The sequence below is a fragment of the Aggregatibacter actinomycetemcomitans genome (assembly GCF_003130205.1).
GTDB lineage: Bacteria > Pseudomonadota > Gammaproteobacteria > Enterobacterales > Pasteurellaceae > Aggregatibacter > Aggregatibacter actinomycetemcomitans_A.
The window spans coordinates 1-57,671 of the sequence record NZ_NRDF01000004.1; the positions used below are offsets into that span (position 1 = coordinate 1).

Here is a 57,671-nt window from a genome sequence, read left to right on the forward strand (position 1 = left end):
TTTTTCAAAGCGTTGCAACCGGACAACAACGGAAGAATGGGCGGCAATATGGAAGTGTTGTGCGGCTTCACGAATGCCCCAATGTTCTTCTAAGACAAGTTTGACAATGTGATGTTTGAATTCGATTGAATAATGTTTACCCATAAAAATCTGCACTTTAACTGGTTGGTTGTGATGTCCAACTTTTGGGGGGCAGATCAAATTTTTCACACCGCTACAAAAAATAGGCAAATTGTCCGAACGCCTCCACAATAACATCTGGATCAAACGGGAAGATCGCCAACCGGTAAACAGTTTTAAGCTGCGTGGCGCGTACGCCATGATCTCCAGCCTTTCGCCGGAACAAAAAGCGGCGGGCGTAATTGCGGCTTCGGCAGGAAACCATGCGCAAGGCGTGGCATTATCAGCGAAACAGCTTGGCTTAAAAGCCCTCATCGTGATGCCGCAAAACACGCCGAGCATTAAAGTGGATGCGGTGCGTGGGTTCGGTGGCGAAGTGTTGCTACACGGTGCAAATTTCGATGAAGCCAAAGCGAAAGCCATTGAACTCGCCGAACAAAAACATATGACTTTTATCCCACCTTTTGATCACCCGTTGGTGATTGCCAGGCAAGGCACGCTTGCTATGGAAATGTTACAGCAAGTGGCGGACTTGGATTACGTCTTCGTGCAAGTGGGCGGCGGCGGTTTGGCGGCTGGTATAGCGATTTTATTGAAGCAGTTTATGCCGGACATTAAAATCATCGGTGTGGAATCCAAAGATTCAGCCTGCCTCAATGCCGCGTTGGAAAAAGGCGAACCGATGGATTTAGCGTACGTGGGCTTATTTGCCGACGGCGTGGCGGTCAAACGTATCGGCAACGAAACCTTCCGTTTATGCCGACAATACATTGATGATATGGTGCTGGTGGACAGTGATGAAGTGTGCGCCGCCATGAAAGATCTGTTTGAAAATGTGCGTGCGGTGTCTTAACCCTCCGGTGCTCTCGGTCTTGCCGGCTTGAAAAAATATGTGAAAAAACACAATATCCAGGGCAAAAACATGGCGGCGATTTTATCCGGCGCCAATTTGAATTTCCACACCCTGCTTTATGTGTCCGAACGTTGCGAAATCGGCGAAAACCGCGAAGCCTTGCTTGCCGTCACCATACCGGAGCAACTGGGCAGCTTCTTAAAATTCGCCCATGTATTGGGCAGCCGTGCAGTGACCGAATTCAGCTACCGCTATGCCGATGACAAATGTGCTTGCGTGTTCGTCGGAGTTCGTACCCTAGATGAAGCGGAAAAAGCCGACATCATCGCCAATCTCACGCAAAACGGCTTCGATGTGGAAGATATGTCCGACGACGACATCGCCAAAACCCATGTGCGCTATTTAATGGGCGGACGGGTCGCCGACCATGACGAGCGCCTTTACACCTTTGAGTTTCCGGAACAAAAAGGCGTATTGCTGAAATTCCTCGAAACCCTCGGTACCCGCTGGAACATTTCGCTGTTCCACTACCGCGCCCACGGGGCGGATTACGGCAACATTCTCGCCGGCTTCCAGTTAGAAAAAGGTAACAGTGCCGAATTTGAACAGGCGTTAGAACAACTGGGCTACGTTTATCAGGACGTCACCGACAGCAAATCCTATCGCTATTTTCTATGTTAAAAAACTCATGTAAAATCAACCGCACTTTCTATTCCTTAACCTTTCTTATCCAACAACCGAATATAGCGCGTTGCCGATAACCAGGCGCCGATGTAGCCCATGATGGTGCAGACGATCAGCAGGAATAAGAATTCTACTAATCCTAAGCCGTTTAAATTGAAGCTGACAGCGAAAATGTCGGTGACGTATTTCACGGCGCCGGTGAAATAGCCGATGGTCAGGCTGCTGAAAATGCAGGCAAACAGACCGCCGAGCACGGCGTAAATCATGCCGGTGTAGAGGAACGGGCGGAGGATGAATTGATCGGTGGCGCCGAGCAGTTTCATCACTTCAATGTTGGCTTGGTTGCTGTAAACGTCGGCGCGAATGCTGTTGCCGATGACCAAGAAAACGGCGATCGCCATCAGCACGGTACAGAAAATCGCCACATGTGCCACCAGCCAGATCAGCGCGGTCAGTTTTTCCAGCCAGTCGTTATCCAACCGCACTTCCTGCACCCCTTTGATTTTATCTAAGGTGGTACGCAATTCGTTGCGTTTTTGCGATTCGTTAAATTCCTTCGTCGGTTTAATCATTACCACGGCGGGCAGCGGGTTATCGTCCAGCACATCTAATTCTTCGCTAAACCCCGACCAATGACGGAACTCGTTCAGGCTGTCCTGACGGGAAATGTAATTGAGGGATTCCACACCTTCTTGCTGACGGATTTTTTCCACCACTAAATTGGCGTCTTCTTCCGACAGGTTTTTATGCAAATACACGGTTAATTCGCTTTCCGGATAAAACTGCGTGGTGGCGTGATGAATGTTTTTCCAAAGCAGATAACTGACGGTAGGAATCGTGAGCGACACGGCGATCACCAGCACCGTTAACAGCATGGCGAACTTGCGTTTCAACAAATCCGCCAGCACGGCACGCAACACATACAGGCTTTGCACGCCAAAAGAACTCATACGACGGGAATTCATGGCGCCTCCTAGCGTAAATAGCCTTGCTCAAGTACTAAGCAAGGTTTCGGTTTTTGTTGCACGATGCCGATGTCATGGGTGGCGATTAACACCGTCATGCCGAGGCGGTTAAATTCTTCAAATAAATTGAAAATTTCTAAAGATAAGGCGCCGTCCAAGTTGCCGGTCGGCTCGTCCGCCAGCAATAACTGCGGTTTATGCACCACCGCGCGGGCAATATCAATACGTTGCTGTTCCCCGCCGGACAAATGCGCCGGCAAATGATTGGCACGATCGCGCAATCCCACACGATCCAACGCCGCCAGGGCGCGACTGTGCGCATCTTTCGGATGTTGCCCGGCGATAATCAACGGCAAGGCGACGTTATCCAACACCGAACGATCGGGCAATAACCGGTAATCTTGGTGCACCATGCCGATTTGACGACGCAAAAACGGTACTTCGTGACGGGATAAACGGGTGATGTCGTGCCCGTTAAACCAAATTTGTCCGCCATTGGCGCGCTCCATGCCCATAATCAATTTCAGCAGGGTACTTTTCCCCGCGCCTGAATGCCCCACCAGGTAGGTCATACTGCCTACCGGTAAATGAAAGCTTAACCCTTGCAGGGCAGGCTTCCCGCCCAAATAAGCTTTACTCACATTTGCAAATCGAATCATTTTTTTCTCTAATATGTTATGTCAATCTTGGCTCCCTCCATTTACGGGGAGAGCTGCCGAAGGCTGAGGGGGAAAGTGCGGTAGAAAATTTAGGTATTTTCCTTTCCGTCTCTTCGGAACAAGTTATTCGCAAGTTCATTCTTCACTTGCTATCCCCTTCGGGGTCGTCGGCAAAGTCGGAGCTCAAAACGCGATATGTCCCCCTCCCCGCAAACAGGGGAAGGCAAGAATCAGAACGTTGATAAAATGATAATTACAGTCAAAACAGACTATCCATTAAACCATCGTCAACAATTCCGCAAAATCCTCAAACACCCAATCCGGGTGGGATTCGGCAATCGGGATGTTGTAGTTATAACCGTAAGTTAACCCCACCACCGGGCAGCCGGCATTGTGCGCGGCAATAATGTCGTTGCGGGAATCGCCCACGAACAGCACTTGTTTCGGATACAAGCCGAATTTGCCGCATAAATAGAACAACGGGCCGGGATGCGGTTTGATTGCCGGCAAGGACTGACCGCCCAGCACTTCCTCAAATAAGTCCTCGATACCGAACGCCTTTAATACGGGGCGGGTGTGTTGGGTCGGTTTATTGGTAACCACCGCCAAGCGGTAGCCTTTGGCTTTGAGTTTTTGCAGGGTGTCTTTGACATTCGGAAATAAACGGCTGCGGTTGCAGATGTTTTCGCCGTAAAACACATTAAAACGTTCTTTCAACGTGGCAATCTGCGCTTCCGTTAAGGTTTTGCCCGATTGCGCCGTCGCCCATTCCAAGGCGCGGGCGATTAAAATCTGCGCGCCGTTACCAATCCAGGTCAGCACCAACGCTTCCAGTGCTTGCGGCAAATCGAATTCCGCCAATGCCGAGTTCACCGATAACGCTAAATCCGGCAGGCTGTCCACCAGCGTGCCGTCCAAATCAAAACCGATTAATTTAAATTGTCCTGTCATGCTTTATTTTCCTACTGTGGCTAACTGTTGACGCATTTCATCAATGACTTTTTGATAATCCGGCTGATCAAAAATCGCCGAGCCGGCAACAAACATATCCGCACCGGCACGCGCCACCTCGGCGATGTTGGAGACTTTCACGCCGCCATCCACTTCCAGACGAATATCAAAGCCGCTGTCATCAATGCGTTTTCTTGCCTGTTTGAGTTTATCCAGGGTCGCCGGAATGAACGATTGCCCGCCGAAACCCGGGTTTACCGACATCAGCAGAATAATATCCACTTTGTCTATCACATAATCCAAATAGCTTAACGGCGTGGCGGGGTTGAAGACCAAACCGGATTTGCAACCGCAGTCGCGAATGAGCTGTAAAGTGCGGTCAATATGTTCGGAGGCTTCGGGGTGGAAAGTAATGTAGCTGGCGCCGGCTTTGGCGAAATCGGGAATAATGCGATCCACCGGTTTCACCATCAAATGTACGTCGATGGGTGCACGAATGCCGTAATCGCGTAAGGCTTTACACACGGCGGGGCCGAAGGTTAAATTCGGCACATAATGGTTGTCCATCACATCAAAATGAATCACATCGCCACCGCACTTTAAAACCTTTTCCACGTCTTCGCCCAAGCGGGCAAGGTCGGCGGAAAGAATGGAAGGCGCAATTAAATAGGGTTTCATGGTCTCACCTCTCAAGCTGTCAAAATTGCCTTATCTTACTACGATATAACCCGATTTTTAAGAAATTATTCCGCGTCGGGCGGGCGATGTCGCATTTTGACGCGATTCAAGGTAAACTAGGCGCAATTTTTTTTCGATTTAGCGGTTTTTTATGCGTTTATTTATTTCTCTTTTAATAGCGGTTTTATTGCTGTTTCAGTACGATTTTTGGTTCGGTAAGAACGGGTATGCGGACTACCAAAACACCACCAAAGAAATCGCCGTACACCAGCAGGAAAACGAAAAACTTTCCCAGCGCAATCAAATTATTGCGGCGGAAATCAAAGACTTAAAAGAAGGAGTGGACGCCATTGAAGAACGCGCCCGCCTGCAGCATGAAATGGTGAAACCGAACGAAACCTTTTATCACATCGTCAAAGAACACAAATAATGACCTCAACCCGCAAGATTATCGCCATGGTACCGGCTGCCGGCGTCGGCAGTCGAATGCAGGCGGACAAACCGAAACAATATCTTCACATTCACGGACAGCCGATTTTGCAGCACACCCTAAACATACTGTTGGCTTATCCGCCCATCAGCCGAATCGTGCTGGCGGTCGCCGCCGATGATCCTTACCTTGACCAACTTAATCTCAGCCAAAACCCGAAAATTCAGTTGGTGGAAGGCGGTGAAACCCGTGCCGATTCCGTGTTAAACGGCTTGAATGCCGTGCAGGACAGCGATGCCGATGTCTGGGTGATGGTGCATGACGCGGCGCGTCCCTGTTTAACCCACGACGATTTGGATAAATTACTTGAGATTCAGGATGATAACGGCGCCATTCTCGCCATTCCGGCGACGGATACCATCAAGCGCGCCCTGCCTTCGCAACAAATTGCCCGCACGGAAGATCGCAGCCAATTGTGGTTGGCGCAAACCCCGCAATTTTTCCGCGCGGATTTATTACGCGACGCTTTAACCCGCGCCAAACAGCAGCAGTTTGCCGTCACCGACGAAGCCTCCGCCATGGAACTCGCGGGATTTCGACCGCACTTGGTGGCGGGACGCAGCGATAACATTAAAGTCACCCGCCCGGAAGATTTGGCGCTGGCGGCATTTTACTTAACGAGGAAGACAACATGATACGAATCGGCCATGGCTTTGACGTGCACGCGTTCGGCACCGACAACCCGCTCATTATCGGCGGCGTCACCATTCCCTTTGATAAAGGCTTTATCGCCCACTCCGACGGCGATGTAGCGTTACACGCGCTAACCGACGCGTTACTCGGCGCGGCGGCATTGGGCGACATCGGCAAACTGTTCCCCGATACGGATATGCAATACAAAGGCGCGGACAGCCGCGTATTATTGCGCGAAGCCTACACGCAAGTGCAGCAGAAAGGCTATTGCGTGGGCAACGTGGATGTCACCATCATCGCCCAGGCGCCGAAAATGCGCCCGCATATCGACGCCATGCGCGCCCTGATTGCACAGGATTTGGCGTGCGACATGGAACAGGTGAATGTCAAAGCCACTACCACGGAAAAACTCGGGTTTACCGGTCGCGGTGAAGGCATTGCCTGCGAAGCGGTGGCGTTGTTGGTGCGTAAGCCATGATGGAACTCGCCTATCTGCAAAAAACGCCGCCAAAACAGACCGCACTTTTAAAAGCGGAATGCGCGGATTTTATCGTCAAAGAGCAACTGGGCTACGACATGAGCGGCGACGGCGAATTCGTGGCGGTCAAAATACGCAAAACCGATTGCAACACCTTATTTGTGGGCGAGCAACTGGCGAAATTCGCCGGCATTTCGGCACGCAACATGAGTTACGCCGGCTTGAAAGATCGCAAAGCCGTCACCGAACAATGGTTCAGCCTGCAAATGCCCGGGCAACCGACGCCGAATTTCACTCAATTTCACTTTGAAGGCGTGGAAATTCTTGAAGTGACCCGCCACCAACGCAAAATTCGTATCGGCAGTCTGCAAGGCAATCATTTTGAGATTTTGCTGCGCCAGGCGGAAGAAACCGATGAACTTAAAGTGCGGTTGGATTTTCTGGCAAAAAACGGCTTCCCCAATTATTTCACCGAACAGCGCTTCGGGCGCGACGGCAACAACCTCACCCAAGCCCTGCGCTGGGCGGCGGGCGAAATCAAAGTGAAAGATCGCAACAAGCGCAGTTTCTATCTTTCCGCCGCCCGCAGCGAGATTTTCAATTTAATCGTCGCCAAACGTATTGAACTCAATCTGGCGCAGCAGGTCTTAAAGGGAGACGTTTTGCAACTGAACGGTTCGCACAGTTGGTTCGTGGCGGACGCGTCGGAAGATTTGACGCAACTACAACAACGCTTGACACAACGGGATATTTTGCTTACCGCGCCGCTTATCGGCGACGAGGGTAAAAGTGCGGTGGATTTTGAGAATGAAATTTTTGCCGCACACCAGGCATTGTTCCATTTAATGCGGCAGGAACGCGTGAAAGCCGCGCGCCGCCCGATTTTAATGCAGGCGCAACAGTTCCAGTGGCAGTTTGAGCCGAACGGCTTGCGCCTTAAGTTTTATTTGCCGGCAGGCAGTTACGCCACGGCGTTGGTACGCGAGCTGGTGAATGTCGAAAACTAAAAAACGAGAAGAAAAACAGGAATAACAAGAATATGAATATTTTATTAAGTAACGATGACGGCATTCACGCGCCGGGCATTCGTGTGATGGCGGAAGCGTTGCGTAAAATCGCCAATGTGACCATTGTCGCACCGGACAGCAACCGCAGTGCCGCCTCCAGTTCCTTAACCTTGGTAAAGCCGTTGTATCCGTTACATTTGGAAAGCGGCGATTATTGCGTCAACGGCACCCCGGCGGATTGTGTACATATTGCGCTGAACGGCTTTCTTTCCGGGCGCATTGATTTGGTCATTTCCGGCATCAACGCCGGTGCCAATTTAGGCGATGACGTGCTGTATTCCGGCACCGTCGCGGCGGCGTTTGAAGGACGCCATCTGGGTTTGCCGTCCATTGCGGTATCGCTCGACGGCCGCCAATATTTTGAAACGGCGGCGCGCGTGGTATGTGATTTGGTGCCGAAATTACACGCCCAATTATTAGGCAAACACGAAATCCTGAACATTAACGTGCCGGATGTGCCTTATGAAGAACTGAAAGGCATTAAAGTTTGCCATTTGGGTTATCGTTCTTCCGCCGCCGAAGTGATTAAACAACAAAGCCCGCGCGGTGAGGATATGTACTGGATCGGGCTCAGCGGCTTGCCGGAATATGAAGGCGAAGGCACCGATTTTCATGCGATAAAAAACGGTTATGTTTCCATTACGCCGATTCAGGTGGATATGACCGCACACCACTCAATCAGCGCTTTACAACGTTGGTTAGAAAGTGAATAATGCAACCTTTTAAGACAGGAATGCAAGATGAAGCTATTTGGCGCCATGTACGACAAAACCATGCAATGGTCGAAACATCGTTTCGCGCCATTCTGGTTATCTTTCGTGAGTTTTATTGAGGCGATTTTCTTCCCGATTCCGCCGGATGTGATGTTAATTCCGATGTCCATGTCAAAACCGCAAAGCGCGGTAAAATTTGCCATGTTTACTGCCACAGCCTCCGTGCTCGGCGGTATGATAGGTTACGCATTAGGCTATTATGCTTTTAATTTGGTCGAACATTACATTACCCAATGGGGCTATCAGGCGTCATGGCAAACCACCATTCACTGGTTTGAACGCTGGGGCGTGTTGGTGGTGTTCGTAGCCGGATTTTCGCCGATTCCGTACAAAGTGTTCACCATTTGCGCGGGCGTGATGCAAATGGCGTTTATACCATTCGTAATTACCGCGTTTGTTTCCCGTGCGGCGCGGTTCTTACTGGTCGCCAAATTAGCCGCTTGGGGCGGTGAAAAATTTGCTGCCAAATTACGCAAATCTATCGAATTCATCGGTTGGTCGGTGGTAGTGTTAGCCGTCATCGCGTATTTAATTTTACGTTAAGTAAGGTCACGAAAATGAATAAACTGATTCTGTTACTGTCTATGTCGTTAACGTTAGCGGCTTGTTCTTCACATAGTGAGATACCGAAAGACGAGAACGATCTGCCGCCGGGCATTATGCAACCGGTGGAAGGCACCGGTGCTATCGCAGGCGGCAGCTGGGTGCCTGAAATTCAACAACAAAGTATGCCAATCAATATGCAATAATTAAGGAATCCGACAAATGAAAAGCTCTTTTTTACTGTTACCGATCAGCATTGCCGTGTTAGCGGCCTGTACTTCGAATACACCGGCACCGGTGGAAAACGCCGACGGCACTTTATCCCCGGGAATCATGCAACCGGTGGACGGTTCAACCGATGGCGGCAATAGCACATGGGAACCGCAAATTCAACAAGGCCATGTACCCGCTTCCATGAACGGTCCGATTGCCCAACCGAATAATCCACAGGCGACTGGCGCACAAGCCACTCCGCAGCCGAATTTCCAACCGACGTATCAACAGCCTGCACCGCAAACACAGCCGGTTCAACAAACCCAACCCGCGGTGCAAAATCAACCGCAACAGGCATCCCAGGATTTCACCATTCCACGCAATCCGACTACGAATGCACCGGATTACAGCCAAATCAATAAAGGCTTCTACAAAGGTGCAAGCTACACCGTACGCAAAGGTGATACCATGTTCCTTATCGCCTATATTTCCGGTTTGGACGTGAAAGAATTGGCGGCGTTGAATAATATGTCCGAACCTTACAGCTTAAGCGTCGGACAAACTCTAAAAGTTAGCCGCGGTGCAACGACTACGGCACAAACGCAAGCTGCGCCGCAAATGCAACCGACGGTCACCCCACCGGCTACGCAAGGCAGTGAACCGACCGTGACTTATACCCCGGGTGCAAATGGCACACAATATGGCTCTGACGGTACCATTACCGGCCCGATCAAAGCCGGCGTAGGCACTGCTGCACCGGCAACCAATCAGCCGATAACCCAAGTGAATACCGCACCGGTAGTCTCCAACGTGGCATGGCGTTGGCCGACCAACGGCAATGTGATTCAAGGTTTCTCTAACGCCGACGGCGGCAACAAAGGCATCGACATCAGTGGTTCTCGCAGACAAGCAGTCAATGCCGCAGCGGCAGGTCGCGTGGTTTACGCGGGTAACGCCTTACGCGGTTACGGCAACCTGATCATCATCAAACACAACGATGATTTCCTCAGCGCCTACGCCCACAACGACAGTATTTTGGTAAAAGACCAGCAGGAAATCAAAGCCGGTCAGCAAATCGCCAAAATGGGCAGCACCGGCACCAACGGCGTTAAACTGCACTTTGAAATCCGCTACAAAGGCAAATCCGTGGATCCGCTGCGTTATCTCCCACGTCGTTAATCGACAAAACACAACAAAAAGTGCGGTCAGAAATTTAAGTGTTTTTCGGACCGCACTTTTTCACCCTATTTCCCCCTCGTCCGCACCCACAAATCCGCATATTTTACAAACGTTGAATGTGCCGAGAGAATAGCCAGCAGTAACCCCGCTTTGCCGTCTAAAAATCCCAATCGGATAAAATACATTTTGACAAAACAGCCGATGGCGTGGCTGATGCCTTGCCATAAGGTGGCTTTTTTACCGGCGCTTTCCCGTTGATCCGCCCAGGCTTTGGCATAGCCGGCGGATTTCACCAAATAATGGTGAATATCCTGATAAGTGTAGTGCAACAGATCCCCGTTTAATTTTTGAATGTCGGCATTGGCGGGCAATTCCACTTTTTCGTGGACCAGTTGATCACCGTAGCATGCGAAATCCGTACGATACAGGCGAATGACATAATCGGGATACCAGCCGGAATGGCGAATTTGGCTGCCGAACACTTCACTTAAGCGCGGGATTTGATATGCCGTATTCGGCGCGTCTTGCTCTATGGCATTTTGAATGGATTGACGTAATGCCGGCGTGACCCGTTCGTCGGCGTCCAGCCACAACACATAATCGCCGGTGACATAGTGTTGGGCTAATTGCCGTTGTTTGCCGAAGCCCTGCCAGTCGGTGTTTTGATAAAACTTGGCGTGATATTGCTCGGCGATGCGCTGCGTGTCGTCCGTGCTGCCGGAATCTAAAATGACGATTTCATCCACCCAATCTTTCACCGTATCCAGACACGATACGAGGTGGTGCGCCTCGTTTTTGACAATCATTGCAACGCTGATGGTAGGCATATTTTTATCCTTTGTGAATCTGCCGCAAACGCTTATACTAAGCGCTTGTTTATCATTATGAAATATTCGCAATTCTAACATAAGCCAGCGTATTTTCTATGTTACGTTTTTTTTATACCTGTTTAATGTATCTTGTGCAGCCTTTTTTGTGGCTTTCGGTGCTGTTTCGTAGCCTCAAAGCGCCTAATTACCGCAAACGTTTAGGCGAACGTTACGCGTTTTACAGCGAATTGCCCGCACCGAAACCCAACGGCGTGCTTATTCATGCCGCGTCGGTGGGCGAGGTGATCGCAGCCGTGCCATTAATTAAACGCATTCAACAAGATTACCCGCATTTGGCGATCTCCGTGACGACCATGACGCCCACCGGCTCCGATCGCGTCAAGGCGGTTTTCGGCGAGAGCGTCACCCACGTTTATTTGCCTTATGATTTGCCCGATGCGGTCGCCCGTTTTATTCGCTTTGTACAGCCGCGTCTGGTGCTTGTCATTGAAACGGAGCTGTGGTTTAACCTGATTCATCACTTAGCGCAACGAAAAATTCCGTTTATTATCGTGAATGCCCGCTTATCGGCGCGTTCCGCCAAGCGTTACGGCCGGTTTAAAAATCAGCTAAAACCGCTGTTGGATAACATCAGCTTGATTGCCCCGCAGGATGACGTGAGTCTGGCGCGTTATGCTCAATTAGGCATTGCGCCCGAACGTTTAAAGCTCACAGGCAACATTAAATACGATTTAAATTTAACGGACGCGTTGTTAAGTCAAATCGCGACGTTAAAAGCGCAATGGAACACGCAACGCCCCATTTGGATCGCCGCCAGCACCCACGAAGGCGAAGATGAAATCATCTTAAAAAGCCACCGCACTTTATTGGCGCATTATCCCGATTTATTGCTGATTCTGGTGCCACGTCATCCCGAGCGTTTTAATTCGGTGGCGCAGCTCATTGAACAGCAGGAGTTTCATTACATTCGTCGCAGCAGCCATGCCGTGCCACAGGCGGAAACACAGGTGTTGCTCGGCGATACCATGGGCGAGTTAATGTTGTTGTATGGCATGGCGAACGTGGCATTGGTGGGTGGCAGTTTGGTGGTGCACGGCGGACATAATCCGTTAGAACCTTTGGCATTTAAGTTGCCGGTGATCAGCGGTAAGCACATCTTTAATTTCCCTGACGTGTTCGGCAAATTAATTGAACGCCAGGGTGTCGTGATAGCGGAGGAAAATCCGCAGGCAGTGGCGGAGGGGGTGGCACGATTTTTATCATCGCCAACATTGGGCGAACGCTACGGCAATGCCGGTTATGCGGTATTAAATGAGAATCGCGGCGCATTGCAACGCGTTGTGGATTTATTAAAACCTTATTTGAACGAGGCAAATTAGATGACCACGGTAATTTATCCCGGCACCTTTGACCCGTTAACCAACGGGCATTTGAACATTATCGAACGAAGTGCGGTGCTTTTCCCGCGCGTTTTAGTGGCGGTGGCGGAAAGCCCGAGCAAAAAGCCGTTATTCAGCTTGACGGAACGGGTGGAACTGGTGCGCCAATCTAGCGCCCACTTGCCGAGCGTGGAAGTCATCGGCTTCGATAATTTACTGGCGCACACCATCGCCCAATATGACGTTAAAGCCATTATTCGTGGCGTGCGCAGCACTACGGATTTTGAATATGAAGTTCAGTTAGCCCATCTTAACCGCCTGCTTACCCACGGTGTCGAAAGCCTGTTTTTCCCGCCGGTGGAACAATGGTCTTACGTCTCCTCCACCATGATCCGCGAAATTTACCTACACAACGGCGACATGAGCCAACTGGTCCCGCCTGCGGTATTAAAGGCGTTGCAGACAAAGCGTGAGTTGCGTGAGTAAACATAGGTAGGGTGCGTGTAAACACACCATTTGATACCATTAATTACACCGAATAGCCCGCCAACAAATCCTGCCAATTCTGTTCGGTAAAGTGAATGTGCACACGCGCCACTTCTTTGTTGAACGAGCGATGTAGCCGTTGCAGATTGGCCTCTTTCCAAAAATGCCCGGATTTTTCACCGCACTTATCGAAGTCAATCAGCCAGAATGGATTGTCGTTGTTCGTTTGTTGGCACAGGATGTTGTGAGCGTTGAGATCCGTGTGGCAGATTTGCAAATCGTGCAAGCGACGGATGAGCGCGCCGATTTGTTGCCATTGCTTTGCTGCAAGGGTTTGTGTCTGTAAAAGTGCGGTCAGATCGCGGGCATTTTCTATTTTTTCGCTTAATAAATCCGCCTGATAACAAATGCCTAAGTTGCCTTTGCGTACCCGTGCGCCGATGGGTTTAGGAACCGGCAAGCCTGCCTGATGTAATTGATTTAACAGATTAAATTCGGCAATGCTGCGGGTGTTTTCCAATTTGCTGAAAGGATAACGATCTTTGTTGATTTTGCCCCACAAACCGCCACGATAATAATGACGTAGCGCCGTGTTCACACCGAATAAATCCGTCGTTTGCAGAAACCACGTGGTGCCGCGACCTTGTGCTGAGCCGATAATGCGGTTTTGTTGTCGCCAGAAATCCGCCTCGAAAAATTGCGCTTGGTTTGCCAAAGGTTGGTCGAAATTAAACAGAAAAAAATCGTTTTTGAGTTGAAATTCAAACATGTTGAGTGATGAAAATGAGATAGCGAATAGGCGCATTCTACTTTAAAATACGCCGATTCCCAAATTTAACCGAGATCAACGGAAACCTCATGGCTCTTTTCACCCAAGCTCCCAAATCCCTTTGTATTCTGCGTTTGTCCGCCATCGGCGATGTTTGCCATGCGTTGGCGGCGGTGCAACATATTCAATGTTATTGGAAAGACACGAAAATTACCTGGATTATCGGCAAAACCGAGGTCCAATTGTTGCGCAACGTGACTGGCATTGAATTTATCGTGTATGACAAAAAGTGCGGTTGGCGTGGCGTGTGGAATTTATGGCGGCAGCTGAAACACCGCCGATTTGACGCACTACTTAATATGCAAACAGCGTTTCGCGCATCGATTTTATCCCTTGGGATTCATGCCGACTATCGCATCGGTTTCGGCAAATGGCGGGCGCGTGAAGGGCAGTGGCTGTTTACGAATCGGCAGATTCAAGATCCGACCAACCCGCATGTGTTGGACGGTTTTATGGCGTTCGCCGATGAGCTCGGCGTGCCGCCTGCACCGGCGCAATGGGATTTGCCGGTGACGGAAGCGGATTCGGCGGCGGTATGGCAATATCTTGCTCCGAACCGTAAAAATTTGCTGATTTCCCCGTGTTCCAGCAAAAAAGAAAAAGATTGGCTGGCAGAACGTTATGCCGAGGTCGCGAATATTGCCCATCAACATGATGTGAATGTGATTTTATGTAGCTCACCTGCCCCCCGTGAATTAGCGATGATTAAGGAAATCAAAGCATTATGTGATTTTGAACCGGTGGATACGTCGGGCAAATTGACGTTAACTCAACTTACCGCCTTGATTCGCGAAGTGGATTTAATGATTTCGCCGGATTCCGGCCCCGCGCACATCGCCACCACGCAAGGCACGCCGGTCATCGGTTTATACGCCTATCACAACCCGTTGCGCACCGGCCCTTACCGCAACCTCGCTAATGTGGTTTCCGTGTATGAACAAAATGCGCAACAAGAATATGGCAAGCCTTCCATCCAACTGCCTTGGGCGACGAAGCTAAAGGGGAAGAATTTGATGGCGCAAATTGACGTGCAGGACGTCGTTGTGCAAATGAAGGCGTTGGGTTTGTTATAAAAAGTGCGGTCAAAAAATCCAATGGATTTTTGACGACGTTTTCCATAAAAAAATCGGCACCGAAAAGGTGCCGACTGTATTTGATCTTGACTAAATCAATTAGTCTTTTTGTGTATTGTAAGCTTCTAATGCGCGTAATGAATAAGTGTAAGCGGCGCCTGCATTTAACGCGATGGACATGGCAAGTGCGGCGGCAACCTCTTCTTCCGTTGCGCCGGCTTTGACCGCTTCGGCGGCATGTACACCGATACAGCTTTCACAGCGAGTGGTAACCGCCACGGCGAGGGCGATTAATTCACGGGTTTTAGCATCTAACACATTGCTTTCACTGGCAGCTGCGTCTAATGCACCGTAGGCTTGTAACATTTTCGGATAATTTTTACCTAATTCGCCGAATGATTTTTTCACATGGGCCACATCATTTTTCCAATCTGCAAACATAATTTTCTCCTTAATATGTGTTTTAAATTTCGAGACAAATTATAGGCAAATTCTTGTATCATACTTGCCAATTCGTCTTAACTTTTATATTTAAAATCTCATTATGGATTGCTTAGATAAACTTATTCAATTAGCGCAGGTGAGCGGTGAAGTGAATATTCGCTGTTTGTTTCAAGGCGAGTGGCAGGTGCGACATGATGCCGACGAAAACCAATACGTGGGCGCTTTTCACTTAATTGAACAAGGTGATTGTTGGCTGACCTTGGAACATCAACAGATTCATTTACACGCCGGTGACATCTTTTTTCTCCCGCAAAATCGACCGCACTTTATTGCCAGTGAGGCGCAGGACAATGTTATTCAAACCCGAATTACGCCGTCTGATGCACAGGAAGATCAGCAGGATTTATTTAAGGTTTACCATATCGGTCAGAATTCGCCGGATTTAAAGATGTTCTGTGGGATGCTGTACTACAACAAACCATCACTGTTAATTGATGCATTGCCGTCGTATTTGCATTTATCTTTGCGCGATACGCCGTTGTTGCCACTTATTCAGGTGTTACAACAGGAAGCGGATAAAACGCGTAGTGGCGCGAAATCCTTGATTGATTCGCTGGTCACTGTGTTATTTATTTATATTCTGCGTCATGGATTACAAAACGAACAACTAAATCAAGGGGTACTCGCCGGTTTTCAGGATAAGCGTTTGAACCCGGTGTTAACACAATTGTTAAACGCACCGCAACAGGCATGGAATATGGATACCTTGGCAGCATTGGCGGCAATGTCGCGGGCGAATTTTATGCGTGTGTTTCAGCATACTATCGGCATGGCGCCGGGCAAGTTTCTGACTCAACTGCGTTTGCAGCAGGCGGCGTTATTATTAAATAAGACGCAGAAAAGCGTGTTGGTGATTGCGCTGGAAGTGGGTTATCAATCGGAGGCGCATTTCAGTAAAGCCTTTAAAACGGCTTACGGCATGACACCGAGCCAATATCGAAAGCGTGAAGGGCTTTAGTATCTGTTGAGCGGAATTTACGCTATAATGCGCCACAATCTGCAAGGCAACGACTTGGTTGCCTTTTGTTTTTAAGGAAAAAAGAGATATGTTTGAAAAAGTTTTCAGTTGGTTTGAGAATCGCCTCAATCCGTATCCCGACCAAGCGCCGAAAACGCCGGAAAAAGGCTTGTTCCGCTTTATTTGGTCCAGTATCGACGGCATGAAACGCTGGATTTTACTTTTGGCGATACTTACCATCGGCGGCGGCATTATGGAAGCGTTGCTATTCCAATTTATGGGCTTGCTGGTCGATTGGTTAACCGCTTACACACCGGCAACCTTGTGGCAGGAAAAAGGCTATTTACTTATGGGGATGGCGGGCTTGCTGATCCTCAGTATTCTCCTGCTGTTTTTATCCTCCGCCGTGCGTTTGCAAACCCTGCAAGGGGTATTCCCAATGCGTTTGCGCTGGAATTTCCACCGCTTAATGCTGGGGCAGAGTCTGAGTTTCTATCAGGACGAATTTGCCGGACGGGTGTCCGCCAAAGTGATGCAAACCGCCCTTGCTGTACGCGATACCGTGCTGACCATCGCGGATGTGTTGGTGTATGTGGTGGTATATTTCGTTACATCGGGTTTGGTACTTGCCTCATTAGATAGCTGGTTCCTCGTGCCTTTTATCGTCTGGATTGTATTGTTCGTCACGATTTTGCGTTTATTGATCCCGCGTCTTGCCAAAACAGCAGAACGGCAGGCAGATGCACGCTCGCTTATGACCGGACGCATCACCGACGCCTATTCCAACATCGCCACGGTGAAACTGTTCTCCCACGGTTCCCGTGAAGCAGGTTACGCCAAGCGTTCTATGGAAGAATTTATGGTTACGGTACACGACCAGATGCGTTTGGCGACCTCGCTGGATACACTGACCTATATCACCAATGTGATGCTTATTTTAAGTACCGCCGTCATCGGCGTATTGTTGTGGCAACAAGGACTGGTGGGGGTCGGTGCCATTGCCACCGCCACCGCCATGGCGTTGCGTGTACACGGGCTATCACGCTGGATTATGTGGGAATCGGCGCGCCTGTTTGAAAACATCGGAACGGTTAATGACGGCATGAATACGTTAACCAAACAGCAAACCATTTTGGATAAGCCGAATTGTCCGCCGTTAACGGTTACACATGGCGAAATTAAATTCGACGACGTGAGCTTTGCCTACGATCCGGTGAAACCGTTGTTGACACACTTTAATTTAACCATTAAACCGGGCGAAAAAGTGGGCTTAATCGGACGTTCCGGTGCTGGTAAATCCACTATCGTCAATCTATTGTTGCGTTTCTACGAAGCGCAGCAGGGCGCCATTACCATTGACGGACAAAATATCATCGACGTGCAACAGGAAAGTTTGCGCAGCCAAATCGGCTTGGTGACGCAGGATACGTCGTTGTTGCACCGTTCCGTGCGCGATAACATTGTGTACGGCAGACCAAGCGCCACCGAGCAGGAAATGCTGGACGCAGCGGAACGTGCCGAAGCGGCGGATTTCATCCCGTATCTGAGTGACGCGCAGGGACGTCACGGCTACGATGCTCATGTGGGTGAACGCGGGGTGAAATTGTCCGGCGGACAACGGCAGAGAATCGCCATCGCCCGCGTGATGCTCAAAGACGCGCCAATTCTGTTATTGGACGAAGCTACCAGCGCACTGGATTCCGAAGTGGAAGCGGCAATTCAGGAAAGCTTGGATAAAATGATGGATAATAAAACCGTGATTGCCATCGCTCACCGTTTGTCCACCATCGCCGCCATGGATCGCCTGATTGTGCTGGATCACGGACAAATCGTGGAACAAGGCACCCACGCCGAATTGCTGGCGCAAAACGGTTTATACGCCAAATTGTGGCAGCACCAAAGCGGCGGTTTCCTGAGTGAGCACGTGGATTAAAAAACGTTTTTTAAAATGACCGCACTTTTATCGGAGTTAACTAACTTTCCTCGAGCTCCTTCTCTTCTATTTTCGTCACTGCGCCGTTGATGGTTAAGCAAATTTCGGTGGAAATGAGATGAGTGAGAATGTCCGCCAATTCCTGTAGTTTTTCCGTGTTGGCGGTACCGCTTTCGTTGAAATAACCCTGTTCTTTCAAGCTGTTGGTAAACGCAGAGAAAACGGCTTTATCGAAAAATTCCGGTGCATTAATGCCGTGTAGCACGGAGAGGCGTTGTGCCACAGATTGACTTTCTTTTTCCAGATTCGCACGGGAAATCAACGGGTTATTTTGCAGTAAATTCACAGTGATGTAATAGCGCTGTAGGATTTCACGCACACCTGCCGACCAAAGCTGCAACATCCGAATGTTCGGTTTATTAATCGCCAACATATTTTCACCGTGCTTGATGATATTTTGACGCTGTAATTCGGCGATAATTTGCTCTACCCGCTCCGCCAACTGCTCTTGGGTAAAATGCAGGAACAGTTCGCTACGCAGGAACGGATAAATTTTCAGCACTGCCTCCAATACCAAATTTTGCTGAATGGCTTCATAGTGCAACACGATATTAGCCACAAGCGACGGCACTACAAATAAATGCTGAATATTGTTGCGGTAATAGGTCATCAACACCGCGGAAGAACGCTCTAAACGAACGATTTCACCGAAATTGTCCTTTTCCGGCAAAATGCCCACGCGATCCAAGCTCAACACATGGTCGAGCATGATTTCTGCTTTTTCCGTCGGTACCACCACATCATCGGAATAAGGCACGTTTTGCAGGAATTGTTGATAACTGGAAAGTTGCTCCAACAGTTGCTCGCGGGATAACGCACGTTGGCGGGAGGACAATAACGCCGTGCCAGTTAAGTTCATGGCGTTCACGGCGGCGGCTTTGTTAATATTCACCATCACCTGATTGGAAACGGCATCCACCGCTTTGTTAAACCATTGCGGACGATCTTCCAAAGGCTCTTTCCATTCCGGGAAATGCTGATTCAAATAGTTGCTCAAGGTAATCGGCTCGCCGAAGTTCACATAGCCTTTGCCTAAATTGCGCAATTTTTTAATCACACGTAACACCAAGCCGGCATTTTCTTTTTCTTTCGCTGCACCGCGCAATTCTTTCGCGTAAGTATCCACTTCCAAAACGTGTTCATAACCCACATACACCGGCACGACGGTAATCGAACGGCTTTGTTGCTGTTGTAACGCCTGCAAAGTCATGGACATCATACCGGTTTTCGGCGCCAGTAAACGACCGGTACGGGAACGCCCGCCTTCAATAAAATATTCCACGGAGTAACCGCGATGGAACAATTCCGCCAGATATTCGCGGAAAATGGTGGAATACAAGCGGTTGCCTTTAAACGTGCGACGGATAAAAAATGCCCCGCCACGACGGAACATACCGCCCACCGGCCAGAAATTCAGGTTAATCCCTGCGGCGATATGCGGTGGCACTAAGCCTTGATGATACAAAACATAGGAAAGCAATAAATAGTCGATATGGCTGCGATGGCAAGGCACATAGACGATTTCATGCCCTTCCAACGCCAGTTTACGCACACGATCGGCATTTTCCACTTCAATGCCCTGATACAATTTATTCCACAACCAACGCAGAAAACGATCCGCCACACGCAAACCTTCGTAACTCACGTTTGCGGCAATTTCATCAAGGATTTTTTCCGCTTCTTTGCGGGCTTTCTCCACGCTGATATTTTTGCTTTTCGCTTCGTCTTCAATGGCGGCTAAAATCACCGGCTGTTGTAATAATTTATTAAACATTGCCTGACGGTTCGGCAGGCGCGGACCCGTTGCGGAGATACGCTGTTTGGCAAAGTGCATTTTTGCCACGCGGGCTAATTTTTGTGCGATTTTCTGATCAAAGCCATGCTCACGCGCCATGTAACGCAATGATACCGCCTGTGAAAAACGCACGAAGGTGTCCCGCCCGAACCACAAGGCGGCGATGGTTTTTTGCAGCCCGTTTAACAGACGTAAATTCGGCAGGCCCGATTTATCCTCACGCCCCGGCGCACGCCCCCACAACACGGAAACAGGGATCAGTTGCACATCTAGCTGAGGAGAAGTGCGGTGCAATTCCAGGTATTTATTGAAAATCGCCGTGGTTTCTTTTTTCGCGCCTTTGGATTTAAAAAAACGCCGACCTTCATCCAGGAATACAAAGCGCGGTAAGAAATTGCCGTTGATTTCATTTTGCTCTAACGGATCCGGCAATCCCATGCTTAAACAATTTTTTCGGAAAATTACAAAGTCGGTTTCAGAGGTGTAAGGCAAGACATAAACGATAGGTTGGGAGGTATCCAGTTCCAATTCTTCAATAGGGTTATGGGGAATCGGATTGTTCTTCACTAAGATCGATAATGGCAATTCAAGCAATTTTCGATAAGCATTCAGAAAAGCAGCCATAATAAATTTCCTTTTATTACGAGGGTAAATTTCGTGCTAGTTTAACATAAAAATCCGGCCCGATTAGTGATAAGCCGCACAATTCTGAGAGAAAGGGAGAGGTCGCGTTATATTTTAACAAAAGAAAAGTTGCGCCCTATTTTTTTCTGTATATAATACCAGTTATTTATGTATAAAATAACAGGGTAATTTTATGAAACCACTTACAGCACGACAACAAGAAGTCTATGATTTTCTTAAATATCACCTTGAAACTACCGGTATGCCGCCAACCCGTGCGGAAATTTCCAAAGATCTGGGATTTCGCTCCCCTAATGCGGCTGAAGAACACCTAAAAGCCCTCGCTAAAAAAGGCGTCATTGAAATCGTCTCCGGCACCTCGCGCGGCATTCGTTTATTGCAGGAAGATAACACCCAAGAAGAAGCCGGTTTACCATTAATCGGACGCGTTGCGGCGGGTGAACCGATTTTAGCCGAGCAGCATATTGAGGGCACTTATCATGTGGATCCCAATATGTTCAAACCACAAGCGGATTTCCTGCTGAAAGTGTATGGTCAATCTATGAAAGATGTGGGCATTCTGGACGGTGACTTGCTGGCGGTGCACAGCACCAAAGACGTGCGTAACGGACAAATTGTGGTGGCGCGCATTGAAGATGAAGTGACGGTAAAACGCTTGGAGCGTAAAGGTTCCATGGTTTATTTGCACGCGGAAAACGAAGAATTTGCGCCCATTGTGGTGGATCTAACCCAGTCGGCACATTTTGAAATCGAGGGTATTGCCGTGGGGATCATTCGCAATAACGCGTGGATGTAAAAACATCGGAAAAATCCACCGCACTTTATATTGCAAAAGCCCTGATTCAGTGTATAATTTGCGCCTTCAGTCACATCCGAATTAGTTCCTTGCTTCCACAAGATTGGTGACTGGTCTTACGTTGGAGGCTGATTAACCCGTAAGGAGCAGTAATGCGTCACTACGAAATCGTGTTTATGGTTCATCCGGACCAAAGCGAGCAAGTACCGGGCATGATTGAACGTTACACCGGTTCTGTAAAAGAAGCCGGCGGTCAAATTCATCGCCTGGAAGATTGGGGTCGCCGTCAATTAGCATACCCAATTAACAAATTACATAAAGCACACTATGTGCTTATGAATGTAGAAGCGCCTCAACAAGTAATCGACGAGCTAGAAACGACTTTCCGTTATAACGATGCTGTATTGCGCAGCCTTGTTATTCACACTAAGCACGCCGTAACCGAAGCGTCCCCAATGGTTAAAGCAAAAGACGATCGTAAAGCTTTAACTGAAGTTGAATCCAACGATTTTGAGGATGCTGAAGAGTAATTTCAACATTGATAACCGTTTATCCATTATCGGTATCGTTGCCGGTAATCTTAAACGACGCAAAAGTCCGAGCGGAATCGAACATTGCCAATTTTTATTGGAACATCGTTCAAACCGGGTTGAAGCAAGTTTAACGCGACAAGCCTGGTGTAAAATTCCGATTCAGGTGAGCGGTAATCAATTAGTAGAAAAAACTCAAGGCATTACGGTCGGCAGTAAAGTATTAATTCAAGGTTTTTTAACCACCCATCAGTTAAACAATGGGTCTGCACAATTAGTCTTACACGCCGAGCAAATCGAATTTATAGATTAGGAGACCAGCCAAATGGCACGTTATTTCCGTCGTCGTAAGTTCTGCCGTTTCACAGCGGAAAATGTTGTTGAAATCGATTACAAAGATATCGCTACATTAAAGAACTACATTTCAGAAAGCGGCAAAATTGTACCAAGCCGTATTACCGGTACTCGTGCGAAGTACCAACGCCAATTAGCCCGCGCAATCAAACGCGCACGTTATTTAGCGTTATTACCTTACTCTGACATGCATCATCACTAAGAAGGGGAAGGTCAAATGCAAGTAATTCTTTTAGATAAAATTGCCCACTTAGGTAAAGTGGGCGATCAAGTAAATGTTAAATCCGGCTATGCCCGTAACTATTTAATCCCACAAGGAAAAGCGGTTATGGCAACCAAAGCTAACATTGAACACTTCGAAGCACGTCGTGCAGAATTAGAAGAAAAAGCAGCCAAAGCATTAGCCGCCGCTGTTGACCGCGCAGAACGTTTAGAAGCGTTAGGTTCCGTAACCATCGCCTCTAAAGCCGGTGATGAAGGTCGTTTATTCGGTTCTATCGGTACCCGCGACATCGCTGATGCAATCACTGCAAAAGGTGTTGAAGTGACGAAAAGTGAAGTTCGTTTACCAAACGGTTTAATCCGTACATTGGGCGAACACGAAGTCACTTTCCAATTCCATGGCGAAGTTTTCTCTCACTTAAACGTGATTATCGTTGCTGAATAATTCCATTCTCAACGAAAAAACCCGGTCATCGCACCGGGTTTTTTATTATCAACAAAAAGTGCGGTGATTTTATCGAACATTTTTGTTACCCCCTGATCTCTTTATCTCCAATATACCTTCGATTTTTTACTAAATTACGATCCGGATCACAAATTCCACCTTTATTTCTTCAGTTTCTTTTTTCTCTGCCTATAATTGCCTCTTTAAAAAAGAGCAAGGAAAAATATGAACAAACATTTAGCACTTTTACTACGTCTATTACAAATTCCCAAACTGGGTCCTACCACCATTCATAAAATCCTTGCTCAAGTGAATTTGTCCGAATTGCAATATTACGATGCCGCCGCATTCAAACAAATGGGTTGGAATACCCAACAAATTCAAGCGTGGTTTCACCCGGAACAGCGTTATATTGAACCGGCACTCTTGTGGGGGGAAAAAGAGGGAAATCACATTATTGATTATTTTCACCCGGATTACCCCGATCTCCTAAAACAGATTGAAAGTGCGCCACCGGTTTTATTCGTCAAAGGCACACCTGGCATATTATCACAGCAACAAATCGCCATTGTCGGCAGCCGACAATGCTCAAATTACGGTGAATATTGGGCGAAATATTTTGCCACAGAATTGACCACCAACGGCTTCATCATTACCAGCGGATTGGCGTTGGGCATTGATGGTTTCTGCCATCAAGCCGCCGTCGATTTAAAACAACCGACCATCGCGGTTTTAGGCAGCGGGTTGGAAGAAGTGTATCCCGCCAAACATCGCAAATTAGCACAGAATATTATTGAACACGGTGGCGCGTTGGTTTCTGAATTTTTTTCCCGCTACAACCGCCTATTGCGGAAAATTTTCCTCGCCGTAATCGGATTATCAGCGGGTTATCGTTAGCGACCTTGATTATTGAAGCCACCGAACGTAGCGGATCGCTCATTACCGCGCGCTATGCGTTGGAACAAAACAGAGAGATTTTTGCACTGCCGGGCAATATTCAAAGCCAATTTAGCCGGGGCTGCCATAAGCTCATTAAACAAGGCGCAATGCTGGTCGAGAACGTGGAAGATATTTTGGAAAATCTTGCACCGCAAATGACATGGAAAAAACGCCCGCAAAATCGACCGCACTTTTCCTGTATAAAGAAATCAACATCCGTTGCATTACCGCCCCCTGTCACGCCATCCCATCCCGCGCTATACAATATTATCGGCTACAATCCGATGAGCGCAGATGATTTATCTACGGCACTTAATCTGTCTATTGATCAAATTCTTACTCAGCTGTTGGAACTGGAATTACAGGATTTGATTCTCAGTGAGAACGGGTTATATCGGCGGATTTAGTGCAAAAAAAGAACGGATCATAAAGATCCGTTCCAAATAAACAATGTGACCACAAACTATTTGTGTTTTTTCAAAAATTGTACGCCGGTATCCGGGAAGTCGGTGAACACACCGGTTGCGCCGGATTTGTTTAATAAAGCGTCATACATTTGATTCACATCGGTGAAGAAGTCCGGCAAAGCATCTTTGCGCACGGTGTATGGGTGCAATTCCACCTTATATTGTGCCAATTCTTTGACTAAAGGCGTGTATTCGATTTTGCCCGGTTTGGATTTTTCTTTGTCGATCAACATATACCAACCCGGTCCCACACCATCGGCATATTTCACTACTTCTGCCATGGCGCCCGGTTTGAACATCCAATCGTAATCGTAATTTACCCATTTGCCTTTTGCATTTTTTTCTTCGGTTTCATGCCAATCGGTGTATGCCACTAATTGCACTAATTTCAAATCCATGCCCATTCTCGGCAACAATTCGGTTTTAATACGTTTTAACTCATTGAAATCGAAAGTTTGCAAGTAAACCATATCGGTTTTCTTGTCATAACCGTATTTTTTCAATACTTTAAGGGTCGCTGCGGCAATGTCTTTACCGTTTTTATGGTGGAACCAAGGTGCTTTAATTTCAGGATAAATTCCCACTTTTTTGCCGGTAGATTTTTCTAAACCTTGGATAAATTCAAGTTCATCTTCAAAAGTATGGATTTTGAAATGGGATTTCCAAAGCGGGAAGCGTCCGGGATAAACAGCGACTTGTTTGCCATCTTTGGTTTCAAAGTTTTCCGTCATATTCAAACTTTGAATTTCTTTTAAGGTGAAATCGATCACATAGTAACGACCGTCTTTACGGTGACGATTCGGGAATTTTTTCGCCACATCGGTTAATCCGTCTAAGAAGTGATCATGAATAACAACTAAACGACTATCCTTCGTCATTGCCAAATCCTGCTCTAAATAGTCCGCGTGTTGCGCAAAAGCAAGGGCTTTTGATTCCAGTGTATGCTCCGGCAAATAGCCGCTTGCACCACGGTGAGCAATAATAATTTTATCCATATCAGAACCTTTGTAATAATTTACGCTACAACCGGCTAAAACGGTTGCTGCAATTAAGCTAAAGACTACATGTTTTAGTTTCATAAGCATTTCTCCTTGAAAGTGCGGTTGATTTTTTGGGTTGTTTTTGGTGCTATCCATAAAGCCTGTCGTTACGAAAGATGTTATGAAATATTAAATTCTAATGACAAAAAAGGCGACCAAGCATTTGCCCGCCGCCTTTTCTAGGCTAATTATTTCGTACCGTAAGTATCGCCTAATTTCGCTTTGTGTTTGCCTTCTTCAATCATCACGATGAAGAGCAAGATAACTGCTAAGATACCACCGCCGATCATGACATAGAAACCGCCGTCCCAACCGTAGTATTGTGCTGCCCAACCGATAACTGCTGATGCAGACACGGTACCGCCTAAGTAACCGAATAAACCGGTGAAACCTGCTGCGGTACCTGCCGCTTTTTTCGGTGCAAGTTCAAGGGCGTGTAAGCCGATTAGCATTACAGGGCCGTAGATTAAGAAACCGATTAGGGTCATCAAAATAAAGTCGGTTAATTGGTATGGGTTTTCATACCATGCGCTGTAGTTTGCAAGCTCAGTTTCCGGTGTTGCAGGGTTCATCCAGTATGTGGCTACCGCTGCGGTGGTTAAAATCATGAAGATGAAACCGGTTAGGCCACGTTTACCTTTGAATACATGGTCAGATACCCAACCACATAATAATGTACCCGGAATTGCGGCTAATTCATAAATGGTGTATGCCCATGCGGTACCTTTGATGTTGAAGTGTTTCACTTCACTTAAGTAAACCGGAGACCATTTCAATACACCGTAGCGGATTAAGTAAACGAATACGTTAGCAATGGCGATGTACCATAACAATTTGTTCTTCAACACATAAGTCAAGAAAATTTCTTTTGCGGTCAAGTCGTTTTCGTAAGTTTTTTCGTTATAGTCATCCGGGTAGTCGTTACGCCATTTTTCGATGGAGGGTAAACCACAAGATTGTGGGGTATCACGCATCATGAAATACACCGGAATCGCGCAAATCATTGCGGCAATACCCGGATAGTAAAGGGATTGTTGCCAAATGTCTTTTGCTTGCGCTTCAATACCGTGTGTACTGAAGAAGATTGCACTTGCCAATAACACCATCGCACCCGGCATCATACCGCCGATGTTGTGCGCAGTATTCCAAATTGACACGATAGTCCCACGTTCGGATTTAGACCACCAGTGAACCATGGTACGCCCACATGGAGGCCAACCCATTCCTTGGAACCAACCGTTCAAGAAGATCATTACCCACATGATGGCGATACCGGAGGTCGCCCATGGGAATAAACCCATTAAGGTCATACAAAGACCTGAAAGCAATAAACCGAACGGCAAGAACACGCGCGGGTTAGAACGGTCTGACATCCCCGCCATCACGAATTTTGATAAACCATAGGCTAAACCTGCAGCAGAACCGATAACCCCCAGCTCGGCCTTTGAATATAAACCGGCTTGAATTAAACCCGGCTGTGCCAAATCGAAGTTTGCACGCACAAAGTAATAAGCAGCGTAGCCAAAAAAGATCCCGGCAAATACCTGCCAACGAAGACGTTTATAGGTGGAATCAATTTTGTCTGCCGGCAATTCCGCAATGTGTGGAGCCGGTTTAAATGGACCAAACATAAAAATTCTCCAAATGTTCATTAAGTCAAATTGTCTTTTGTGAAAAGCACGGTGGAATAATAAAAGAAATCCAAAAACAGAAAAGAATATTTATGGGATTTTGTGAGAAGTATCACAAAAATACCTGTCATTTGATCGTATGCGAAATGATAAAGCGCAAAAACCAAAAATAAATATTCCTTTTTGCGCATAAAATGTAGGGAAGTATGAGAATAAATAATTAGTTTTAGATTTTTGGCAAAGAAAAAGTGCGGTTGTTTTTCAAAGTGTTTTTTGAGGAAAATACTCAACGATAAGACGAAAAGGTTTCCGCCTTATCCGCGTGAGATGACATTATTTTAAGCGCTGTCGCACGATTTCAAACAAACACACGCCGGTGGCAACGGAAACATTGAGAGAAGAAACGGAACCCGCCATCGGAATACTGATTAATTGGTCGCAGTGTTCGCGGGTTAAGCGACGCATTCCCTCGCCTTCCGCGCCCATCACCAGGGCTAATGCGCCGGTCAGTTTAGTTTGATACAAGGTTTCCGTAGCTTCTCCCGCAGTACCGACAACCCACACATTATGCCGTTCCTGCAACTCACGCAAGGTGCGGGCAAGGTTAGTCACCCGAATAAGCGGCACATTCTCCGCCGCACCGCACGCCACTTTACGCGCGGTGGAATTTAATTGCGCCGATTTATCTTTCGGCACAATCACCGCATTCACGCCCGCTGCATCGGCGGTACGCAAGCAAGCGCCCAAGTTATGCGGATCCGTCACGCCGTCCAATACCAACAATAAAGGCGCATTTTGCTGTTCCAGCAAACGATCCAAATCATGCTCGTTTAATTCCGGTAAGGAATGCACGCGCGCAATAATGCCTTGATGTACTTCGCCTTCGGCTTTTTTATCCAACGTTTGACGGTTTAAAAATTGAACGGAAATCCCCAACCGCTGAATGTCATTAATTAACGGTTGCAAACGTTGATCATCGCGTCCTTTTAGCGCCAGGACTTCAATTAAACGCTCCGGATAATTGGTCACAAACGCCTTAACGGCGTGGATGCCATAAATGGTTTCACTCATGCTTTGTTCTTCGCCTTCTTATTTTTAGCTGCGGTTTGCGGTTTCGTTTTAGAAACGCCATTATTTTTGACCGCACTTTTCTGTGGTTTCGTTTTTTTCTTTTCAGCGGCTTGCTTTGCTGTTGCGTTTTTGGACGCCGTCTCGGCTTTCTTCGCTTTGGTTCTCGCCGTTTTGCCGCTGCGTCTCGGTTTACGTTCGCTGGCGATCAAAGCAAAATCAATTTGTTTTTGTTCCAGATTCACCGCTTCCACCCGCACTTTCACCGCATCGCCGATACGAAAAATCATGCCGCTGTTTTCGCCGATAAGACGCTGTTTCGGCATATCGAACAAATAGTAATCATTCGCCAACCCGGAAATATGCACCAAGCCGTCGATGAATAAGTCGTTTAAGCGGACAAAAAAACCGAAACCGGTGACAGAAGAAATCACGCCGTCAAATTCTTCGCCCACATGATCCTGCATATATTCGCATTTCAGCCAGTCCGCCACTTCTCGGGTGGCGTCATCGGCACGGCGCTCGGTGGTGGAGCAATGGGCGCCGAAGACATCCATTTCGTCAAGTTGATAATGGTAGCCGCCGGTGTCGGTAGTTTTGCGTTTGGAACCTTTCTTTTTCGCCAACAAGTATTTGATACTGCGGTGTAAGGTCAAATCGGGATAACGGCGGATGGGCGACGTAAAATGCGCATATTCGCTCAATGCCAAGCCGAAATGCCCGATGTTGTCGGCGTTATACACAGCCTGGCTCATGGAGCGCAATAGCATGGTTTGAATCAATTCGCGATCAGGTCGCGCCTTGATTTGTTCCAGAAGCGCGGCATAATCCATCGGCGTCGGTTTATTGCCACCACCCAGCGTTAAACCGCATTCCGCCAAGAAACTGCGAAACGCCGTGAGCTTTTCTTCTCCCGGCAAGGCGTGAATGCGGTACAACGCCGGTTCCTGATTTTTCTCCATAAAATTGGCGGCGGCAATGTTCGCCAGAATCATACATTCTTCAATGATTTTATGGGCATCGTTGCGCACTACCGGCTCGATGCGTTCAATACGTCCCAAGGCGTTAAAAATAAATTTGCTTTCGATGGTTTCAAATTCGATGGCGCCACGCTGCTGACGGGCTTTTACCAGCGCCCGATACATCTCGTGCAGCGCCTCTAAATGCGGCACTAAAGGCGCATAACGCTCGCAAAGTGCGGTGTCTTTTTCCAGTATTTTTGCGACCTTGTTGTAGGTTAAACGGGCGTGGGAGTTCATCACCGCTTCGTAAAATCGGTAGTCCGTCATTTTACCTTTGGCGGAAAGCGTGATTTCACACACCATGCACAGCCGATCCACCTGCGGATTTAAGGAACATAGCCCGTTGGAGAGTTTTTCCGGCAACATCGGCACCACCCGATTCGGGAAATACACGGAATTGCCGCGATTATACGCTTCCTGATCCAAAGCGCTTTTAGGTCGAACGTAATAGCTCACATCGGCAATCGCCACCCACAATTTCCAGTCTTTGCCTTGTTTTTGGCAGAACACCGCGTCGTCAAAATCGCGGGCATCTTCGCCGTCAATGGTCACCAGCGGCAAATCGCGCAAATCCACGCGTCCGCGTTTTGCCTCTTCCGGCACCTCTTCCTGCCATTTTTTAAGTTGTTTTTCCACCGCACTTGGGAATACATGAGGCATGTCATGCTTGCGAATGGCAATTTCCACTTCCATTCCTTTTGCCATGCTTTCACCCAGAATTTCCGTGATTTTACCGATCGGCTGGAAGAACGGCGCGGTGCGAGGATTCAGTTCCACCACCACGACCTGCCCCATGCGCGCGCCAAGGCGGGCTTCTTCGGGGATCAAAATATCACGTGTAATACGGCTGTCATCAGGCACCACATAACCGATGCCTTGTTCTAAGAAAAAGCGACCGACAATTTGTTTTTTATTCGCTTCCAATAAACGCACGACGCGTACCTCAGGGCGACCTTTGCGATCAAATCCGTTGGCTTGCGCCAGTACATAATCGCCATGCATAATTTTCTGCATTTGCACATTCGGAATGAAAAAATCCTCTTTTTTCCCTTCCACCTGCAAAAAGCCAAAACCCCCGATGCCCAATAACCACACCTTTGAGCAAATCCAGTTTTTCCGGCAAGGCATAGCGTTTGCGCTTGGTAAACACCAGTTGCCCGTCATTTTCCATGGCGCGTAAACGACGACGCATAGCTTCCTGTTGTTCACCGTTGGAAATCGCAAGAGCGGCAAAAATCTCTTCTTTGCTCATGGGGGAGTTTTGCTTGCGGATAATTTGCAGGATAAATTCGCGGCTCGGAATCGGGTTGTCATATTTTGCCAATTCCTTTGCGTAATTCGGATCCTGCAAAGAGGATTTATTGTGTTTTTTCGCCATAATTTTTCATCAATCAAATAAAGTGCGGTCAGTTTACACCCTGTTTTGACTAAAGCAAGGGAAATGATGTGGTAAACGCGTTCCAACAATATTTGAGAAACCTTGAACGTAAAGGTTTTGCTCAGATTTTTTTACCTTATTTATACAAAATTTTCTGTTATAACCCCGCATTTTTTGGTACATTTAGCACAATTTTTTTGACGCTCAAATGTGAGCATTCTTTGTTCAATTCAGCTAAACGGAATTCCTATGTTATTTAAAAAAATTCGCGGTCTATTTTCGAACGATCTTTCTATCGACCTGGGTACGGCAAACACCCTTATTTATGTAAAAGGTCAGGGCATTGTCCTTGACGAACCTTCCGTAGTAGCCATTCGCCGCGACCGCAGCGGTTCCCTAAAAAGTATTGCCGCCGTCGGTAAAGAAGCGAAACAAATGTTGGGCCGTACGCCAAAAAGCATTGAAGCCATCCGCCCGATGAAAGACGGAGTTATCGCCGACTTCTTCGTCACCGAAAAAATGTTACAGTATTTCATCAAACAAGTGCACAGCGGCAATTTCATGCGTCCGAGCCCGCGCGTATTAATTTGCGTACCGGCAGGCGCCACCCAAGTAGAACGTCGTGCCATTAAAGAATCCGCAATCGGTGCCGGCGCCCGTGAAGTGTATTTAATCGAAGAACCGATGGCGGCGGCAATCGGTGCGAAATTGCCGGTTTCTACCGCGACCGGTTCCATGGTGATCGACATCGGTGGCGGTACCACCGAAGTTGCGATTATTTCCTTAAACGGTATCGTCTATTCTTCTTCCGTACGTATCGGCGGTGACCGTTTTGATGAAGCCATCGTGTCTTATATCCGCAAAACCTTCGGTTCCATTATCGGCGAACAAACCGCCGAACGAATCAAAAAAGAAATCGGTATCGCCTACATTCAGGAAGACGATGAAATCAAAGAAATGGAAATTCACGGTTCTAACATTGCCGAAGGCGCGCCACGTTCCATTACGCTAAATTCCCGTGATGTGTTAGAAGCGATTCGTCAACCGCTTAGCGGCATCGTTGCCGCCGTACGCACAGCGCTTGAAGAATGCCAACCGGAACACGCCGCCGATATTTTTGAACGCGGTATGGTGCTAACCGGTGGCGGTGCGTTATTACGCAACATTGATGTGTTATTAGCCAAAGAATCCGGCGTACCGACTATCGTTGCGGAAGAGCCGTTAACCTGCGTGGCACGCGGTGGCGGTGAAGCACTGGATATGATCGATATGCACGGCGGCGATATTTTCAGTGATGAAATTTAATTTAAGCTAAACTCAACGAAAAGTGCGGTGAATTTTAACCGCACTTTTATTTAGCCCGGATTAAACAGAATGAAACCCATATTCGGTAAAACCCCTCCCTTAGGATTAAAACTTTTTTTTGCGGTCACCGCCTCTATCGGTTTAATCCTCTCCGACGGTCAAACTGCCACCATGATTCAAACCCGCGGTTTTCTTGAAACGGCGGTGGGCGGGCTTTATTATCTAGCCAATACGCCGCGTACCGTACTGGATGGCGTGTCCGACAATTTGGTGGATACCAACAAGCTGCAAATCGAAAATAAAGTCTTAAAAACGCAGCTACGCGAAAAAAATGCCGATTTGTTATTGCTTGATCAGCTTAAAGTGGAAAACCAACGTTTACGTTTGTTACTCAACTCGCCCCTACGCATTGACGAATATAAAAAAATTGCCGAAGTGCTTACCGCCGAAATGGACATTTACCGCCAGCAGGTGGTTATTAATCAAGGGCAGAAAGACGGCGCTTATGTAGGACAACCCATCATTGATGAAAAAGGCGTGGTGGGACAAATTATTTCTGTCGGTGAAAATACCAGCCGCGTGCTGTTGGTTACCGATGTAACCCATGCTATTCCGGTACAGGTATTGCGTAACGATGTGCGGCTGATCGCCAGCGGAACCGGACACAGTGACGAACTGACGCTGGATAATGTGCCCCGTTCGGTGGATATCGAAAAAGGTGATTTATTGGTAACGTCAGGGCTAGGTGGGCGCTTTTTAGAAGGCTACCCGGTTGCCGTTGTAGAGTCAATCTCCCGCGACGGACAAAATTACTTCGCCACCGTCACGGCAAAGCCTTTGGCATCCATTGATAAATTACGCTATGTACTTTTACTCTGGCCAACCAATGAAGATATGCGTAAAGCGAAATCCATCACGCCGGAAGAGGTCCGCAAAGCAGTGCAGCTACGTTTAGAAAATCAAGGTAGTGAAGCCAATAAAGTGAAAAAAGCCGTGGTACCGACTGAGAATAATGAGACGCTAAATACGTCTACTGATACGCCGGAAGATCCCCAACCGGAAACAGTGCCTGATACTTCGGGAGAAAATAATGCACCTGCACCGGTTATTCCGAGCGAACAACCACAGAGAGAAGAAAATTAATGGAAGGTCGTTTTATTTTTCAATGTTTCGTATTAAGCACGATTTTTATCATCGCCTTGGTGATGGAAATTGCGCCTTGGCCTGTAGGTTTTCAAAGTTTCAAGCCGACATGGATCGTGTTGGTTTTCACTTACTGGACATTATCTATTCCACATAGAGTCAACATCGGTCAGGCATTCATTATCGGTATCATTTGGGACATGGTACTTGGTTCAACCCTTGGTATTCACGCATTGGTTCTTTCCGTTTCTGCTTATTTAATCACTACCTACCACCTGATTCTGCGCAACCTTTCCTTATGGATGCAAAGCTTGTTAGTTGTCGCATTAGTGTTTGCCGTTCGTTTAAGTATTTTCTTTATCGAATCGCTCCTGCACGACGCCAGCTTTAATTGGCAGGAAATTTTCGGTGCCTTAATCAGTGGCATGCTCTGGCCATGGATGTTTTTATTATTAAGAAAGGTCCGCTACCGGTTGGGAATTGATTAACGAATTGAAATAACGATTCGGCGTTAAAACGCATTTTTTTATGGCCGCACTTTATGTAGCTATGTAACGAAAAAGGCTTGGAATTCCCAAGCCTTTTTTGGTTTGTAAATTATTCGCCCAAACGTTCTTTGATACGGGCAGATTTGCCTGAACGTTCGCGCAGGTAGTAAAGTTTTGCTTTACGCACGGCACCCTTACGTTTCACAGCGATGCTGTCAATGATCGGAGAGTGGGTTTGGAATACCCGCTCAACACCAACCCCGTTGGAGATTTTGCGTAGAGTGAATGCGGAATGCAAGCCACGGTTACGAACTGCAATAACCACGCCTTCGAACGCTTGCAAACGACGTTTGCTACCTTCAACAACCCATACTTTAACTTCTAATGTGTCACCCGGACGGAAGCTAGGTACGTTTTGTTTTAACTGTTCTTGTTCAAGTTGTTTAATGATGTTAGACATTTTTTGATCCTTTTTGATCCTAGATTTAACTGAATTTACCGTTATATTCGGCTTGCGCCTGTTTTAACAGCTTACGTTGTTCGTCAGTCAGAGCTAGACCTTCCAGTAGCTCAGGGCGTCGTAACCATGTTCTCAATAACGATTGTTTTAACCGCCATTTGCGAATTTCTTCATGGTGTCCCGACATCAGCACGGGAGGCACGGTTAATCCGTCAAGCACTTCAGGGCGCGTATAATGCGGGCAATCAAGTAATCCGTCGGCAAAGGAATCTTCCTCGGCGGAAGCCTGTTTGCCAAGCACACCGGGAATAAAACGGGCAACGGCATCAATTAACGTCATTGCCGGCAATTCACCACCGGTTAATACATAATCACCCACCGACCATTCTTCATCAACCACGGTTTCAATCAACCGTTCGTCAATGCCTTCATAGCGGCCGCATAACAAAATCAATTTCTGATTTCGGGCTAATTCCTCTACGCCCGGTTGGTCGAGTTTGCGACCTTGCGGCGAGAGATAAATCACTTTTGCGCCTTCACCTGCTACCTTTTTTGCTGCGTCAATGGCATCCTTTAACGGTTGCACCATCATCAGCATTCCAGGACCTCCGCCGTAAGGGCGGTCATCTAAGGTTTTGTGCTTATCGTGCGTAAAATCCCTCGGATTCCAGCACTGCACTTGTAACAGGTCTTGCTTAACAGCCCTGCCGGTTACCCCGTATTCCGTAATTGCTTTAAACATTTCAGGGAACAGACTTATTACCCCAATCCACATAATTTAGCCTTATTTCATTGAGCCTTATGTTAATAAGCGCTACGGCATACCTGAGATTAGAAACCAGCGTCCCAATCCACTGTAATCGTCTTAGTGGCGAGATCGACTCTTTTAACTACTTGTTCATACAAAAACGGAATTAACCGTTCTTGTTTTCCGAAAGCATCTTTTACGTTGGCTTTGACCACCAACACATCATTGGAACCGGTTTCCATCATTTCGGTTACCTTTCCCATGGCATAACCTGCCAGATTCACCACGGCACAACCGATTAAATCATGCCAGTAGTAATCGCCTTCTTCCAGCTGCGGAAATGCGGATAAATCCACACCGATTTCCACATTTGCCAGAATTTGCGCCGCTTCACGATCATCCACGCCTTTTAATTTAACGATCAGCTCGTGATTATGATAACGCCAATTTTCCGGCTCTGTCGGCTGCCATTGCCCCTTGATTTTTAAAAACCAAGGTTGATAGTCGAAAATGCTTTCAGCTTGTTCTGTGGATGAATAAATGCGTAACCAACCGCGAATACCATAAGTCGAACCTAATTTGCCGACAGTTTCGATTCTTTGTTGTTGCATCTTCATCACCTCTTAAAAAGTAAAATTAAGCGGCTTTTTGCACTTCTTTTACTAAACTCACAACGCGATCGGATAATGAAGCACCTTGTCCAACCCAGTGGTTAACACGGTCTAAATCAATACGAACACGTTCTGCTTTACCTTGTGCGATTGGATTGAAGAAACCAACACGCTCAATGAAACGACCGTCACGCGGTGAACGGCTGTCAGCAACAACGATTTGGTAAAATGGGCGTTTTTTAGCTCCGCCACGAGATAAACGAATGGTTACCATAACCTTCCTCTAATAATTTGATTACAAAAAGAAAACCCTCAAATATCGAAAGTTAAATGAGAGTTAAACTTACTTTTTTCTCTGTATATATAGACAAAAAGCCTGTGGATTTTACTCTTTTTCGCATAAAAAGCAAGCTGAAATCCATGTTCAGGCTTGGTGGGAATAGGATTTTTTGCAATGAATGTGAAAAAAAGTGCGGTTGTTTTTCCGAGTGTTTTTTAAGGCGTCATTTCTACAGCCTTAACATCTGTTTAATCAGTTGTTCTTTTCACAGCCTATTTATCTGTTGCCGACAGACCAAGCCCGATGATCGCCACTGAATACCTGCCTCAGTAACAACATTTTAGCTACTTCCACTTTGCCTTCGTAATAACACAAATAACGATATTCGCCGAAATCAAAGCAGGATTGTTAATATTGTAAAATTTCCTGTTCTAAAGGCAAAAACACCAACACGCATCCGGGCTGAGAACTTGACTTTTGGCTCAATTAAGCGCGTCCGCCATCAGTTTTTCAATATCGGCAATTTCTTTCGGCGCAGCGGAGGTGAGGTTTTTGTTGCCGTAGTCGGTAATCAGCAAGTCATCTTCAATACGAATGCCGATGCCTTTGTATTGTTCCGGAATATCCGCGTCTTTGGATAAATACAGCCCCGGTTCCACCGTAATCACCATGCCCGGTTCCAATGTGCGACTGCGGTTTTCGCCGTAATCACCCACATCATGCACATCCAAGCCGAGCCAATGCCCTAAGCCGTGCATATAAAATTCACGATAGGCTTTTTGTTCGATCAATTCATCCACATCGCCTTTCAGAATGCCTAAACGTACCAAACCTTCGGTTTTAATGCGAATCACTGCTTCATTGACTTTCGCAATGGAGCTGCCGGGCACCAACAATTCAATGGCGCGTTTTTGCGCTTGTAGTACGATGTCATAAATGGCTTTTTGCTCCTCGCTGAATTTACCGTTCACGGGGAAAGTGCGGGTAATGTCTCCCGCATACATGGCGAATTCGCAACCTGCGTCAATCAGCACCAAATCGCCGTCGCGCAACGGCATATTGTTTTCCGAATAGTGCAAAATACAGGCATTTTCGCCACCTGCGACAATGCTGTTGTAAGCCGGATAACGCGCGCCGAAGCGGTTAAATTCGTGCAAAATGTCGCTTTCCACTTCGTATTCCAAACGGTTCGGACGGGTTTGTTGCATGGCTTTAATATGCGCCAACGCGCTGATTTGCCCCGCTTGCTGCATCAGCGCAATTTCATTTTCCGATTTGAACAGGCGCATTTCGCCCAGCATGTGTTTCCAGTTAAAAACGCCGGAAAATTCCACCGCACTTTGCTCCAGCAGCGCATCGCCCCAAGGTTGCTGCTTCGGTGCGTAGTAAAGTGCGGTCTGTTTTTGCGCTAAATTTTTAAACTGCGGAACGAATTCTTCAATCGCATAAGCGCTATCCACCAACAGGGTTTGTAGCGCATTTTCCATGCCAAGACGGCGCCCGTTCCAAATTTCCAACAATTTATCGGACGGGCGTAAAAATATCATCGCTTGTTGTTCGCCTTGCTGTTTACGCAATAACAACGCGGCATTCGGTTCATTAAAACCGGTTAAATACCAGAAATAACTGTCCTGACGGAACGGGTAATCACAGCCGTCGTTGCGACGACGTTCAATATCGGAAAACACCAAAAACAGGGAATCTTCCTGCATCTGTTCAAACACTTTAGCCCGGCGTTGCGCAAATTCTTCCGGCGGTAACGCAGCCATGTACGCGAGATCCATAGTTTGTCCTTAATTAATGTAAAGTCGGTTGTTTTTCTTCAGTTTGATTAATTTGATTAAAATGGGTGAAAAATAACGTGGCGATAGTACGCATATATTCTACAATGTCTTCTACCGCCTGTGCCAGTTCCTCCGGGTCATCTTCTTCCTCGTCATAACCTAATTGGCAAATGTCATGTAAATCATCCACCGCTTCACCGATGTCGCCTTTTTCTTTGTCCAAATGCGGTTGCGCCAAACCTAAACCGAGCAAAAAGTGGTTCGACCATTCCGCCAAACCGTCCGCCTGTTCGAACACATTTTCCGTTTCCGGCAGGCAAAGCTCAAAATCAAAACTTTCATTGTCGGCTAATTGGCGGCGAATTTGCCGGTAAATGTCGCTAATGTGCTGCAAAAGTGCGGTAGGATAGGCGTGGTTATCATTGGTGAATTGGTACAGCAACGGTTGCCAGCTTTGATCCTGTACACCGCCGCAAATTAAGCCGCTCAAAAAACCGTGTAATTCGGCGGCGGAAAGCGGAATGGAAGCTTGACGGAGTTGTTGATTCAGGTGTTGATAAGAAATTGTTGTCATTGAAATTATCCTTGTTGAAATTGCCCTTAGTTTATCACTCTTCACGCAAAGCGACCAATATTCCGCAGGGATTTTCAAGAGAATTTGCGAACGCTCACAACCGGTTTAGAAATTGGCAAGCTTTTCCGCCTGTGGCATAATACGCGCAATTTTGATTAATGGATTTGGGGCAAAAAATGTCATCGACTAAAAGTATTGAAATCTCCGTATTAGGGCAGCTGTTACGTTTAAATTGCCCGGAAGAACAACATGACGCGTTACGCAGCGCCGCCCGTGAATTGGATCAGCGCGTATCGGAAATGAAAGAACGCACCGGTATTCTGCAAGTGGATAAAGTGCTTTCCATCGTCGCCCTGAATTTAAGTTTTGAACTCATGCAGGAACAGAAAAAAACCCATTTAATTGAAGATGTGTTGAAAAATAAAATCCTGCGTCCGTTGGATCATTCCCTCGAAAATATCGGTGCGCCAAAGTTCAATTCCTGAGAATTTCATCGTGATTTCAGATAACTAAAAGTATTCTGAGAAAAAGAATTTGTGCTAGTCATTAAACGTAATTTCGAGTAGTATTAAATAAAAGAATTTCCTGAGGTGTTCGCCAGTGGGTTACGTCCCTGAGCCGATACTTTTAATCTTATGAATTGGTTTCCTGTCATTGGTGTGCAGGCTTAGCTCGACTAAGAAGCCTAAAAATGATTTCAACTAATTCCCTTGAACCGTAGGGTTCAAGGACCGACCACCCGCAACGGCACCTCGGGGTCTCCTACCAAATAATACCTATGCAAGCACTTCCCTCAACCGCCACAGTTCGTCAACAACTTCGTCAGCAAATGCGAAAAACGCGCCGAAAACTGACCGCACTTCAACAGCAACAAGCCGCCCAAAACATCACCGAACAGGCGTTAGCGCTCATTGAACAACATCATGCGCAACATATCGGACTTTATCTTGCTTTCGACGGCGAAATTTCAACGCAACCGCTCATTGAACGATTATGGCAGCAAGGCAAAAATGTTTATTTACCGGTGTTACACCCCTTCTGTCGCGGGCATTTGTTATTTTTGCGCTATTTGCCCGACACGCCGATGAAGCGGAATAAATTCGGCATTTTAGAACCGCACTTGAATGTGCAGAATGTGTTGCCCCTGGCACAGTTAGATATGATTTTCACTCCGTTGGTGGCATTTGATAAACAGGGCAATCGCCTTGGCATGGGTGGCGGGTTTTATGATCGCACGTTACAAAATCCACAACATCGTTTCATTGCCGTGGGTTTGGCGCATCAATGTCAACAAGTGGAAACGTTGCCGGTAGAAAGTTGGGATGTTCCGCTGGAACATATTTTGGCGGGATAAAAAACAAAACCTCCGAATTTTCGGAGGTTTTTTTGTTATTGCTGTGGCGCTTGAAGTTCCGGCTCTTTCGGTTTTTCCGGCTCGTCAAATTTCTTGCCTTCGTTCGCCGCAATCACTTGCGCCGTTTGATCCGCCAAGTGTTTCAAGTTCATCTTTTCATAAGACTCCTTCATTAACGGCAGCGCGTCCAGCGTGGCTTGTGTGTCCGGATACAGTTTCAACATCGACACCACGCGGTTTGCCGTCGCCACGTAGGCATCCCGTTTAAAATAGAACTTGGCAATTTCCAATTCATGACGGGCAAGGCTGGCTTTAATGTAAGTCATACGCGCCAACGCGTCCGGCGTATAAGGGCTGTTCGGGAAGTGATTGACTAAATTCTGGAAGTTGGCAAAAGCGGTTTTAATTGAGGTGTTCTCACGGGTGGCACGATCCACGCCGAAGAAATCCTGGAAGAAATTATCACCCAAGGCGGAATTGGTTAAACCTGCCATGTAAAGGGCATAATCCAAATGACTGCTGTTCGGGTAACGCTGAATGAAGCGGTCGATAGTCAGCAAAGTTTCGCTGTAATCCTGAGATTTGTAGTACGCGTAAATTAAATTTAGTTGCACCTGTTCGCCGTAGGAACTGCCCGGGAAGCGGTTGCTCACCGCATTAAAATAACGAATGGCTTGAGTATAATCGCCGTCCTGCAAATAGGTTTGCCCGGTAGTATATAAGGTTTGCTCAGGGGCTTGTTCCACGTTTTGTTTTGAGCCGGAACAACCCGTTACCGCCAACGCCATGGCAGCAAGCAATGCAAAGGATTTAAGTTTACGCATTGAATAGAATCCTTATTTTTACGAAAAATGATAAATGGGTTACAATTGCCCGATATTGTATAGAACATTGCTAAATAAGCAAACTTGATTAACGGATTTTTTATTTATGGCACAAATTACTCTATCGGCGACCGTGCAATCGCATCAAATGGGACAACGTTTAGACCAAACCCTGGCGGAATTGTTCCCCGACTACTCCCGCTCCCGTTTAAAGACTTGGATTGAGGAAGATCTGGTGCTGGTCAACGGCGTTGTGCAAAATGTGCCGCGCAGCAAAGTTTACGGTGACGAGCAAATTGAAATTACCGTGGAAATTGAAGACGAAACCCGCTTTGAGCCGGAAAATATTCCGTTAAATATCGTGTATGAAGACGACGATATTTTGGTCATTAACAAACCGAAAGATCTGGTGGTTCACCCGGGCGCCGGCAACCCGAGCGGTACGGTGCTGAATGCGTTGTTATACCATTATCCGCCCATCGCCGAAGTACCGCGCGCAGGCATCGTTCACCGTTTAGACAAAGACACCACCGGCTTAATGGTAGTAGCAAAAACCATTCCCGCGCAAACCCAGTTGGTGCGCGACCTGCAAAAACGCAAAATTACCCGCGAATACGAAGCTGTCGCCTGCGGCATTATGACCAAAGGCGGCACGGTGGACGAACCCATGGCGCGCCACCCCACCAAACGCACGCACATGGCGGTACACCCGATGGGCAAACCCGCCGTGACCCACTACCGCATTATGGAACGTTTCCGCGATTACACCCGTCTGCGCTTGCGTTTGGAAACCGGACGCACCCACCAAATCCGCGTACACATGGCACATATCGCCCATCCGCTACTTGGGGATCAAACCTACGGCGGTCGTCCTCGCCCACCGAAAAATGCAAGTGAAGAGCTGATGAGCGTATTACGCCACTTCAAACGCCAAGCACTGCACGCCGTGATGTTGCGCCTCCAACACCCGATTAGCGGCGAAATGATGGAATGGTACGCGCCACTACCGGAAGATTTTGTGGAATTAATCACCGCGCTGAAAGCGGACTATGTGTTACACAAAGACGAATTGGATTATTAATATGCACGCAATCAAACCCAACTGGAACGCACCGCAGCAGATTCGGGCGTTCACCACCCTACGCCATGGCGGTGTGAGCTCAGCGCCTTATGACAGCTTCAATTTAGGCGATCACGTGGGCGATGATAAAAACGCCGTGAAAACCAACCGCACTTTATTGGTGGAAAAGTTTCACCTGCCGCAAATGCCCCTTTTCTTAAACCAAATTCACAGCACCAAGGTATTAAATCTGCCTTATCAGGGTGAAGATCTGAACGCCGACGCGGTTTACACCGACCAACCGAACCAAGTCTGTCTGGTGATGACCGCCGATTGCTTGCCGGTGTTATTCACCAATCAAAACGGTACGGAAGTCGCCGCCGCCCACGCCGGTTGGCGCGGATTATGCGATGGCGTACTAGAACAAACCGTCGCCCGATTCCGATGCCCGCCCGCTGAAATCTTAGCCTGGTTCGGACCGGCAATCGGACCGACCGCGTTTCAAGTAGGACAGGATGTAATCGATCAATTCGTAGCGCAGGATCCCAACGCCAAACAGGCATTCATTGCCGATCCGAAAGAAAACGGCAAATTCCTCGGCAATTTATACCAAATCGCCACCCAACGTCTCAACGCCCTCGGCATTACTCAAATCAGCGGCGGCGAACATTGCACTTACCTTGAAGCGGATAAATTCTTTTCCTATCGGCGGGATAACGCCACGGGCAGAATGGCGTCGCTGATTTGGATTGGGGAATAAAATCCCCAGTTTGATCTAAATGATGAGTTAGCCAGGGTTAAGTAATCTTTCCCCCTCTTAGGGAATATAAAACGGGAATGTAAAACAGCCCCAAAGGGGCTGCTGAATCATGCGTAACCGTGGGTAAGAAATTACCCACGGTAATTCAAAATCCATCGCGAATTTCGACCGCACTTTTTTATCTCAATTAACGCTTTCCCTTCCGCCTGTTTGATTTCCGGGGTGGTGTATAAGCGATGTTTATACAAATAACTGCCTAACAGCGCGTGCGCCAAGGCTTCTTTCACCATAGCCGGCGGCACTTCCGCTTCCGTTAAGGTTTCGGTGGCTTTGTCGTAGCGATACGTTTTGGCACCCACTTTCGGGAATTGAATCACCACGTCGTTACCATGCATGAGCGCCTGCACTTGGTCGTATTGCATGATGGCACGGTTCGGATCATTCGGTTTGGTGAGGTCGTAGCCAATCATCGGATAATCGCCGCTGATACCCGCCAAGGAAAGCAAAGTGGTCGGCATATCAAATTGGCTGACCAAACGGTTATCGCGGCGTGGTTCAATGCCGTCGCCCAGAATCAACGCCGGAATGTGGAAATGTTTAATCGGCATCAGGCTGGCACCGGCAACGCGGGAATCGTGGTCGGCGATCACCAGGAAAATGGTGTCTTTCCAATAATTGGATTCCTTCGCCAATTTAAAGAAATGTCCGATGGCGTAATCGGCGTATTTTGCCGCGTTGTTGCGGGTGGCTTTCGGTTGTTCGTAAAGCTCGATTTTACCATCCGGGAACTCGAACGGGTCATGGTTGCTGGAACTGAACACCAGGCTGAAGAACGGCTTGCCTTCTTTTTGTAATTGGGTGAAGGTCTCGTTGGCTTTGGTGAACAAGTCTTCATCGCTCACGCCCCAAGTGCCGGTAAAGGTCGGATTTTGGTAATCCATTTGGTCGATAATGCGTTTGAAACCGTTGCCGTAGAGAAAGCCCGCCATGTTGTCGAAATGCTTTTCCCCGCCGTAAATGAAGGAGGTGTCATAGCCCCGTTGGCTTAATAGCTGCGCCAAGGTGAAGAAACCGTTTTGGCTGTTATTCAGTTTCACCACGGCACGTGCCGGTGTGGGGGTGAAACCGGCGGGTACCGCTTCAATGCCGCGCACGGAGCGGGTACCGGTGGAATATAAATTATCAAAGAGCCAGCCTTGTTGCGCCAGCTTGTCAAATTCCGGCGAAAGCGGCAAACCGCCTAAGGTGCCGACAAATTGCGCACCGAAACTTTCTTCCAGAATAATCACAATATTTTTCGGCTTGCCCTGATAAGTGGCTTGGTTACGGGTCAGCGTCGGGAATTCATCGGAAATATAGGCTTCCGCCGGGCGACTGCCGCTATTCTTGATAATCTCCAGCATTTCCGCCGTTTCCATTTTGCCGTAGGCTTCGGAGGAAGTGCCTTCGTCTTTAAATTGCTGCGCCGCATAAAGCACGGAATAGCCCGAATTCAGCACCAAAGAATTGACCATGGCATCGGAAGAAAATGCCACCATCGCCGGGTTAATGCCGCGATGTTGCAGGCTGGAACGGGCGCCGAGAAAACTCACGGCAATCACCAATAACGCCACTAACGGGCGCCATTTCCAGTTCATCGGCTGCAAATCACGCACCGCACGACCGGTAAGTTTCCAATAAACCACCGCGGCAATTATCGTGAAAACGAGGCTTAAAATGACCGCACTTAGGTGCCCTTCCATCAGCATGGAAAACACTTCTTTCGGGTAAATCAAATATTCGATGAACAGACGGTTCGGACGATAATCGTAGGTGTTGATGAAGGCAGGCGTGGAGAGTTCCATAAACAAAATGAACACGCTGCCGACCGTTAACCAGGCGCGTAAAATGCCTTTCCAAATACGTCCTAACGCGTTGTCGTGATAGAACAACACGCTAAACAGCGCCGGCACACCGAACAGGTAGCACAAGGACACAATATCCATGCGCAAGCCTTGTAAAAACAGCTCGCCCCAGCCGTTGACCACGCTGACGCGCTCCATTTGCCATACAGACAACCCAAGGCGGGACAAGGTGAAAACGATCAGGTTAAGAAAACAAAAGAGAAAAATCGGATATAGCAAAGTATGGGCTTTTTCCGTTTTAAAAAGTTGACGTGACATTACAGTCTCCAAATGTAATAAATCCGCTTCCATGAAGCAGGTGAGCGGATGAAATTATGATTATTCGATCCAATGAACAATTTCATTAAGCGGTTTGCGCGCTTTCGGGCAGATGTCTTTAGCGCGATAGCCGAATGTTGCCGCCACGGAAACCGCGTATTTGTTCGCATCATAAGCGCCGGTTTGCGCCAGAATACGGTTTACTTCCGCATAGTTAAAATCTTCAATCGGGCAACTGTCGATGCCGATGAGTGCGGCGCCGGTCATCATGTTGGCAAGGGCGATATAGGTTTGTTTGCTTGCCCAGTCGAATAAAGTGCGGTCGTTTTCTAAGACGTTTATATCTTCTGTTTGAAACTTTTTATAAATCGCTAACGCGTTTTGTAATTGTTCTTCATTTAAGCCGCGACGTAATAAATTATTGCGAAAATCTTCCGAATCATAACGGGCGTTTTTATTGGCTAAAATCACTACCACATGGCTGGCGTCGTCTAATTGACTTGCCATGCCCCAGCTTACCGGTTTTAAGGCCTGGCGCAGTTTGGGATTTTGGATCACCAAAAACTGCCAAGGTTCGGAGCCGACGGAGCTTGGCGACAAGCGTCCGAGTTCTAAAATATAGTCAAAATCCTCTTTGCTGATTTTACGGGCGGGATCGTAATAACGCGTAGCACAGCGAAAATGGAACGCGTCTAATACCTGCTGTTTGGTCACGCTCATGGAGGTCTCCTTTCAATAACATAATGAGAAATAAGAATAAGTTGTCATTCGGCTGCTCATTTCCCGCTTATTTCGCTTTTTGTCCGGCAAAAAACGTTCTCATTTCTGACCGCACTTTTACGGCGTTAAATAGGGTTCAATTTGCGTCGGAATGACTTTAGGACTAGGAATTAGAACTTGTTTATGGCGATTAAGTTCGCCTTTTTCCAGCATAATGCTGCTTTTTGGCACTTTGAAGAGTTTGCTGAGGAACTTGAGAAGATGGGCGTTTGCCTGCCCATCCACGGGCGGAGCGGTAATGCTGATTTTCAGTTCATCGTCATGCAATCCGACAATCTGATCTTTGGCGGCTTTCGGTTGTAAGAAAATTCTCAGGCGCAAATCCGCGCCGTTTCGTTCCACTGCCGTCATGCCGTTTACCTTAGAAGTGACCCTTAAAACGCAGCGGCGACCCAAAGTCCGCCGAACAGGTCATATAACACGCGATTAAGCAGATACAACACAAAAACCACCACCATCGGCGAAAAATCGATCATGCCGGTATTCGGCAGAATTTTACGAACGGGGCGTAACACGGGTTCGCTTAATTGATATAAAAGATATTGGGTTTGACCGGCACCGCGATTAAACCAGCTTAAAATGGCGCCCACCAACAATACATAAAAAATCGCTTCACCGATGCTATGCACCACGCTTAACACGCCGATAATGGCATATTCAAACAGGGACGCACCGCCGATGGTGCCGAACGGATTCAACAACGGAAATTTCACCAACCCTAAAATAAAACACGCCAATAAGGCAGCGGTATTTACGCCTTTGACCGTCGGTGCGAGCTTGCTTAACAGTGTTACCACCGGCTGAGTGGCTTTGACCAGGGCTTGCGATAACGGATTGTAGAAATCCACGCCCGCCAGTTGAAACCAAGTGCGTAAAATTAAAATGAAGCTATATACGCTAATTGCCGTCGCAATAAGAAATTGAATTGAATTCATGCTGTTTCCTTAAAATTATAACCAGCCTTTACGTTTGAAATACCAATACGGCGCAAACGCCGCCAGCGCCATTAACCCCAGCGCCATCGGATAACCGAATTTCAATCCCAGCTCCGGCATATCGCTGAAGTTCATGCCGTAGTTGGATGCCACCAATGTCGGCGGCAGGAAGATTACCGACACAACGGAGAAGATTTTAATAATGCGGTTCTGTTCGATATTAATGAAACCCATTGCCGCTTGCAGTAGAAAGTTCACTTTTTGGAACAGGGATTCATTATGCGGTTGTAAGGACTCAATGTCTCGTAAAATTTCACGCGCCTGCTCTAACTGGTTCGCCGGCAAGCGGGTTTTGCGCACCAAAAAACTTAACGCGCGCTGCGTATCCATCAAACACAAACGCACTTTGGAACTGGTGTCTTCTTGTTCCGTTAAAGTCGCCAGGGCTTCGTCAAAGGCTTCCCCTTGGGTGCCGTCCAACACCACACGACTTAATTTTTCCAAATCCGCGTACACGTTTTCAATGACATCCGCCAGCTGCTCGATTTTGGTTTCAAACAAATCCAACAATAATTCATAAGAATTACATTCAATTAAACGCTGATTGCGGGAACGCATACGATATAAACGGAACGCCGGCAATTCGCGATCGCGCAGAGTAAACAAACGCCCGTCGCGAATAGTGAACGCCACACTGGCTAAATCCGCATAATCGTTTTCATCTTCACAATAAAAGAAGGAGTGCAGGTGCAAACCGTCTTCATCTTCAAAAAAACGTGCGGACGCTTCGATGTCTTCCAATTCCAGAAAGGATGCCAAACTCTGACCCAAACTTTCCTGTAACATATCACGCTCTTCCACGGTCGGTTCCAGTAAATCGATCCAAATGGCGGTATTTAACGGCTCGGTGGTTTCATCAATGCGAACCAAACGAGCATCTTCAAGGGCAAAGGCATTTATCATTTTGTCATACTCCCGATTGGATAATGCACAACGCGATGAACAACGATCAAACGAATAAATTACAGACAACAGCGAAAGTATTCACAATCAAGTCCGGCTTGATTGTTCCCCCTTCGGGGCCGTCGGCAGAGCCGACGTTCAAAAAGCGTTACTTTTTGTGCGGTCATTTTTACGTGTGTTTTTTGACGACCAAAAAGTGAGCTGTAATCGATGAATTTTTTGCAAATTTTCGCTTGACGAAAAAGATGCCGAAAAAGAGAAAGGTAAAAGATACTTACCCGCGAAACCATCGCCGATAAGTGAGACGGGCGATAGTTACAGTGAAAACTCCGTTCGGTATCGACTGTGACTGTCCAAAGTGTGTGTCCTCTTGTTACTAAATCGCGCGCAATGTTACGCCTGAACGCCAGATTCGTCAAGGTGTTATACTTTGAAAAATCAAATTGGCTTTTCTACAACAAGCCCTCCTAACAAAACCTTTCAGACAGAAGACAATACCATGGAATTTGATGTACAATCACCAAAGCCAGCACGCTATTTTTTGTATGGACTTTAGACAGGTTAGATGGAATTTTCGAAATAAACACAAGGTGGGTTTGATAACTCACCTAAAAAATACCGAAAAAACCGACCGCACAACAAGCAACGTTTTTTGAACGTCGGCTATGCCGACGACCCCGAAAGAGGAACAATCAAGCCGGACTTGATTGTGAATACTTTTTTATTCTACCTTCCACCAAATCAGCCCCCATTTGCGTTGTCCATGCACAATGGGTTCGTTGTTCTGTTGTTTTTGACGATAAAATGCCGCCAGCCCCTGCTTTTCTTTTTCACTCAATTGCCCTAGCGAAAATTCAACGGAGTTGAGTAAATCCTCGTAGGTCTCGCCCATAAAACGACCGGGTTCCGTTTCGATGAAATTCAGATTAGCTTGAATGCCTTTTTGGTAAAGCCGATTAAGCAAATAAATATAACTCGGAAAGCCGATGTCTTCGCGCCCGATAGCACTGAAAACCCCGTCATCTAAAAAATGCCGTTGGGTGATAGACGTAAGATAAACACGTTTTTTGGCTTTGGCGCGGAGTTTGTCGATCATATCGTCCAAATCATCCACCAAAGTGGAACGCGACGCCAAAACCACATCCGCCTGCGGCACATCCGTCCAATCCTCCGCCCAGGAACGGTGAATTAAGCTGATATTTTCCCGTTGCAGCTTTTGCTTATAATCCGCCAGCACATCAAGCATTCCCGCGCTGTAATCCAACGCGTAGACCTGTTGGCATTGCTGTGCCAAAGGAAGAGCAAACGTACCCGGCCCGCAACCGATGTCCAGCACGGTTTCATGCGGCTGCACCTGCATGGTTTGCAGCAATTGCTGATTGTAACGGCTGGCTTTGCCTACCAGATTTTCCGCCATCTTCGTTGCTTTTTTATCCCATTTTTCCGATGGCAAATTGTAATGATGGCAAGCGATAAGATGTTGTTTATAGAGTTCGTTGAAATCAATGTCGTCAATAGTCATTTTTTTCCTAAAAGTGCGGTCGTTTTCGGGAATGAATTTTACTGCAATGCTATATGCTTTGAAATATAGCGTGAGCAAGATTTACGCCATAAAAAACCGCACTTTGATTACTCAAAAGTGCGGTCGGTTCTACAAACAATTCTGTTTAATGATTAATCTCACCTTCAATCGGTTTGATGCTTTCATCGAATTCCGGTAACGGTTTGTGTTCGCTTGCGATGTAAGAATAAATCACCGGCAACACAAACAAGGTAAACAGCGTGCCGATTGCCAAACCGGCAACGATGACGATACCGATACTGAAACGGGACACCGCGCCGGCACCGGTTGCGTAAAGCAACGGAATAAGACCGGCAATCATCGCGGCGGTAGTCATCAGAATCGGACGCAACCGCACTTTCGCCGCTTCGGTAATGGCTTCAATACGGGTTTTACCGTGGTTTAACTGTTCTTCTTTCGCCACTTCACACATCAAAATACCGTGTTTGGTGATCAAGCCCACCAGCGTAATCAAGCCCACCTGCGAATAAATGTTCAAGGTACTGCCCGCCACACCGATAACACTGAAGAAGTTGAGTGCCAACAATGCACCACTAATTGCCAACGGCACGGAAATCATGATCACCAGCGGGTCGCGAATGGATTCAAACTGAATCGCCAGCACCAAGAAGATGATAACCACCGCCAACACGAAGGTCACCGCTAAGGCATTGCCTTCTTGTACCAACTGACGCGCTTCTCCTTTGAAATCGTAGTTATAGCCCTGTGGCAATAACTCTTGGGCGTTGTCTTGCAACCATTGGATGGCATCCCCGATGGAAGAGCCCGGCATTGGCACAGCACTGATTACAGCAGAGTTCAGCTGGCTGAAACGTGGTAATGAGCTTGGTTGCGGTTCTAATGACATAGTAACCAGGCTACTTAACGGTACAGATTTGCCATTGGCTGCGCTGACGTAATAATTATTCCAGCTTTCCGGAGATAATCGATTAGCACGTTTTACCTGTGAAATAATTTTATAGGCGCGACCATCAATATCCACCCGCTCAACCGTTGCTGCAGAAAGAAAACTACCCAATGTGGCACTTATTTGCTGCATAGTTATGCCATAGGTACCGGCTTTTTCACGGTCAATTTTAATGTGCATTTGTGCCGTATCAAATTTCAAATCCAAATTCGTGTAAACGAATTTACCTGATTCCTGCATGGCGTCCAGGAATTTACCGGCAACATTCGCCAAGTCGTTATAGCCTTGTGAGGTGCTGATAATAAAGCCGATTGGCGGCCCTTGTTCCCCGGTGTTAATTTCCGGGAAAGCGAAGCCACTGACGGACACTTCCGGAATGGATTTCGCTTTATTGTTCAACTCTTCCAATACTTGCGCCTGACTCTTGGAACGTTCGCTCCAATCTTTTAAGGTCACTACGTTAAGAGATTGGTTGGAACTCGGCACACCGGAAATGGTCATGGCGAACTGCACTTCAGGCGTGGTGGTAAGAATTTCCTGATACGGTGCCATGGCAGCCTGCACATAATCTACGTTCACGTTAGAAGGTGCCGAACCGATTGCCAAGAATGCGCCCTTATCTTCCGCCGGGGTTAATTCACTGGATAGCGATTTAAACAATACCGGCAAGGTCACAAAAATAATAGCGGCGAACACCAACATACATTTCCGGTTTTGCATCACCAAATCTAAAATGTATGCGTAAATATTGTTAACCCTCGTTAAAGTGCGGTTCACACGTTCTTCCAATTTACTTGGCTGATCGTGCGCTTTCAGTAATTTACTGGTCATCATCGGCGACAGGGTTAATGCCACGATGCCGGAAATGAACACTGCACCGGCAAGGGTTAACGCGAACTCTTTAAATAACGTACCGGTAATCCCGCCCATCAACGCCATCGGAGAATACACCGCAATCAAGGCGATAGTCATGGAAATCACCGGCACGGCAATTTCACGGGTGCCGATAATGGCTGCGCGGAACGGGGTTTCGCCCAGCTTAATGTGACGGTCCACATTTTCCAACACCACAATGGCGTCATCCACCACCAACCCAATCGCCAAAATCAAGGCAAGCAAGGTCATCAAGTTAATGGAGAAATCCAAGGTTTGCAGCATCATGATTACCCCGATAAGGGAAATCGGAATGGTAATCACCGGAATTAAAATCGCACGGAAGGAACCGATAAACATGGTAATCACCACCAAAACGATAATGGTCGCTTCAATGATGGTTTTCACCACTTCATCAATGGAGTTATTGATAGCAATAGTGCGGTCATACAAAATGTCGGTTTGAATGGCATCCGGCAGGTTATTTTTAATGTTTTCATACAACGGCAGAATTTTTTCCGCCACGGTTAACGGGTTTGCGGAAGAGGTCGGGTTAATCGCCAACACTACCGAATCGGCACCATTCGCCACCGCACGGGCGGTATCGCTGGATTTATTCAACTCAATATCCGCAATATCACGTAAGCGTACCAATTTATCGCCGCTGGAATACACAATAAGTTTGCTTAATTCATCCACAGACTTGGTGGTGGTATCCACTTTGTTTTTATAAACCACATAAAAACCATTATCGTTACCCGCCGCCGTTTGCACGTTATTTGCCGACAAGGCGGACATCACTTGTGTCGCGGAAAGATTTTGCGCCGCCATTTTTTGCGGATCCAACCAAATACGCAACGCATATTCGGAGGCACCGAAAATTTGCACGCTCGCCACCCCTTCAACAGTGAAGAACTGCGGTTTTACCACACGTTCAATGTAATCGGTCACCTGGCTGGCATCTAATTTACCGGAGCGGAAGCTAATATACATAATCCCCGAACCACCGGTTGATGAACTCACTGTCGGGTCTTCTATCCCCTTTGGCAACTCGGAACGTACCGAGTTCACCTTCGCCAACACATCGGCAAGTGCCGCGTTCGGGTCGGTATTTAATTTCATTTTTACCGTAATGGTAGAGCTGCTCGGACTACTAGAGGAAGACATATAATCCACGTTATCTGCCTGCGCCACCGCTTCCTCCAGCTTTGAAGTTACAAATGCCTGAATCAAGTTGGCATCTGCACCGGGATACACTGTGGAAACCTGAATTACGGTTGTGGTCATTTTAGGATATTCACGTACCGCCAGTTTGGAAATCGCCTGCAAACCAAGAATGATAATTAGCAGGCTGATTGAAACCGCAAGTACCGGGCGTCGAATAAATATATCGGTAAATTTCATTCGCTGGTCCTAATTAGAGGTTAGTTTTACTTGCCGGTTGAGTGGTACCCACGCCTTGTTTATCCAAAACAATCACTAACGAGCCGTTGCTTAAACTTTGCTGACCGCCGGTAATGATTTTATCGCCGATTTTCACTTCATCGCCTTTTAGTTGGGAATAGATGCCTTGGCGATCTTTGGTGAATACGGTGATTTGATGGGCGCGGTACATTTTGTTCACATCGCCTTTTGAGGCAAATTTTTCTTTTTCTTCATCCGAAAGAGCGGTCAAAATATAAAGTGATTCGCCATACATGTTGTAGCTCACCGCTACTTGCGGCACCACGATTTGATCGTATTCCGTCGGCAATGCCACGTTTAAACGGGTAAACATACCGGATAATAATTTCGCGCCATCCTCCGGCTCGAATGTGGCTTGCACATCAACTAAACCGGTAGAAGAACTGATTGCCGGTTCAATGGTGGTTACTTTCGCCGCAAAAGTTTCCCCTAAACGGGCATCGGCAGTAGCAGTCACTTTTTGACCAAGACGCAATTCATCCAACAAATTTTGTGCAATAGAGAAATCCACTTTCATGGAACTGCGATCTTCCACACGCACGATTTCGGTGCCGTTTGACACATATTGCCCCACATTCACTTTCACAATACCCGCTTTGCCGTCAAACGGTGCAAGGATCTGGCGACGCTCAACGGTGGCTTTTAAAGATTCCACATTGGCAACCTGCGCATCATATGCCGCTTTGGCATTATCCAATTCCTGACGGGAAACGCCGCCGCTTTTTGCCAGATTCGCATAACGTTGATAAGTTTGACGTAACGAAATCACTTGCGCTTCGGCAGCCCGTAAACCGGCGCGTTCAACGGAACTATCTAATTCCACCAACACATCACCTTTCTTGACGTTTTGTCCGTTCTCCACTAAAACTTTTGAAATCGTACCCGCACTTTGTGCACTCAACACAGCCCCTTGGTTCGGACGCACCAAACCGGTGGTTTCAATAACCGGTGTCCACTGTTGCGAAGTAACAGTCATTGCCGTCACCGGCGACGGGGATTCACCTTGATTGGCAAGGAAATCCGCAATGCCTTTTGATTTCATATAATTCATCACAATCATTGCGACAAAAAGTAATACGAATACACCCAAAGCCAGTTTCAAAAAGAACACATGGGAACGCTTTGGTCTGTTGATTTGAGTTGAACTCATAAAAACTCCGTAACTATTTCTTGAATTAATTTTTAATAGCAAGCCAAGTCCGTTCAATGACGGCCTCCAGCATTTCCGTTGAAACTTGCGGGGAAAAATGTCGGCATTTAAAGGCGATATTGAAAGCACTTTCCAATGAAATCGCAAATAAAATAGGAGGAGGCACATCAGCCAGCTCTCCTGCCGCCTTTGCTTTGACGCAAAAATGATACCAGATGCTGTCACTTTCCCATTTTTGACAAATATCGGAAAAGCCCGGCAAGGACTCGTATTGCCCCATATTCGCCATAATAGTTGGCTCCGCTTCTAAGAAATGCCAAATATTCCACCACATTTTTCGATATTGCTGAAAAAACGGCTGCCTCTCATCGTAGCCTTCCTTCAACACATCCTGGAAATTTTGAAAAATATATCGGGCAAACTGGGTCAACAATTCATCTTTATTTTTAAAATAAATGTAAATTGTCCCCGGCGAGATTTTTGCTTCTCTGGCAATCTTGTGCATAGACAAGTTTGGTAGCCCCACCGTTGCCATTAATGCATCGGTGGCAGTAAAAATCCGCTCGATCATATCCGTTTCAGATTGATTCATAGTAAATTTAATAAAATTGAGTTAATCGTTAGAAGTGCGGTGAAAATTTTTCTCAAATCGCACATTTAGGTAGGTTACAAACAGTCAATACACCGGCACTGAATGAACGTTCGTTCATTTTATTGATTTTTTCTTATTTGGCAAGCTAAAAATAAAAAAGTGCGGTTATTTTTCACCGCACTTTTATGCTTTCATCTTCGGATTACATCCCGATAACCACGCAACTAATCACGCTTTTGGCTTTCTCCTGCATCTTCACGGCGGCATTACGATCACCTGCCGGACCAACCACCACGCGGTTCCAATCGGCACTTTCATTCACCCTCGCCGGCAAGCCGAGTAGCGCCAAACGCGCTTGTAAATTTTCTGCCTGCCCTTTGTTTTTGAAAGCGCCGCATTGTAAGCCGTATTTTCGCTCACCGCCATTGGATGTCGTGGTTTGCGGTGGCGCAGGTTGCGGTTTCTGCGGCTGTTGCTGCGGTTCAAGTTTTTTCGGCGATTCGGCTTTCACCGTTTGTTCCGCTTTTTTCTCCTCTTTCAGCGGTGTGGCTTTCTTCGCTTCTACCACTTGAGGCTGCGGTTTTGTTTGTTGTTGCGGCGGTTGTTGTGTTGTTGGTTGAGCAGGCTGTTGTACCGCTTGTTGTTGGGCTTCTGCCGCTTTGGTTTTCGCCAGTTCCGCCTGTTTCTGTTCTTCTTCCATTGCCTGTAAAATCTTGCGTTGTTCTTCCGTTAAACGCATATTTTTATCTAACGATTTCGGGTTGTCATCAATAGGTACGGTGCGGGTTTCCAAGGCTTTAATATAGCTCCACACCTCTTCAGGACGATTCGGCAACACGCTTTTCGGTTGCGTTTTTTCCGCACTTTCGACCGGTTGCACCACCGGTTCCGGCGCTTTTTCTTTTAATAAATAAAGACCGAATGCAAACGCCGCCACAATCACGCCGGCAATGATAAATAATAGGGGTTTATTACTTTTTTTCTGTTTCTTCTTTTTCTTTGCGCCGTTGCGGGCGGCATAATCACGTTGTGCCACAATAAAACCTGTCTCAATAAAACCAAATAAATAATGAAATCACGATGATAAAAAATGCCGACAATTCTACGCAAAAATTGCGCTATTGACTACTGCAATCCCAAATAAACTAACTCAGATCGAGCGGATCCACGTCTAAAATCCACCGCACTTTTGTGGGCAAATCGCGCTGATAATGCCAAAATTCCGTCAGCACCTGCTGCAACGCCGTTCTGGAAGGATGCTGCAACAATAACTGCCAACGATATTGTCCCGCTTTTTTACTGAACGGCGCCGGCATCGGTCCGAGAATTTGCAGCGCGGGAGCGATATTTTGCTTAATCTGCTGTAGATATTCGACAAACTGCACCAATAATTGTTCAGCTTCTTCGCTATGACGACTTTGCGCCTTGAATAATGCCTGCGAGCCAAAAGGCGGCAACCCCATACTTTTACGCAACGCCAAGGCATTTTGTGCAAATTGGTTGTAGCCTTTGTGTAACAGGCTTTGCAACAGCGGGTATTCGGGATAATGGGTTTGCAATAACACTTCGCCTTGCTGCGCACCACGCCCGGCTCGTCCCGCCACCTGCATATAAAGCTGCGCCAATCGTTCTTCCGCACGAAAATCCAGTGAAAACAACGCACTATCCACATTCACCAACGCCACTAAAGTGACATTTGGGAAATGATGCCCTTTCGCTAGCATTTGGGTGCCGATAAGAATTTGACTTTTACCCTGCTGAATGTCTTCCAAATAACCTTCCAGCTTGCCTTTGCGCGCCGTTGTGTCGCGGTCGATGCGGGCAATGCCGTAGTGAGGAAAAACGTCTTTTAAGGTGGCTTCCAGTTGTTCCGTGCCTAAGCCTGTGGTGATTAATTGTGTGGAACCGCAATTGCCGCATTGACGCGGAATCGGCTTCTGTGAAGCGCAGTGATGACAGCGCAACACATGGTGTTGTTGATGATAAGTATAAGGTTTATCGCAATGGCGACATTCCGCCATCCAGCCGCATTCGTGGCACAACAGCACTGGCGCAAAACCGCGACGATTCAGGAACAGCAACACCTGATTGCCTTTTTCCAAATGCGCCTGCATACGTTTCATCAGCACATCGGACAGCCCGTTGTGCATAGGTTGACGTTTTAAATCGATAATCTGCTGTTTAAGTGCGGTGGAATTATTGGCTTTTTCCGACAACGACAAATGGCGATATTTACCGCTTTGCACGTTATTCAAACTTTCCAAACTTGGCGTTGCCGATCCCATTAAAATCGGGATATTCAGCTGTTTCGCATACACAATCGCCAAATCGCGCGCGTGATAGCGCCAGCCGTCCTGCTGTTTGAAAGAAGCGTCATGTTCTTCATCAATAATAATCGCGCCCAACTCGGAAAATTGGGTGAACAACGCAGATCGGGTGCCGATAACGACTGCACTTTGCCCGTTACGCGCGCGCTGCCACACCTGCAAACGCTGCGTGTCGTTCAGATTGGAATGCAACACGTCAATGACGACGTTAAAACGCGCCTGAAAACGCCGCACCGTTTGTGGCGTTAAACCGATTTCCGGCACCAGCACCAGCACCTGCTTGCCCTGTTGCAAGATCTCTTCGATAAATTGCAAATAGATTTCCGTTTTGCCGGAACCCGTCACACCGTCCAACAACCACGGGACAAAACCCTGAGTAAATTTCAACTGACTGAATGCCAACGCCTGCTGTTTGTTTAGCGTTAAACGATCCATTTTATTCACCATAGGCTTATCGCCTAATCGTTGTTGCCAGGTTTGGATCTCCGTTTCCTGAACAACTTCCGTAACGTAATCCTTGGCTTTCAGCGCCGACCAAATCGCCGCACTAAACGGATTATTGCCTTTCTCCGGCAAATCATTCGCCGCCTGCAAGGCTTCAAGCTGCTTCTTCGCGCGTTTCAATAAACTCAGCGACAATGCCTGCCCACCAAGTGCGGTTGGTTTCCAAAAAACACTTTGTTTTTCCACCGCACTTTCGCCCTGCCGCAATTTCACCGGCAACGCCTGCGACAACACTTCCCCCAACGGCGCATGATAATACCCCGCCGCCCAATGCAAAAACTGCCAGCTTTGCGGGGAAAACAAAGAAACCTCATCAAGACAAGCCAGCACCGGCTTCAACTGCTCCGCAGGCACATCCGACTGCTCCGCGACGTCAACTACAACACCCACACGCTTCTGCGCCCCAAACGGCACCCACACCCGCGCCCCGACGACAACATTCAGCGACGCCGGCAGGATGTAATCAAAATAGCGATGTAACGGCACAGGAAGCGCAATTCGGGCAAATGACATGGACGGAAATTCAGTGAAATAAAATGGGCTCGGAATATAGCATTTTGGGGGATTGTTGTCTATTTGGGGGGAATACCCCGTTGTTTGGGGTTTAATTTCACTTGGATAAGGGATAAAATACCGTCAAATTTAAGAAGCAAGAAATACGTATGGGATGAGTGAAAAAGCGAAAACATCTAAACCACAACAAGTTTGAACCTCTTCTATAAATTCGAATCAACCTATATTTTGAGTAAGAACCAATGGCTACAAAAAACAATCACCAAATTACACTTGTAACATCATTTTTTGACATCGGTAGAGGAAGCCTGCATTCAAGAAAAGATCTCCCAGATTTTCTAGCCCGAACAAATGATACTTACTTTGAATACTTTTCAAATTTAGCTAAGTTAGACAATCCAATAGTTATATTCACCAGCCAAGAGCATATAGAAAAGATTAAAGATATTAGAGAGAATAAGCCGACAAAAATTATTCCTTTTGATATTTACAAATTTAACAAAACAATACATAAAATAAGAAATATTCAAAATAATCCAGATTTTATATCTAAAGTAAATCCCAACTGCGCTAAAAATATAGAATATTGGAATGCTTTATATGTATTAGTTACTAACCTAAAGACATTTTTTGTGTATAAAGCAATTAAAGATGGATATATTGATACTGAATTTGTATCTTGGTTTGATTTTGGTTATGTCAGAGATATTAGCACATTAAACAATGTCAAAGAATGGAAGTATAATTTTGATAAAAATCATATACATTTTTTTACAATTAGAAAAAATTATCCATTAAATGATATGAATGATATTTACAATGCAATTTTTAACAATATTGTATTTGTTATAGGCTGCA

Annotated in this window: 55 protein-coding genes, 1 other RNA gene and 3 pseudogenes (1 of these 59 running past the window's edge); 29 read left to right on the plus strand and 30 right to left on the minus strand. The window is 47.1% G+C overall.

The features are described from left to right. Window positions 1–208: 208 nt before the first annotated feature. Window positions 209–1,654: pseudogene (gene ilvA, locus DK423_RS11285) on the plus strand (threonine ammonia-lyase, biosynthetic); the annotation flags it as partial. A gap of 35 nt (window positions 1,655–1,689) precedes the next feature. On the opposite strand, the gene ftsX reads toward ilvA, so the two are convergent. The 4 genes from ftsX to rpe form a co-directional block, all read right to left on the minus strand. Continuing rightward, window positions 1,690–2,622 carry a permease-like cell division protein FtsX gene (gene ftsX, locus DK423_RS04335; protein ID WP_005555776.1) on the minus strand — a complete coding sequence of 311 codons (933 nt, stop codon included), beginning with the start codon at window positions 2,620–2,622 and terminating at the stop codon, window positions 1,690–1,692. Between the two features lie 8 nt (window positions 2,623–2,630). Further along, window positions 2,631–3,281: a cell division ATP-binding protein FtsE gene (ftsE, locus tag DK423_RS04340; RefSeq protein WP_005555779.1), complete on the minus strand. Its 651-nt coding sequence runs from the start codon at window positions 3,279–3,281 to the stop codon at window positions 2,631–2,633. Between the two features lie 276 nt (window positions 3,282–3,557). Continuing rightward, a complete protein-coding gene (locus tag DK423_RS04345; protein WP_005555781.1) occupies window positions 3,558–4,232 on the minus strand; it encodes a phosphoglycolate phosphatase in 675 nt (224 codons plus the stop codon). A gap of 3 nt (window positions 4,233–4,235) precedes the next feature. Further along, complete coding sequence (rpe, locus tag DK423_RS04350) at window positions 4,236–4,910, minus strand: ribulose-phosphate 3-epimerase (protein ID WP_005555783.1); 675 nt, start codon at window positions 4,908–4,910, stop codon at window positions 4,236–4,238. A gap of 151 nt (window positions 4,911–5,061) precedes the next feature. Here rpe and ftsB point away from each other — a divergent pair, with 151 nt between their 5' ends. The 8 genes from ftsB to nlpD are packed head-to-tail and all read left to right on the plus strand — an operon-like array spanning window position 5,062 to window position 10,286. Continuing rightward, on the plus strand, window positions 5,062–5,340 hold the full coding sequence (ftsB, locus tag DK423_RS04355; protein ID WP_005555784.1) for a cell division protein FtsB: 279 nt from the start codon (window positions 5,062–5,064) through the stop codon (window positions 5,338–5,340). Further along, window positions 5,340–6,035: a 2-C-methyl-D-erythritol 4-phosphate cytidylyltransferase gene (gene ispD, locus DK423_RS04360; protein ID WP_005555786.1), complete on the plus strand. Its 696-nt coding sequence runs from the start codon at window positions 5,340–5,342 to the stop codon at window positions 6,033–6,035. The genes ftsB and ispD overlap by 1 nt, the downstream gene beginning before the upstream one ends. Further along, window positions 6,032–6,511 (plus strand): 2-C-methyl-D-erythritol 2,4-cyclodiphosphate synthase, encoded by a 480-nt coding sequence (ispF, locus tag DK423_RS04365; protein ID WP_005555788.1) that lies wholly within the window; start codon window positions 6,032–6,034, stop codon window positions 6,509–6,511. Before ispD ends, ispF begins: the two co-directional genes overlap by 4 nt. After that, window positions 6,508–7,518: a tRNA pseudouridine(13) synthase TruD gene (gene truD, locus DK423_RS04370; RefSeq protein ID WP_032996506.1), complete on the plus strand. Its 1,011-nt coding sequence runs from the start codon at window positions 6,508–6,510 to the stop codon at window positions 7,516–7,518. Before ispF ends, truD begins: the two co-directional genes overlap by 4 nt. 32 nt (window positions 7,519–7,550) lie before the next feature. Beyond that, window positions 7,551–8,291, plus strand: coding sequence for a 5'/3'-nucleotidase SurE (surE, locus tag DK423_RS04375; RefSeq protein WP_005555792.1), 741 nt, complete (start codon window positions 7,551–7,553; stop codon window positions 8,289–8,291). A 27-nt stretch (window positions 8,292–8,318) separates the two neighbouring features. Then, window positions 8,319–8,894 (plus strand): YqaA family protein, encoded by a 576-nt coding sequence (locus DK423_RS04380; RefSeq protein ID WP_061885752.1) that lies wholly within the window; start codon window positions 8,319–8,321, stop codon window positions 8,892–8,894. A gap of 14 nt (window positions 8,895–8,908) precedes the next feature. Next, the gene (locus DK423_RS04385) at window positions 8,909–9,100 is read left to right on the plus strand and encodes a hypothetical protein (protein WP_005555796.1); all 192 of its coding nucleotides are present in this window, start codon (window positions 8,909–8,911) and stop codon (window positions 9,098–9,100) included. Window positions 9,101–9,116: 16 nt separating this feature from the next. Then, window positions 9,117–10,286: a murein hydrolase activator NlpD gene (gene nlpD, locus DK423_RS04390; RefSeq protein WP_005555798.1), complete on the plus strand. Its 1,170-nt coding sequence runs from the start codon at window positions 9,117–9,119 to the stop codon at window positions 10,284–10,286. Between the two features lie 65 nt (window positions 10,287–10,351). On the opposite strand, the gene DK423_RS04395 is transcribed toward nlpD, so the two are convergent. Continuing rightward, entirely contained in the window at window positions 10,352–11,113 is a 762-nt protein-coding gene (locus tag DK423_RS04395) for a glycosyltransferase family 2 protein (RefSeq protein WP_109043886.1), read from the minus strand. Window positions 11,114–11,211: 98 nt separating this feature from the next. Here DK423_RS04395 and waaA point away from each other — a divergent pair, with 98 nt between their 5' ends. Further along, window positions 11,212–12,495, plus strand: a complete 1,284-nt coding sequence (gene waaA, locus DK423_RS04400; protein WP_005555802.1) for a lipid IV(A) 3-deoxy-D-manno-octulosonic acid transferase — start codon at window positions 11,212–11,214, stop codon at window positions 12,493–12,495. After that, entirely contained in the window at window positions 12,496–12,981 is a 486-nt protein-coding gene (gene coaD, locus DK423_RS04405) for a pantetheine-phosphate adenylyltransferase (protein WP_005555803.1), read from the plus strand. Between the two features lie 43 nt (window positions 12,982–13,024). On the opposite strand, the gene DK423_RS04410 is transcribed toward coaD, so the two are convergent. Next, window positions 13,025–13,750: a 3-deoxy-D-manno-octulosonic acid kinase gene (locus DK423_RS04410; RefSeq protein ID WP_005555806.1), complete on the minus strand. Its 726-nt coding sequence runs from the start codon at window positions 13,748–13,750 to the stop codon at window positions 13,025–13,027. A gap of 89 nt (window positions 13,751–13,839) precedes the next feature. Here DK423_RS04410 and DK423_RS04415 point away from each other — a divergent pair, with 89 nt between their 5' ends. Next, window positions 13,840–14,883: a glycosyltransferase family 9 protein gene (locus tag DK423_RS04415; RefSeq protein WP_061885749.1), complete on the plus strand. Its 1,044-nt coding sequence runs from the start codon at window positions 13,840–13,842 to the stop codon at window positions 14,881–14,883. 99 nt (window positions 14,884–14,982) lie between these two features. On the opposite strand, the gene DK423_RS04420 is transcribed toward DK423_RS04415, so the two are convergent. Beyond that, a complete protein-coding gene (locus tag DK423_RS04420; RefSeq protein ID WP_005555810.1) occupies window positions 14,983–15,324 on the minus strand; it encodes a carboxymuconolactone decarboxylase family protein in 342 nt (113 codons plus the stop codon). A gap of 103 nt (window positions 15,325–15,427) precedes the next feature. On the opposite strand from DK423_RS04420, the gene DK423_RS04425 reads away from it, so the two are divergent. Both DK423_RS04425 and DK423_RS04430 read left to right on the plus strand, forming a co-directional pair. After that, entirely contained in the window at window positions 15,428–16,345 is a 918-nt protein-coding gene (locus DK423_RS04425) for a cupin domain-containing protein (protein ID WP_005555812.1), read from the plus strand. Between the two features lie 88 nt (window positions 16,346–16,433). Next, the gene (locus DK423_RS04430; RefSeq protein ID WP_005555814.1) at window positions 16,434–18,278 is read left to right on the plus strand and encodes an ABC transporter ATP-binding protein; all 1,845 of its coding nucleotides are present in this window, start codon (window positions 16,434–16,436) and stop codon (window positions 18,276–18,278) included. A gap of 40 nt (window positions 18,279–18,318) precedes the next feature. Here DK423_RS04430 and plsB read toward each other — a convergent pair whose 3' ends face one another. After that, window positions 18,319–20,757 carry a glycerol-3-phosphate 1-O-acyltransferase PlsB gene (gene plsB / locus DK423_RS04435; RefSeq protein WP_061885792.1) on the minus strand — a complete coding sequence of 813 codons (2,439 nt, stop codon included), beginning with the start codon at window positions 20,755–20,757 and terminating at the stop codon, window positions 18,319–18,321. A gap of 193 nt (window positions 20,758–20,950) precedes the next feature. On the opposite strand from plsB, the gene lexA reads away from it, so the two are divergent. The 6 genes and pseudogenes from lexA (at window position 20,951) to dprA (ending at window position 24,471) form a co-directional block, all read left to right on the plus strand. Next, window positions 20,951–21,574, plus strand: a complete 624-nt coding sequence (gene lexA / locus DK423_RS04440) for a transcriptional repressor LexA (RefSeq protein ID WP_005555819.1) — start codon at window positions 20,951–20,953, stop codon at window positions 21,572–21,574. A gap of 152 nt (window positions 21,575–21,726) precedes the next feature. Next, window positions 21,727–22,104 (plus strand): 30S ribosomal protein S6, encoded by a 378-nt coding sequence (rpsF, locus tag DK423_RS04445; RefSeq protein ID WP_005555822.1) that lies wholly within the window; start codon window positions 21,727–21,729, stop codon window positions 22,102–22,104. Beyond that, window positions 22,091–22,417, plus strand: a complete 327-nt coding sequence (gene priB, locus DK423_RS04450; RefSeq protein WP_005555823.1) for a primosomal replication protein N — start codon at window positions 22,091–22,093, stop codon at window positions 22,415–22,417. Before rpsF ends, priB begins: the two co-directional genes overlap by 14 nt. A 12-nt stretch (window positions 22,418–22,429) precedes the next feature. Continuing rightward, the gene (rpsR, locus tag DK423_RS04455; RefSeq protein WP_005555824.1) at window positions 22,430–22,660 is read left to right on the plus strand and encodes a 30S ribosomal protein S18; all 231 of its coding nucleotides are present in this window, start codon (window positions 22,430–22,432) and stop codon (window positions 22,658–22,660) included. A 15-nt stretch (window positions 22,661–22,675) separates the two neighbouring features. Next, window positions 22,676–23,125 carry a 50S ribosomal protein L9 gene (gene rplI, locus DK423_RS04460; protein ID WP_005576988.1) on the plus strand — a complete coding sequence of 150 codons (450 nt, stop codon included), beginning with the start codon at window positions 22,676–22,678 and terminating at the stop codon, window positions 23,123–23,125. A gap of 225 nt (window positions 23,126–23,350) precedes the next feature. Continuing rightward, window positions 23,351–24,471, plus strand: a pseudogene (gene dprA / locus DK423_RS04465) (DNA-processing protein DprA). A 56-nt stretch (window positions 24,472–24,527) separates the two neighbouring features. Here dprA and glpQ read toward each other — a convergent pair. The 4 genes and pseudogenes from glpQ to rnr form a co-directional block, all read right to left on the minus strand. After that, window positions 24,528–25,610, minus strand: coding sequence for a glycerophosphodiester phosphodiesterase (glpQ, locus tag DK423_RS04470; protein WP_109043896.1), 1,083 nt, complete (start codon window positions 25,608–25,610; stop codon window positions 24,528–24,530). 149 nt (window positions 25,611–25,759) lie between these two features. Next, window positions 25,760–27,202, minus strand: coding sequence for a glycerol-3-phosphate transporter (glpT, locus tag DK423_RS04475; protein WP_032996507.1), 1,443 nt, complete (start codon window positions 27,200–27,202; stop codon window positions 25,760–25,762). Window positions 27,203–27,535: 333 nt separating this feature from the next. Next, window positions 27,536–28,273: a 23S rRNA (guanosine(2251)-2'-O)-methyltransferase RlmB gene (gene rlmB / locus DK423_RS04485; RefSeq protein WP_005555842.1), complete on the minus strand. Its 738-nt coding sequence runs from the start codon at window positions 28,271–28,273 to the stop codon at window positions 27,536–27,538. Next, window positions 28,270–30,670 (minus strand): annotated as a pseudogene (gene rnr, locus DK423_RS04490) (ribonuclease R). The gene rlmB and the pseudogene rnr overlap by 4 nt, the downstream one beginning before the upstream one ends. 249 nt (window positions 30,671–30,919) lie before the next feature. Between rnr and DK423_RS04500 the strand changes: the two are divergent. From DK423_RS04500 to mreD, 3 genes are all read left to right on the plus strand, one after another. Next, window positions 30,920–31,975 (plus strand): rod shape-determining protein, encoded by a 1,056-nt coding sequence (locus DK423_RS04500; RefSeq protein ID WP_005555846.1) that lies wholly within the window; start codon window positions 30,920–30,922, stop codon window positions 31,973–31,975. A gap of 69 nt (window positions 31,976–32,044) precedes the next feature. Then, window positions 32,045–33,118 carry a rod shape-determining protein MreC gene (gene mreC / locus DK423_RS04505; protein ID WP_005555848.1) on the plus strand — a complete coding sequence of 358 codons (1,074 nt, stop codon included), beginning with the start codon at window positions 32,045–32,047 and terminating at the stop codon, window positions 33,116–33,118. Further along, window positions 33,118–33,606 (plus strand): rod shape-determining protein MreD, encoded by a 489-nt coding sequence (gene mreD / locus DK423_RS04510; protein WP_005544893.1) that lies wholly within the window; start codon window positions 33,118–33,120, stop codon window positions 33,604–33,606. The genes mreC and mreD overlap by 1 nt, the downstream gene beginning before the upstream one ends. A gap of 109 nt (window positions 33,607–33,715) precedes the next feature. Here mreD and rplS read toward each other — a convergent pair whose 3' ends face one another. The 6 genes from rplS to DK423_RS04545 form a co-directional block, all read right to left on the minus strand. Then, a complete protein-coding gene (rplS, locus tag DK423_RS04515; RefSeq protein ID WP_005555850.1) occupies window positions 33,716–34,066 on the minus strand; it encodes a 50S ribosomal protein L19 in 351 nt (116 codons plus the stop codon). 25 nt (window positions 34,067–34,091) lie between these two features. Continuing rightward, window positions 34,092–34,841: a tRNA (guanosine(37)-N1)-methyltransferase TrmD gene (trmD, locus tag DK423_RS04520; RefSeq protein WP_005555853.1), complete on the minus strand. Its 750-nt coding sequence runs from the start codon at window positions 34,839–34,841 to the stop codon at window positions 34,092–34,094. A gap of 56 nt (window positions 34,842–34,897) precedes the next feature. Then, a complete protein-coding gene (gene rimM / locus DK423_RS04525) occupies window positions 34,898–35,425 on the minus strand; it encodes a ribosome maturation factor RimM (RefSeq protein WP_005555855.1) in 528 nt (175 codons plus the stop codon). A gap of 25 nt (window positions 35,426–35,450) precedes the next feature. After that, a complete protein-coding gene (gene rpsP / locus DK423_RS04530; protein ID WP_005555856.1) occupies window positions 35,451–35,699 on the minus strand; it encodes a 30S ribosomal protein S16 in 249 nt (82 codons plus the stop codon). 488 nt (window positions 35,700–36,187) lie between these two features. Next, window positions 36,188–37,489 carry a Xaa-Pro aminopeptidase gene (gene pepP / locus DK423_RS04540; protein ID WP_005555858.1) on the minus strand — a complete coding sequence of 434 codons (1,302 nt, stop codon included), beginning with the start codon at window positions 37,487–37,489 and terminating at the stop codon, window positions 36,188–36,190. A gap of 13 nt (window positions 37,490–37,502) precedes the next feature. Continuing rightward, entirely contained in the window at window positions 37,503–38,063 is a 561-nt protein-coding gene (locus tag DK423_RS04545; RefSeq protein ID WP_005555860.1) for a YecA/YgfB family protein, read from the minus strand. A gap of 176 nt (window positions 38,064–38,239) precedes the next feature. Here DK423_RS04545 and DK423_RS04550 point away from each other — a divergent pair, with 176 nt between their 5' ends. From DK423_RS04550 to DK423_RS04560, 3 genes are all read left to right on the plus strand, one after another. Continuing rightward, the gene (locus tag DK423_RS04550) at window positions 38,240–38,548 is read left to right on the plus strand and encodes a cell division protein ZapA (protein WP_005589964.1); all 309 of its coding nucleotides are present in this window, start codon (window positions 38,240–38,242) and stop codon (window positions 38,546–38,548) included. Window positions 38,549–38,642: 94 nt separating this feature from the next. Next, a non-coding RNA gene (ssrS, locus tag DK423_RS04555) (6S RNA) lies at window positions 38,643–38,826 on the plus strand. Window positions 38,827–38,841: 15 nt separating this feature from the next. Further along, entirely contained in the window at window positions 38,842–39,417 is a 576-nt protein-coding gene (locus tag DK423_RS04560) for a 5-formyltetrahydrofolate cyclo-ligase (RefSeq protein WP_032996509.1), read from the plus strand. Window positions 39,418–39,452: 35 nt separating this feature from the next. Here DK423_RS04560 and DK423_RS04565 read toward each other — a convergent pair whose 3' ends face one another. Then, window positions 39,453–40,241, minus strand: a complete 789-nt coding sequence (locus tag DK423_RS04565; RefSeq protein WP_005555867.1) for an outer membrane protein assembly factor BamD — start codon at window positions 40,239–40,241, stop codon at window positions 39,453–39,455. A 106-nt stretch (window positions 40,242–40,347) separates the two neighbouring features. Between DK423_RS04565 and rluD the strand changes: the two genes are divergently transcribed. Next, window positions 40,348–41,322, plus strand: coding sequence for a 23S rRNA pseudouridine(1911/1915/1917) synthase RluD (rluD, locus tag DK423_RS04570; RefSeq protein ID WP_061886088.1), 975 nt, complete (start codon window positions 40,348–40,350; stop codon window positions 41,320–41,322). Between the two features lies 1 nt (window position 41,323). Beyond that, window positions 41,324–42,061 carry a peptidoglycan editing factor PgeF gene (pgeF, locus tag DK423_RS04575; RefSeq protein WP_005555870.1) on the plus strand — a complete coding sequence of 246 codons (738 nt, stop codon included), beginning with the start codon at window positions 41,324–41,326 and terminating at the stop codon, window positions 42,059–42,061. A 131-nt stretch (window positions 42,062–42,192) separates the two neighbouring features. Here the strand turns inward: pgeF and DK423_RS04580 are convergent, their stop codons facing one another. The 11 genes from DK423_RS04580 to priA form a co-directional block, all read right to left on the minus strand. Further along, on the minus strand, window positions 42,193–44,223 hold the full coding sequence (locus tag DK423_RS04580; protein ID WP_411431036.1) for an LTA synthase family protein: 2,031 nt from the start codon (window positions 44,221–44,223) through the stop codon (window positions 42,193–42,195). A gap of 60 nt (window positions 44,224–44,283) precedes the next feature. Continuing rightward, window positions 44,284–44,943: an NAD(P)H-dependent oxidoreductase gene (locus DK423_RS04585; protein WP_061886089.1), complete on the minus strand. Its 660-nt coding sequence runs from the start codon at window positions 44,941–44,943 to the stop codon at window positions 44,284–44,286. 117 nt (window positions 44,944–45,060) lie between these two features. Further along, on the minus strand, window positions 45,061–45,354 hold the full coding sequence (gene yggU / locus DK423_RS04590) for a DUF167 family protein YggU (protein WP_061886818.1): 294 nt from the start codon (window positions 45,352–45,354) through the stop codon (window positions 45,061–45,063). A gap of 23 nt (window positions 45,355–45,377) precedes the next feature. Further along, entirely contained in the window at window positions 45,378–45,938 is a 561-nt protein-coding gene (locus tag DK423_RS04595) for a YggT family protein (protein WP_005555879.1), read from the minus strand. Window positions 45,939–45,953: 15 nt separating this feature from the next. After that, window positions 45,954–46,901 (minus strand): magnesium/cobalt transporter CorA, encoded by a 948-nt coding sequence (gene corA / locus DK423_RS04600; RefSeq protein ID WP_005540755.1) that lies wholly within the window; start codon window positions 46,899–46,901, stop codon window positions 45,954–45,956. 721 nt (window positions 46,902–47,622) lie between these two features. Then, window positions 47,623–48,423: a class I SAM-dependent methyltransferase gene (locus tag DK423_RS04605; protein WP_061886817.1), complete on the minus strand. Its 801-nt coding sequence runs from the start codon at window positions 48,421–48,423 to the stop codon at window positions 47,623–47,625. A gap of 145 nt (window positions 48,424–48,568) precedes the next feature. After that, window positions 48,569–51,667, minus strand: a complete 3,099-nt coding sequence (gene acrB, locus DK423_RS04610) for a multidrug efflux RND transporter permease subunit AcrB (protein ID WP_005555482.1) — start codon at window positions 51,665–51,667, stop codon at window positions 48,569–48,571. Window positions 51,668–51,680: 13 nt separating this feature from the next. Then, complete coding sequence (acrA, locus tag DK423_RS04615) at window positions 51,681–52,877, minus strand: multidrug efflux RND transporter periplasmic adaptor subunit AcrA (protein ID WP_109043888.1); 1,197 nt, start codon at window positions 52,875–52,877, stop codon at window positions 51,681–51,683. Window positions 52,878–52,902: 25 nt separating this feature from the next. Continuing rightward, window positions 52,903–53,469 (minus strand): TetR/AcrR family transcriptional regulator, encoded by a 567-nt coding sequence (locus DK423_RS04620; RefSeq protein ID WP_005555477.1) that lies wholly within the window; start codon window positions 53,467–53,469, stop codon window positions 52,903–52,905. A 202-nt stretch (window positions 53,470–53,671) separates the two neighbouring features. Beyond that, a complete protein-coding gene (ftsN, locus tag DK423_RS04625) occupies window positions 53,672–54,505 on the minus strand; it encodes a cell division protein FtsN (protein ID WP_005555476.1) in 834 nt (277 codons plus the stop codon). Between the two features lie 109 nt (window positions 54,506–54,614). Continuing rightward, window positions 54,615–56,813 (minus strand): primosomal protein N', encoded by a 2,199-nt coding sequence (gene priA / locus DK423_RS04635; protein ID WP_005555474.1) that lies wholly within the window; start codon window positions 56,811–56,813, stop codon window positions 54,615–54,617. 242 nt (window positions 56,814–57,055) lie between these two features. Between priA and DK423_RS04640 the strand changes: the two genes are divergently transcribed. After that, window positions 57,056–57,671, plus strand: partial view of a WlaTC/HtrL family glycosyltransferase gene (locus tag DK423_RS04640; RefSeq protein ID WP_005555472.1) — the 5' portion only. 245 nt of this gene lie beyond the right edge of the window; 616 of the gene's 861 nt are visible here — the first part of the coding sequence; it begins with the start codon at window positions 57,056–57,058; its stop codon lies beyond the right edge, outside the window.

Excerpts from the sequence above, each read along its gene's own strand:
- ftsX (WP_005555776.1), bottom strand. The coding sequence starts at position 2,622 with ATGAATTCCCGTCGTATGAGTTCTTTTGGCGTGCAAAGCCTGTATGTG.
- ftsE (WP_005555779.1), bottom strand. The coding sequence starts at position 3,281 with ATGATTCGATTTGCAAATGTGAGTAAAGCTTATTTGGGCGGGAAGCCT.
- DK423_RS04345 (WP_005555781.1), bottom strand. The coding sequence starts at position 4,232 with ATGACAGGACAATTTAAATTAATCGGTTTTGATTTGGACGGCACGCTG.
- rpe (WP_005555783.1), bottom strand. The coding sequence starts at position 4,910 with ATGAAACCCTATTTAATTGCGCCTTCCATTCTTTCCGCCGACCTTGCC.
- ftsB (WP_005555784.1), top strand. The coding sequence starts at position 5,062 with ATGCGTTTATTTATTTCTCTTTTAATAGCGGTTTTATTGCTGTTTCAG.
- ispD (WP_005555786.1), top strand. The coding sequence starts at position 5,340 with ATGACCTCAACCCGCAAGATTATCGCCATGGTACCGGCTGCCGGCGTC.
- ispF (WP_005555788.1), top strand. The coding sequence starts at position 6,032 with ATGATACGAATCGGCCATGGCTTTGACGTGCACGCGTTCGGCACCGAC.
- truD (WP_032996506.1), top strand. The coding sequence starts at position 6,508 with ATGATGGAACTCGCCTATCTGCAAAAAACGCCGCCAAAACAGACCGCA.
- surE (WP_005555792.1), top strand. The coding sequence starts at position 7,551 with ATGAATATTTTATTAAGTAACGATGACGGCATTCACGCGCCGGGCATT.
- DK423_RS04380 (WP_061885752.1), top strand. The coding sequence starts at position 8,319 with ATGAAGCTATTTGGCGCCATGTACGACAAAACCATGCAATGGTCGAAA.
- DK423_RS04385 (WP_005555796.1), top strand. The coding sequence starts at position 8,909 with ATGAATAAACTGATTCTGTTACTGTCTATGTCGTTAACGTTAGCGGCT.
- nlpD (WP_005555798.1), top strand. The coding sequence starts at position 9,117 with ATGAAAAGCTCTTTTTTACTGTTACCGATCAGCATTGCCGTGTTAGCG.
- DK423_RS04395 (WP_109043886.1), bottom strand. The coding sequence starts at position 11,113 with ATGCCTACCATCAGCGTTGCAATGATTGTCAAAAACGAGGCGCACCAC.
- waaA (WP_005555802.1), top strand. The coding sequence starts at position 11,212 with ATGTTACGTTTTTTTTATACCTGTTTAATGTATCTTGTGCAGCCTTTT.
- coaD (WP_005555803.1), top strand. The coding sequence starts at position 12,496 with ATGACCACGGTAATTTATCCCGGCACCTTTGACCCGTTAACCAACGGG.
- DK423_RS04410 (WP_005555806.1), bottom strand. The coding sequence starts at position 13,750 with ATGTTTGAATTTCAACTCAAAAACGATTTTTTTCTGTTTAATTTCGAC.
- DK423_RS04415 (WP_061885749.1), top strand. The coding sequence starts at position 13,840 with ATGGCTCTTTTCACCCAAGCTCCCAAATCCCTTTGTATTCTGCGTTTG.
- DK423_RS04420 (WP_005555810.1), bottom strand. The coding sequence starts at position 15,324 with ATGTTTGCAGATTGGAAAAATGATGTGGCCCATGTGAAAAAATCATTC.
- DK423_RS04425 (WP_005555812.1), top strand. The coding sequence starts at position 15,428 with ATGGATTGCTTAGATAAACTTATTCAATTAGCGCAGGTGAGCGGTGAA.
- DK423_RS04430 (WP_005555814.1), top strand. The coding sequence starts at position 16,434 with ATGTTTGAAAAAGTTTTCAGTTGGTTTGAGAATCGCCTCAATCCGTAT.
- plsB (WP_061885792.1), bottom strand. The coding sequence starts at position 20,757 with ATGGCTGCTTTTCTGAATGCTTATCGAAAATTGCTTGAATTGCCATTA.
- lexA (WP_005555819.1), top strand. The coding sequence starts at position 20,951 with ATGAAACCACTTACAGCACGACAACAAGAAGTCTATGATTTTCTTAAA.
- rpsF (WP_005555822.1), top strand. The coding sequence starts at position 21,727 with ATGCGTCACTACGAAATCGTGTTTATGGTTCATCCGGACCAAAGCGAG.
- priB (WP_005555823.1), top strand. The coding sequence starts at position 22,091 with ATGCTGAAGAGTAATTTCAACATTGATAACCGTTTATCCATTATCGGT.
- rpsR (WP_005555824.1), top strand. The coding sequence starts at position 22,430 with ATGGCACGTTATTTCCGTCGTCGTAAGTTCTGCCGTTTCACAGCGGAA.
- rplI (WP_005576988.1), top strand. The coding sequence starts at position 22,676 with ATGCAAGTAATTCTTTTAGATAAAATTGCCCACTTAGGTAAAGTGGGC.
- glpQ (WP_109043896.1), bottom strand. The coding sequence starts at position 25,610 with ATGAAACTAAAACATGTAGTCTTTAGCTTAATTGCAGCAACCGTTTTA.
- glpT (WP_032996507.1), bottom strand. The coding sequence starts at position 27,202 with ATGTTTGGTCCATTTAAACCGGCTCCACACATTGCGGAATTGCCGGCA.
- rlmB (WP_005555842.1), bottom strand. The coding sequence starts at position 28,273 with ATGAGTGAAACCATTTATGGCATCCACGCCGTTAAGGCGTTTGTGACC.
- DK423_RS04500 (WP_005555846.1), top strand. The coding sequence starts at position 30,920 with ATGTTATTTAAAAAAATTCGCGGTCTATTTTCGAACGATCTTTCTATC.
- mreC (WP_005555848.1), top strand. The coding sequence starts at position 32,045 with ATGAAACCCATATTCGGTAAAACCCCTCCCTTAGGATTAAAACTTTTT.
- mreD (WP_005544893.1), top strand. The coding sequence starts at position 33,118 with ATGGAAGGTCGTTTTATTTTTCAATGTTTCGTATTAAGCACGATTTTT.
- rplS (WP_005555850.1), bottom strand. The coding sequence starts at position 34,066 with ATGTCTAACATCATTAAACAACTTGAACAAGAACAGTTAAAACAAAAC.
- trmD (WP_005555853.1), bottom strand. The coding sequence starts at position 34,841 with ATGTGGATTGGGGTAATAAGTCTGTTCCCTGAAATGTTTAAAGCAATT.
- rimM (WP_005555855.1), bottom strand. The coding sequence starts at position 35,425 with ATGCAACAACAAAGAATCGAAACTGTCGGCAAATTAGGTTCGACTTAT.
- rpsP (WP_005555856.1), bottom strand. The coding sequence starts at position 35,699 with ATGGTAACCATTCGTTTATCTCGTGGCGGAGCTAAAAAACGCCCATTT.
- pepP (WP_005555858.1), bottom strand. The coding sequence starts at position 37,489 with ATGGATCTCGCGTACATGGCTGCGTTACCGCCGGAAGAATTTGCGCAA.
- DK423_RS04545 (WP_005555860.1), bottom strand. The coding sequence starts at position 38,063 with ATGACAACAATTTCTTATCAACACCTGAATCAACAACTCCGTCAAGCT.
- DK423_RS04550 (WP_005589964.1), top strand. The coding sequence starts at position 38,240 with ATGTCATCGACTAAAAGTATTGAAATCTCCGTATTAGGGCAGCTGTTA.
- DK423_RS04560 (WP_032996509.1), top strand. The coding sequence starts at position 38,842 with ATGCAAGCACTTCCCTCAACCGCCACAGTTCGTCAACAACTTCGTCAG.
- DK423_RS04565 (WP_005555867.1), bottom strand. The coding sequence starts at position 40,241 with ATGCGTAAACTTAAATCCTTTGCATTGCTTGCTGCCATGGCGTTGGCG.
- rluD (WP_061886088.1), top strand. The coding sequence starts at position 40,348 with ATGGCACAAATTACTCTATCGGCGACCGTGCAATCGCATCAAATGGGA.
- pgeF (WP_005555870.1), top strand. The coding sequence starts at position 41,324 with ATGCACGCAATCAAACCCAACTGGAACGCACCGCAGCAGATTCGGGCG.
- DK423_RS04580 (WP_411431036.1), bottom strand. The coding sequence starts at position 44,223 with ATGTCACGTCAACTTTTTAAAACGGAAAAAGCCCATACTTTGCTATAT.
- DK423_RS04585 (WP_061886089.1), bottom strand. The coding sequence starts at position 44,943 with ATGAGCGTGACCAAACAGCAGGTATTAGACGCGTTCCATTTTCGCTGT.
- yggU (WP_061886818.1), bottom strand. The coding sequence starts at position 45,354 with ATGACGGCAGTGGAACGAAACGGCGCGGATTTGCGCCTGAGAATTTTC.
- DK423_RS04595 (WP_005555879.1), bottom strand. The coding sequence starts at position 45,938 with ATGAATTCAATTCAATTTCTTATTGCGACGGCAATTAGCGTATATAGC.
- corA (WP_005540755.1), bottom strand. The coding sequence starts at position 46,901 with ATGATAAATGCCTTTGCCCTTGAAGATGCTCGTTTGGTTCGCATTGAT.
- DK423_RS04605 (WP_061886817.1), bottom strand. The coding sequence starts at position 48,423 with ATGACTATTGACGACATTGATTTCAACGAACTCTATAAACAACATCTT.
- acrB (WP_005555482.1), bottom strand. The coding sequence starts at position 51,667 with ATGAAATTTACCGATATATTTATTCGACGCCCGGTACTTGCGGTTTCA.
- acrA (WP_109043888.1), bottom strand. The coding sequence starts at position 52,877 with ATGAGTTCAACTCAAATCAACAGACCAAAGCGTTCCCATGTGTTCTTT.
- DK423_RS04620 (WP_005555477.1), bottom strand. The coding sequence starts at position 53,469 with ATGAATCAATCTGAAACGGATATGATCGAGCGGATTTTTACTGCCACC.
- priA (WP_005555474.1), bottom strand. The coding sequence starts at position 56,813 with ATGTCATTTGCCCGAATTGCGCTTCCTGTGCCGTTACATCGCTATTTT.